This is a genomic window from Bacillus sp. SM2101, assembly GCF_018588585.1.
In the GTDB taxonomy this organism is placed as follows: domain Bacteria; phylum Bacillota; class Bacilli; order Bacillales; family SM2101; genus Nanhaiella; species Nanhaiella sioensis.
In genome coordinates, this window is the sequence record NZ_JAEUFG010000011.1 from 115,343 (window position 1) to 173,013 (window position 57,671).

Here is a 57,671-nt window from a genome sequence, read left to right on the forward strand (position 1 = left end):
TTAATGCATAATCTTTTTTACATAGATGGTTGATTTTGTACTGTAACTAGAATTTGCTTCAACTTCTACCTTCGGTACAAAGAGATAGAAGTTATTAAATTCGTCGTCAGCTATTTTTACGAAAGGCTGTGTTCGAATTGTTTGTGGTTTATCGTTAGAAAAAATAAGTACGTATACAACTAAAGTTTCATGGCAATTTTTCTTCTAAAACCCATACGGTCACATATCCCCCTAATTTACTGCTTCAATCGTTATAAAGGTTCCAAAAAGAGCCTTATGATAATAACGTCATATCACTATAGAGGCAATAATAAAAGATTAACTGGATTTGGTTAGTCTTTTTTTTTGTAATCATTCACCTTATGAAATCCCATAACATAAAATGTGAAAGGAACGGGAATATATAGGCATTTATCCTACACATTTTGCGCGTAATTTATCATCAAAAGAAGGTGAATTTAATGCTAACAGGCATGAACATCGCTGTTATAGGTGGAGATGCACGTCAACTTGAGGTCATACGGAAGCTAACTGAGTTAGATGCAAAGTTATCATTAATAGGGTTTGATCAGCTAGACCATGGATTTACTGGGGCTACTAAAGAGCAAATTGACGAACTTAAATATTCAGATATAAGTGCCATCGTATTACCTATAGCTGGAACGAACAATGAAGGAAAAATAGAAACAATATTTTCAAATGAAAAAGTAGTGCTAACAAAAGAAATGTTATTACAAACACCAGAACATTGTGCGATATATACGGGTATTAGTAACGAATACTTGGATCAACTTACGACAGCATCTAATAGAAAACTCGTACAAATAATGGAAAGAGATGATGTGGCGATATACAACTCAATACCTACAGTTGAGGGTACGATCATGATGGTCATTCAAAATACCGATTTTACCATTCATAATTCAAAAGTAGCCGTATTAGGGTTTGGTAGGATTGGCATGAGCGTTGCTCGTTCTTTTCACTCACTAGGAGCTATGGTGAAGGTTGGTGCAAGGCGATCAGAACATTTAGCTAGAATCTATGAAATGGGGATAGAGCCTTTTCATTTATCGTTATTAAATAAAGAAGTTAGTGATATTGATGTGTGTATTAATACCATTCCTCATCCTATTGTGACAGCAGGCGTGATTTCTAGAATGCCAGCCCATACATTAATTGTTGATCTGGCAACAAAACCAGGTGGAACCGATTTTCGTTACGCAGAAAAACGCGGCATTAAAGCGTTTTTAGCACCTGGCTTACCAGGTATCGTTGCACCAAAAACAGCAGGTCAAATTGTTGCCAATGTACTGTCTCAATTGTTAATTGAAGACTTACAACAAAGAAAGGTGGACGAATAATGTCGTTAGTTGGGAAAAGAATAGGTTTCGGCTTAACAGGTTCACATTGTACCTATGATGCGGTAGTACCACAAATTAAGCAACTAATTAAGTCAGGTGCAGAGGTATTGCCTGTTGTTTCTCACACTGTTCAAACAACCGACACTCGGTTTGGCGAAGGTGAAGGTTGGATACGAAAAATTGAAGAGCTAACAGGTCAAGAAGTAATCAATACAATTGTAAAAGCAGAACCGCTTGGACCAAAAATTCCTTTAGATTGCATGGTAATTGCTCCATTAACAGGTAATTCATTGAGCAAATTTGCTAACGCAATGACTGATTCCCCAGTACTAATGGCTGCAAAAGCAACGTTAAGAAACCAAAGACCGGTGGTTGTTGGTATTTCAACAAATGATGCGCTTGGCTTGAATGGTGTCAATTTAATGAGGTTAATGGCTACGAAAAATATATACTTTATACCTTTTGGTCAAGACGCACCGGTAAAGAAACCAAATTCTATGGTTGCTGATATGGATAAGCTACAGGGTACCGTATTATCAGCTCTGGAAGGTCGACAATTACAACCAGTAATAATTGAGCGCTTTCAAGATAGCCAACTTTGAATAAACTTGATAAAATATAATAGAAGTGCAAAATTATGAGGGATTTTATTTAAAAACTGCTCTTCTTTAATGCGTGAATATGATAAAATATTGTTTATTATAAAATAGGGGAACAGATGAACTATTCCTCATTAATGATGAATGATACCTTAGTTGGTTACTTTCGAAAGGGGCAATAAAATGGAGCACGTTAAAGGATATCATGTGGCAGTTTTAGGAGCAACAGGGGCAGTAGGACAACAAATGATCAAAACTTTAGAAGAGCGAAAATTCCCGGTAGCAAAGCTAACCTTGCTTTCGTCAGAGCGTTCAGCAGGAAAAAAAGTGTTGTTTAATGGGAATGAAGTAGAAGTGCAAGTTGCAACACCAGAGAGTTTTCAAGGTGTGGACATAGCTCTTTTTAGTGCAGGTGGTAGTATTTCAAAAAGATTTGCACCAGAAGCGGTGAAGCATGGTGCGATTGTTGTGGATAATACAAGCGCGTTCAGAATGGATGAAAATGTACCTCTCATTGTTCCTGAAGTAAATGAAGATGATCTTAAAAACCATCAAGGAATTATTGCTAATCCGAATTGTTCGACCATTCAAATGGTCGTTGCATTAGAACCTATTCAAAAAGCATTTGGACTAACAAAAGTCTTAGTTTCAACATATCAGGCAGTATCTGGTGCAGGTGCAGCTGCAATTAAAGAATTAAAAGATCAAACAAAAGCAATTATCGAAAATGAAGAATTTACTCCGGCTGTGCTACCGGTAAGTCGAGACGATAAGCACTATCAAATAGCGTTTAACGCGGTGCCACAAATTGATAAATTCCAAGATAATGGTTTTACGTTTGAAGAGATGAAAATGATCAATGAAACAAAAAAGATTATGCATAGACCAGATTTAGAAGTTGCAGCGACATGCGTTCGTCTTCCTATAGAAACAGGGCATTCTGAATCAGTATATTTTGAGATTAAGGATCAGAATGTTGCAGCGCAAGATGTAATTAATGTACTATCGGATGCACCTGGTGTAGTCGTTCAAGACAATACAGCAGAACAGGTCTATCCAATGCCTGCCCATAGTGTAGGTAAAAACGATGTTTTTGTAGGTAGAATACGTAAAGATTTAGACCGTGATCATGGATTTCACATGTGGGTAGTATCTGATAATTTACTCAAAGGTGCAGCTTGGAATTCTGTGCAAATTGCAGAAAGTCTATATAAATTAAATTTAGTGTAAATTCATATAAGCTGAGTTAAATCTTGTATGAAGTTGGAAAACTACAAGAGGTGTAATAATGAAAATCATCGTTCAAAAATTTGGAGGAACTTCTGTAAAAGACGAAAAGGGTCGTAACCTAGCTAGGGAGCATATTGAACATGCATTATCAGAGGGCTATAAAGTTGTTGTGGTTGTTTCTGCTATGGGTAGAAAAGGCGCCCCTTATGCAACAGATACTTTAATTGATTTGTTAGGTTCAGATAAAAGTATGATAAGTAAACGCGAACATGATATGTTGCTATCTTGTGGTGAAATAATTTCCAGTGTGGTTTTCTCAAATATGTTAAATTCTTTTGGAATTCAAGCAACTGCAATGTCTGGTGCACAAGCAGGTTTTCGCACGAATGATGACTTCACGAATGCAAAGATTACAGATATGAAATGCGATCGTGTCATTTCGTTACTAGCTGATTATGATGTTATCGTAGTAGCTGGATTTCAAGGAGCTACGAAGTATGGAGATGTAACTACGATTGGTCGTGGTGGCAGTGATACATCTGCTGCAGCTCTCGGTGCTGCACTTCAAGCAGAATGGATAGATATTTTCACAGATGTAGAGGGTGTCATGACGGCTGACCCACGCGTCGTTTCTTCAGCAAAACCATTAGACATAGTAACATATAATGAGATATGTAATATGGCTTATCAAGGAGCAAAGGTTATACATCCTCGTGCTGTTGAAATTGCTATGCAAGCTAAGGTTCCGATTAGAATTCGTTCAACTTATTCCAATTCACCAGGGACACTTGTTACCACATTGGATAAAAATAATAAAGGTTGCGATGTGAAAGAACGACTTATTACAGGCATTGCTTATGTTTCTAATGTTACACAAATCAAAGTGTTTGCTAAAGAAAATGAGTTTAACCTTCAAACAGAAGTGTTTCAAGCAATGGCTAATGAAAAAATTAGTGTTGACTTTTTTAACATTACACCAAATGGCGTAGTGTACACAATTCCTGATGAATTAACAGATCATGCGATTGAAATCTTAAAACGCAAAGGTTATGATCCAATCATCACAAGAAATTGTGCAAAGGTGTCTACTGTCGGTGCTGCAATAAATGGTGTTCCTGGAGTAACAGCGAAAATCGTCACAGCTTTATCAGAACTAGGAATTCAAATTTTACAATCAGCTGATAGCCATACAACCATTTGGGTGTTAGTTAAACAGGATGATATGGTAAAAGCTGTCAATGCATTACACGATGCCTTTCAACTTTCAGGAGAAAATCACGAAGTCGGAAGTAATAATCATAAAACATCATGATAGTGTTCACTATTGGGGACAACAAGAGGAGAAGAACAGACTACTTTGATCTAGTGCATAAGTTTGTTCCGGACTTTTTGAAGTATCCTTTTACAAATATTAGTAAGGAGTGGGAAGATTGATTGATTTCGGGAATGTGGCTACTGCGATGGTTACACCATTCGATAATCGTGGCAATATTGATTTTTCGAAAACTAGCCAACTCGTAAATTACTTAATTGACAATGGTACAGACTCCCTTGTCATTTCAGGTACTACAGGTGAATCAGCAACCTTATCTACTGAAGAAAAAATCGCTTTGTTCCAACATGTGGTTTCAGAAGTAGCTGGAAGGGTTCCAGTCATTGCTGGTACTGGAAGTAATAATACGTATGCATCTATTGAATTAACAAAAAAAGCTGAAGAAACAGGAGTAGATGCGATTCTTCTTGTAGCACCGTATTACAATAAACCAAATCAAGAAGGTTTATACCAACATTTTAAAGCAATCGCCAACAGCACAAAGCTTCCTGTAATGCTTTATAATGTTCCAAGCAGAACAATAACTAATATCTCACCAGAGACAATTATTAAACTTTCAAAAATTGACAATGTCGTTGCGGTAAAAGACGCCAGTGGTGATTTAAACGCTATGACAGAAATCATCGCAAATACTGACGAAGGTTTTCTTTTATATAGTGGAGATGATGGTTTAACTCTTCCTATACTTGCAATAGGGGGCAGTGGGATCGTGTCTGTTGCATCGCATGTTATTGGCAACGAGATGCAGGAAATGATCCATGCATATCGCAATAATAAGTTAAATGAATCAGCATTGCTTCACCAGAAACTATTACCTGTTATGACGGGTCTTTTTATGGCACCGAGTCCTGCACCAGTAAAAACAGCTTTACAAATACGCGGACTAGATGTTGGTTCAGTTCGATTACCGTTAGTGCCTTTAGCGGAGCATGAAAGGGTTAAATTATCCGAACTACTACAGCAAATTTAATGAAGGAAAGAGCCATCACAATTGTGATGGCTCTTTTTTTGTAATCTTTGTCGCTATTACTATCAATGGACTTGTAATATGAGGTTTATGAGAGACCCATATGTTAAGAGGATAAATGAAGCAACGAACGCTAGATTGCTTGCTAATATCTAAGGGGAGGTAGCGATAATCAATGTGAAAAATAGTCTTAATATATGTGCAAATCGCCCCGTTAATTAACTTGTATTCAAATTCATGCATCAGTTATAATGGACGTAAGTTATTTAGCGACGGGTAAATTGTACATAGGAGGATATTATATTGAATGAAAAGAAAGACAATATAAGATTAATTGCGCTTGGAGGGCTAGGTGAAAGCGGCAAAAATATGCATGTAGTGGAAATAGATACAGATATTTTTGTAGTTGACGCTGGGCTTAAATATCCAGAGGGTGAAATGTTCGGGGTTGACGCTGTCATTCCTGATATTAATTATTTAATTAAAAATAAGGAGAGAGTGAAAGGGATATTTTTAACCCACGGTCATGAAGACCATATCGGTGCCATACCTTATGTATTGAAAGAGCTAAGAGTACCGATATATGGTACGAAATTAACATTAGCCTTAGTAGGGCAATTATTAAAACAGCATGGACTGACGGCTGATGACTTATTGAATGAAGTAACAGCAACGTCAATATTGACAGTTAATAAAGTGAAAGTATCTTTTTTCCGAACAACTCATAGTATACCAGATTGTGTTGGCATTTGTTTTCATACAGCTGAAGGTGCAATTGTACATACTGGGGATTTCAAATTTGACCAAACACCTGTTGGAATGGAAACCGCTGATATTGATAGGATGGCATCTATAGGCAAAGAAGGGGTGCTTTTTCTTTTATCTGATAGCTCCAATGCTGATAAACCAGGATATTCTGTATCCGAATCGGTCATTGGGCAAGAAATTTCTGAGGGAATTTACAGTGCTCCAAACCGTGTTGTAGTAGCAACCTTTGCATCTAATATTAATCGAATTCAACAAGTGTTTGATGCAGCCGAAGAGAATAATCGTAAAGTAGCCATTGTGGGAAGGCACATTTATGACATAGTTATGCTTTCAATAGACTTAGGCTATTTAAAAGTAAGTGATGATATAATTACACCTCTAAATCAAATTGAAAAATTACCAGATCATCAAGTATTAATTTTAACGTGTGGAACGAAGGGCGAGCCTATGGCTGCTTTATCAAAAATGGCAACTCAATCAAATAAACCTGTACATATACAACCGAAAGATACGGTTTTAATCGCTTCGCCAGTCATCCCTGGAAGTGAACTAATTGTTTCAAAAACAATTGATCATCTTCTTCGTATTGGAGCCAATGTCGTTTATAACAAAAAACTAACTGACACTTCTAGTCACGGAAGCCAAGAAGAGCTTAAATTGATGTTAAATATGATGAAGCCTACCTACTTTATACCAACCCACGGCGAGTATCGAATGCAAAGTGCTCATGCTAAATTGGCACTTTCAGTTGGGGTGAAATCTGAAAATGTTTTAATTGTAGATAATGGTGATGTAGTTGAATTTAATAACGGTAAAGTTTCGACAGGAGAAAAAGTCCCTGCTGCCAATATCTTAATTGATGGTTTAGGCGTTGGCGATGTAGGACACATCGTATTACGAGATCGTAAACTACTATCTAAAGATGGTATTCTTATCGTTGTCGTAACACTTGATAAAGTAAAAAAGCAAATTGCATCAGGGCCCGAAATCATTACAAGAGGATTTGTTTATGTAAGGGAATCAGAATCACTTATAGAACAAGCTTGCGAGATTGTAAACAAAATTATAGCTCAGTGTGTTAAAGGGTATGTAATTGAATGGAATTCAATCAAAATAAGTATTCGGGATGCTTTAAATGAATTTTTGTTCCAACAAACAAAACGACGTCCAATGATTTTGCCGATTATAATGGAAGTGTAATGATTTTTGGTCAGCTTGTAAGATTTTAATACATCTAGCTCTGTAAATAGCGTAGGAACCTGTACTTGTGAATAGAGTCTTCACTTTTTCACGAATTTCAACAAGTTGATCAAGTGTACTTTCTATCTTAAGGGTTTGAAGTTAATTATATACCGTTTACTTTCCATTATTGTAGTGTTGAGATAGAAGTATTTTCCTCAACACTCTTTATTTATTCACAAGGCTCTTTTCATAAACGTTGTTGATATCGTTATCAACTTAGTACCACAAAGTTTTATATCATTAGTTATCGTTGTACAAAAGAAAAGATGCCGAAAATCTAGTTGTGCACGTGTATACTTCTTAATACCAAACGGAAACAGCTATTTACAATAGCTAGGAAAAACCCAAGACTATAAAGTGTTATGTGACAAAAATGTAAGATGTATAATCTTAAATGTAAGGGTAATCAATTTGTATACTCTAAGCTGTAATATATACTTATAAAGGAGATACAAAAGTTAATAACATAGTTTCGTCAAATCGATAGTTATAGCTTTATGAATGTAATTAATTCCATTATAATTATCATTTGGACATATTTTTGGTTTATAGAAAAGGAGCTGTAAGTGAATTGGTGGGGAATAAAGTTAGTATACTAGTGGCCGTTGTTTTATTATTAACTGGTTGTTCAGCGGGTTCGAATGTAAATGGAGAAGCTGGTACCAAGAATAATAATATGACTGCAATACAAAGTGTTGCGGTTGAAACTCAAAGTGTGGAAAAGGGTAATCTTGAAGCCCAAAAACGTTTAATAGGAGATGTGGTTCCAGCATCTGTTGTTGAGGTTGTGGCTAAAGTTAGTGGTGAATTACTATCAATAAATGTTAAAAATGGCGATTTGGTAAAAAATGGACAAGTTATAGCTGACATTGATGGGAAAAGTTATACAGATGGCTTACAGCTTGACCAAATTTCTTTAGCAAATGCAAAGCAACAATTAGAAAGTGCCATTGTTGCTAAAGAGCAAGCTGAAAATCGTTTGGAGCAAGTAATGGCAAATCTAACTAAAGCTGAACTTGCATTAAGTGATAAACAAGCGAATGACGAAACGAGCACGTCCCAAACTGATTTAGACTTAGCGAATCTACAACAACAATGGGAAGATGCAACTATAAACCGTGAACGACTTGAGCGTTTATACGAGGATGGTGCTGTATCTTTACAAGAAGTAGAGCAAGCCGAGCAAAGAGAACAGCAAGCTGAAATTAATTATGAAAAGGCACAATTAAATGCAGCTGATGAACAATCATTTGAGCAAGATGAAATAAATATTGAAAATGCCAAAATAGACGTTGCTTCAGCTGAAAAAGATGTAGAAAAAGCAGCAATCTCAGTTGAACAAGCAAAAATCTCAGTACAGCAGGCTAGTACGAAAGTTGGTCAATCTGAACGAAATATTCAAGACACTGTAGTATATGCGCCTATCTCTGGTGAGGTAAAAGCAGTTAATTACGTAGTTGGGGAAAATGTATCCCCACAAAAAGCTTTGTTAACGATTTCGGATGTGTCCAATTATATGGTGAAAACGCAAATTACCCAGGAGCAGAAAAATCTACTCACATTAGGTAAAGAAGTAAAAGTGGATAGAGCAACAGAATCTGAAGCGTTAATAGCAGTAGTGACTTTTATTTCTTCAACGCGGAATGATGAAGGGCTTTTTGAAGTAGAGTTACATTTCAAAGGCGAAACAACAAATATGAGTGGGGGAGAAGTAGTTCAGTTAATCTTTACTGATATTTTAGTAGAAAATGAGCTGTTAGTTCCAACACATTCAATTATACAAAAAGGTGACAATACATATGTTTTTGTCGTTGAAGATGGCAAAGCAGCGAGACGGGATGTAGAAGTTCTGAACTTACAATCTGATTTGTCTGCAATAACAGGAGAAGTATCAGAAGGTGATGAACTTATAATTAATGGACATAAGCTAGTATCTGATGGAATGAACGTATTGCTCCCTGGTGAAGAACTAGAAATAATGGAGCAAGATTCAAAAGAAGCTACAAACCCACAAGATCAGCAAGACGAAAACGATAAATCAGACAAAGATTCAAAAGAGGAATCGGATGATCGAGGTGGTGAATAATGCATTTATTAAAAACAGCGGTACAGCGCCCTGTAAGTGTAATAATGCTTGCGATTTGTGTAATAATAATCGGTATGATATCACTTCGTGATATACCTTTAGATCTATTACCAGAAATTGAAGAAAATGTTGTTACAGTTTCGACTACTTACAGCAGTGCATCTCCACAAGAGATTGAAAAGCTAATTACGGAGCCGCTTGAAAAACAAATTGCATCTTTAGATGGAGTAGAATCCATTTCATCAACTTCTAGAACTGGTGCGTCGTCTATCATCATAGAGTACTCTACCTCAATTGAGTTAGACGAAGCGGTATCAGAGCTGCAACAGAAGTTATCAAGGGTAAGTAGTATATTACCAGATGATGCTGATGCACCAGCAGTTTCAAAATTTGATATTAATAGTATGCCAATCATTTATCTAGGCTTAACCGGAAAAGATGTTACATCTCTTGAACAGATTGCTAAGGATATTGCACCAAACTTTGAAAAGATCGAAGGTGTCGCTGCGGTTGACATAGAAGGTGGAGAGCAGAGGGAAATACAAGTAATCATCGAGCCATTATTACTTGAACAATATAACCTAACAGTTTCCGATGTGGTGAACTCAATGAGGGGAAAAAATACATCTGCAACCGTAGGTGATGTGATTCAAGGGAATCAAGTTGTCCAAATTCGTGTTGATGGTGAGTATCAGTCAATCGATGATATCAAAGCTACTCTAATTCCACTTGCTAGTGGTAAAACCATTGCGATTGAGGAAGTTGCAACAATATCAGATACGGTGAGTGATCGTCAGACGATTACTAGATTGAACCATGAACCAACTGTATTATTGTCTATTTCAAAGCAATCGGGGACAAATACTGTTAATATATCTGATGCGATACATGAGGAATTAAATAAAGTTCAGCGGGAATTAGACGAAGGTGTTGAATTTATTGTTGTAATGGATACATCAACATTTATTAAGGATTCAATAGATGGTGTTACGACTAGTTTATTAGCAGGTGGAGCTTTTGCAATACTAGTTTTATTGTTTTTCTTAAGAAGTGTTCGTGCAACGGCAGTAATTGGTTTATCTATTCCTTTTGCAATTATTTGTACGTTTATTTTAGTTAATTACGCTGATCAAACGTTAAATATCATCACATTATCTGGTTTAGCCCTAGGGATCGGTATGATGGTTGACAGTTCGATTGTTATTTTAGAAAACATAACAAAATACCGCCAAACTGGCATGGACTCCAAGCAAGCTGCTATTAAAGGAGGAAGTGAACTTATTTCTGCTGTAGTAGCATCAACGTCTACAACACTTGTTGTATTTTTACCAATGATTTTGATCGATAATGGACAAATTACCCAAATCTTTTTACCACTAGCGTTAGTCGTTTCATTTTCATTAATTGCTGCTTTATTAGTTGCGATGACGCTAGTTCCAATGATGTCATCGACATTGTTAAAATCTTCAACCGATAGTAAAGTTGCAAGTGATCCACGTTGGATGAAATTTCTAAAAAAACGCTATTTGTCTACTTTGACATGGAGTTTGAAGCGACGTTGGATCGTGATTCTTAGTACCTTCTTACTTACTGTGGGTAGTTTGTTTTTAATTGCGATGCTAAAGTTAGAGACTTTCCCACAAGCAGCAGAGGACCAGCTTACGATATCATCTAGTTTTGATAGTGGTACAGATTTTGAGGTGGTTGAAGGTTATGCAGATGAAGTGGAAAAGATATTAGTAGATTATGAGAGTAACATTGATATCCAATACACAGTAGTCCAACCAACGAGCGTTAGTGTAACTCTTTTGTTGCTAGATGAAAAAGAACGTAATATGGATAATGTTACTCTTGCGAATGCAATACAAAATGACTTGAAAAAAATTATCGGTGCTGATTTTAACACGAGACAAGCAACTCGAGGTGTGAATGGCGGTGCCGACTTTACTATTCGCCTATCAGGTCCAGAGCAAGAGGTATTAAATTCATTGACTGAACAAGTAGAACTTCTTCTATCACGCATACCATCTATTGAAAACGTTGAGGTGCCAAGTGTTAACGGTCAGCCACAGCTAACTGTAAAAGTAGATGACGCATTAGCAGAAAAATATCATTTAAGCCAAAGTCAAATTATAGGTCAAATTAGTGAAATTTTTCATGGCAATACAGCGACAAAACTTCGTGAAAATGGTGATGAGTTCGATGTTGTTGTTAAGTTACCAGATTCAGAAACGGAAAGTATGGAGGCTCTCTCTTCCTTATTGTTAAAGACACCATCTGGACAGCATATTCCATTAACATCAGTAGCAGCTGTTGAGCAAACGTTAGGCCCTGTATCAATAAAGCGTGAAGACCAGCGACAACAATATGCAATTACAGCAGATATAGTTGATAGTGCAGATGCTCGTCAGGTAACAGCACAGGTGGAACAGCTACTATCACAAATCCCAGCACCAAAAGGATATGATGTTACAACTGAAGGTGTTCAACAAGATTTTAACGAATCACTAGGTAACCTTTTAATTACATTAGCATTGGCTATTTTTCTAGTGTATACAGTTATGGCAATACAATTTGAATCATTTTCATATCCATTTATCGTGATGTTTTCAGTACCAACAACAATTGTTGGAGTCATCTTAGGCTTATTCATTACTGGAACTGCGCTTAGCTTCTCTGCGTTTATTGGCTTGATCGTCTTAGCTGGTATCGTCGTTAATAATGCGATCGTATTAGTTGACTATATTAATCAGTTAAAAAGGGAAGGGAAGGAGCGTAAGGAGGCTATTATATTAGCCGGTGGAAGTCGATTGCGACCTATTTTAATGACTACTTCCACAACTGTACTAGGAATGCTACCAATTGCTTTAGGGATTGGTGAAGGGAGCGAAATGCAGCAACCGATCGGTATTGTTGTAATTTTCGGCTTAACCGTGTCAATGTGCTTTACCCTGCTATTTGTTCCCGTTATGTACACAATCATTGATGATATGGGTAGTTGGTTCAAAAGGCTCTTTACTAGAAAGAAAGCTTCACAAGCATCTAATTCTGAAACAATCGCAGGATAAAATATGAGGTGAAAATGAATGAAAAAATGGATGACTACACTAGGTATAGTATTCGTTATACCTGCAATGACGATAAATGCAGACGAACAAGTAACTGTATCACTCTCACAAGCAGTAGAAGAAATCATTGAGAATGACTTATCATTGCAAATTTACGAAAAGGATACCGTTACATTATCAAGTGCGACCCGTCAATATCAAGCTGATGCATTAGAAGAGCTAGAAGATTTACAGGAAATTCAGGAAGATTATGCTGAAAAATCCACGAGATGGGGGATTGAGTATAGTGCATATTCTTTACTTGTACAATATAAAAAGGCAACAGAAGCTTTAAAGATTCAACAAGATAATTTATCAATTTCCAAACAAGAATTAGAAAAAATTGAAAAGAAATACCGGGAGGGAATCGCGTCTGAACAAAACGTGGTTCAAGCTGAAGTAAGTGTCTCTAATGCTGAATTATCGTTGAGTTCAACACAGCAGCAGTTGAATCAGCTTAAATTTCAATTGAATCAACAGCTAGATAATGATTTGCACACTGAGCTATCTGTCAAAGGTGTTGATGACATAAAGAGGCTACCACCATCTGAATATGAACCGAAAAATTTAGCAGAAGAAATGAAACAAAGTCATTCATCACTTATTTACTACCGGACGGTTGTTGAAACGTATAAGGATATTGTAGAGGACTCAGAAGACTTACCTGTATTATGGGTAAGTAGGTACAAAAATAATATTACTGAATTAGAAAATGAAATTGCTTCACTTAAAGAAGAGTTAACAAATCCTATTCCACCTAGAACGCCCGAACAAATTGAAGGAGAAATTGTAGCTGCAGAATTAGAGCTAGAAGTATATAAACAAATTGATAAAGAAGCTTACGACCAAGCAGTGAAAGATCGAAATAGAGCGGAAGATGATTTAGTCGAATATTATGAAGTTGAACAGTTAAAAGCAGAAATCCAATTGTTTGATCAATATGATAAGTTAGAATTAAAGTCTTATAATTACGCTGAACAATTTGAAGTTTTTCACAAAAGGTTAGACTTACTTGAAGAGAACGTTGAAAAACAAGAGAAGCTATATGAACAACAAAAAGCACGTTTTGATGAAGGTCTGTTGACAGCAACTGACTTAGAAAAATCCCGAATCGGTGTCCTAAATGCGAAAATAGATTTGTCTAATACACAACTTGATTATACCCTTCTATCAGAAGAATTCCGTATGTTCAAAGATGGATTTCTACCTTAAGGGTTCTAAACAGAAAAATCCTAGCTCGCTAGGATTTTTTATTTGAGAATGGATAACTTTCTTGTTTCATCATTACTGTAATTAAACCATAAGGCTTTATTTTTAAAATGTACCTTTCGCTTATAGGGTAAGTCAGGGGGGATGGAATATCATTGCATATGTACACAATTATAGGTTTGGATGATTTAGTTTGTTATGATGAGGATCAAAGAAACTAAAATAAAAATACTGTACAAGCTGTAAAGAATGAAATTATTTATCTCGTTCATACTAAACGTATCAAGCGTTGAAGGGAGATAAAAATGGCATTCGACCAATATGAAAATGAACAAAACTCAGAAGAAGTTGATAAGGGTAATCAGGGTGAAAAAAAAGATGAAAGTCTGGTTAGCAAAATTCAACAGCTTGGCCAAACGAATATTCCTCAATTATCCCAGGATTCAAAAATACACTGTTTAACAATCATTGGACAAATTGAAGGGCATGTTCAACTGCCGCCTCAAAACAAGACAACGAAATATGAACATGTTATCCCACAAATTGTTGCTATTGAACAGAACCCAAACATAGAAGGGCTCCTGGTTATATTGAACACTGTTGGTGGAGATGTAGAAGCGGGATTAGCTATTTCAGAAATGCTATCCTCTCTATCCAAACCTACTGTATCAATTGTTTTAGGTGGTGGGCATTCTATCGGAGTTCCTATTGCGGTTTCTTGTGATTATTCTTTTATAGCGGAAACGGCTACGATGACCATACATCCAGTTAGGTTAACTGGGCTAGTCATTGGAGTTCCTCAAACTTTTGAATATATGGATAAAATGCAAGAACGTGTGCTTAATTTCATTACTAAGCATTCAGCAATCTCCGAGGAGCACCTTAAAGAACTGATGTTTTCAAAAGGAAATTTAACACGTGACATTGGTACAAATGTTATTGGTTCTCACGCAGTTGAGTACGGAATTATTAACGAAGTTGGAGGAGTGGGGAATGCAATTAAAAAATTGTCTGAAATGATTGAAGGCCAACCGAAACAGAATGAAAGCGAGCAGATGCTACAATGATTCTTTACACAATGATGCCAGCAGAAATCATTTTCCAGCAGGAGAGTGAAGTATATAACCAACAAAAAATGGTCGTTATTGACGGCGTAAACTTATTGGTCAATGAAACAACAACTAATAATTACCAAATCTCTAGAGTCATAAGTACCGACCCACAACATTTTTTACGTTCAGAAGTTGCGCCTGGTAACATACTTACAAACGACAGAACGAATGTACTATTTTAATTATGCTATTTATTCCATCGATATGTTATAATTTATATGCATATAACTAGGCAGCCTAAAATGGGCTGCTTTTTATTCGATTATCATACATAATATGCTTATTTAAGGCTGTTTTCGGATGAAGTGCATAAAACCTCTGATAGCTATTGCCTTGATAATAGTAATAAGCTTTTCGAAGAGGGTCTTATTTAACGAAGATAGGGGTGAGAATATAGTGGCAAAAAGGAAAAGAAGGAGATCAAAAAAGACAAACAAATGGCAAGCAGCCCTTACCTTTGAATTGATAGGACTTTTGCTAATTGCAATCACTAGTATTGCCATTGCCAAATTAGGTGTTGTAGGGTCTAGTCTTGTGTTGTTATTCCGTTTTTTTAGCGGTGAATGGTATATGCTCATTCTTATTGGCTTTCTTTGGCTTGCCATATTTTTATTATGGAAACGAGAATGGCCATCTTTTTTTAGCAGAAGGTTAATCGGCGTATATTTAATCCTGCTATCACTCATGTTATTAAGTCATGTTGCATTATTCCAGGCCCTAACCGAACAAGGACCATTTCAAAGCCCAAGCGTTATAAAAAATACGTGGGAGCTATATAATTTAGAAATTAATGGAGAAACTACTCAACCTGATCTTGGTGGAGGAATGATTGGTGCCTTTTTATTTGCCGCTTTTCATTATTTGTTTGATAGTTTAGGTACTAAGTGGCTTGCACTATTATTTATCGTTATTGGTATTATTTTAATTACAGGTAAAACCCTTCAAGAAACTTTGTTAAAAGTAGCAGTACCTGTTGTGGATTTCTTCAAAAAGCAATGGGTATCATTTATCGAAGATATAAAGGAATTTTTTAGCAAAACAAATAAAAGGAAGCACAAGGAAGAACGGAAGACAAAGCCGAAAAAAGAAAAGCTAGATACCGATACAGAACAAATAGAAGAGGACTATGTTGTCGAATCAGTTGATGTCACCCCTGTTATTTCAGACTTCACAGACAAGGTTCAAGAACCTATTGAGCAAAAAAATGAAGAACAAAGTGAAGAGAAAGAGCAGGTACCAAATGTTGAGGAGAATATTCATATCGATCAGAGTGGTCCATTGACCTTTAAAGAAGCGGAAAATATTCATTATGAGCTACCATCTATCGACTTACTGTACGCTCCAAAACAAACTAATCAGCGTAGTGAACATAATAGCGTTTATGCAAACGCAAGAAAACTAGAAAAAACATTCCAAAGTTTTGGTGTAAATGCTAAAGTAACTAAAGTTCATTTAGGGCCTGCTGTTACTAAATATGAAGTTTATCCGGATGTAGGTGTTAAAGTAAGTAAAATTGTCAATTTAAACGATGACCTTGCATTAGCACTTGCGGCAAAAGATATTAGGATCGAAGCACCAATCCCAGGAAAATCCGCAGTAGGTATAGAAGTTCCTAACGATGAAGTTGCAACTGTACTACTTCGTGAAGTGTTGGAATCAAAAGAAAAAAATAATGAAGATAACAAATTACTAATTGGTCTAGGACGAGATATATCTGGTGAACCGATACTTGCACAATTAAATAAAATGCCACACTTACTTGTCGCAGGAGCGACAGGTAGTGGTAAAAGTGTATGTATTAATGGAATTATCACGAGCATCTTAATGAGAGCAAAACCGCACGAAGTAAAAATGATGATGATAGATCCGAAGATGGTAGAGTTAAATATGTATAATGGTATCCCTCATTTATTAGCGCCGGTTGTAACAGACCCTAAGAAGGCATCACAAGCTTTAAAGAAAGTTGTTAATGAAATGGAAAGACGGTATGAGTTATTTTCTCATACAGGGACACGTAATATTGAAGGTTATAATGATTACATTAACAGGTTTAATGATGAAGGTGAAGAAAACCAGCCAAATTTGCCATACATCGTCGTGATAGTGGACGAGCTTGCAGATTTAATGATGGTAGCTTCGTCTGATGTAGAGGATGCGATTACAAGACTTGCTCAAATGGCTCGTGCAGCTGGTATCCATTTAATTATTGCCACTCAACGACCGTCAGTCGACGTTATCACTGGAATAATTAAGGCAAATATCCCTTCAAGAATAGCATTTAGCGTCTCATCACAAACAGATTCTAGAACGATACTCGATATGGGTGGTGCTGAAAAATTATTAGGTAGAGGTGACATGCTATTTTTACCAGTTGGAGCATCAAAACCTACCCGAGTTCAAGGGGCATTTCTTTCAGATGATGAAGTTGAAACCATCGTAGATTATGTGATTTCACAACAAAAAGCACAATATCAAGAAGAGATGATTCCAGAAGAAGTGAATGAAGCACAAGAAGAAGTTAGTGATGAACTTTATGATGATGCGGTTCAATTGGTGTTAGAAATGCAAACGGCAAGCGTGTCAATGTTACAGCGCCGTTTTCGAATCGGTTATACAAGAGCAGCAAGATTAATAGATGCAATGGAGGACAGGGGTATTGTGGGACCTTATGAAGGTAGTAAACCACGAACAGTATTAGTGTCACAACATAATGAAGATGTAGGATCATAAATTAGTTCATTTTTGAAGTCCACCCCACCACTTTAGGTGGGGTTTTTGCAATGAGGTGGAGTAGATTCTTCACCCGATTTATTATTTATAATGAATAAGGTTGTTTTTAAGAAAGCGTATAGCTTTTCAATCGGTTGCTGTTTATTTATAGTAGGCACCCTTTCTTCTATAGAATTGTGTAAAAAGATAACATTATTATCATATTTAGGAACTATTGCAACAAAGTTTACGCAAAGATCCTTCCAAAAAAAAGAAGTTTTGTTACAGGTTAAGTTCTTTTTTAATAAAACTGTAATGTACTATTTATTTCGCACAAAAAAAGTGATATATTATAAACGACTGAAATGGGCGTCTAACATCAGATGTCTGATCTCTTGAAGTAAAATATTGGAGGAGCAAGTATGTCAATCAAGTCAGACAATAGACAGTTATATTTACAGGTAATTGATAAAATAAAAGAAGATATTGAAAACGGTTTATACAAAGAAAAAGAAAAATTACCTTCTGAGTTTGAATTGTCAAAACTACTTGGAGTGAGTAGAGCGACTCTACGCGAAGCTCTACGGGTACTTGAAGAAGAAAATGTTGTCACTAGGAGACACGGAGTAGGGACATTTGTAAACTCCAAACCACTGTTTACGTCTGGAATCGAACAACTAAATAGTGTAACAAACATGATCCTTCAAGGTGGAATGAAGCCTGGAACCATTTTTCTTTCTTCAACGAAACAAGGACCGACTGAAGATGATCAAAAAAGGTTTCATTGTGATGAAAATGAAGAAATTTTATTAGTTGAACGTGTGAGAACAGCGAATGGCGAGCCTGTCGTATATTGTATTGATAAAATCTTGACCAATATATTGCCAGATAATTATTCGCATGATGAAGAATCGATGTTTGAGGTATTAAATCTTGAAGCTGGTGTAGAAATATCTTATGCCGTTGCTAATATTAAGCCATTGGGGTATCACGAGAAAATATCACCAATCTTACAATGCGATCCTGAAACCGCTTTACTTGTGCTCAAGCAATTACATTTTGATACGAATGATAGACCGATTTTATATTCATTAAACTATTTTAAAGCGGATAAGTTCAGCTTTCATGTATTGCGTAAGCGATTATAAGATGCTTAGTTGGAGGACAATCGACGATAATTCATAGATGTCGTTTTCCTCTTTTCATAAGGCTTTTTCGTAAACTTTGTTGCTATTGAAGCTCAATTTCAAAAACTGATTGTATGCAATTGACATCATGTTGAAATAAGAGAAGGTGTCACGAACGCTTCTTCCTTAGTAAGAAAATCAATGCGAAAAAGCCTATCATAATTATTCACACCATAAAAGGTCATTTTAAGGAGGTGGATCATTACAAACTACAATTAAGCTTGATGTTCATGCATTAAATTACATTTAGGGGGCAGTAAACGATGAAGAAAAGAAAATTTGGTTTAGCTATGTCATTAGTGTTGGCTACAGGTACACTTTTAAGTGCTTGTGGTAGTGCTGATGAAGACAAAGGTGGACAAGCTGATAAAGGTGAAGCACCAGCAGAAACTGTGGATTTCAAAGTAGGTATGGTAACAGATACTGGCGGTGTTGATGACAAATCATTTAACCAATCTGCTTGGGAAGGGTTGAAAGACTTCGGTAGCGAATATAACCTAGCTGAAGGTGAAGGTTTTAAATACTTGCAATCAAATAATGATGCAGAATATGAACCAAACTTAACTACGTTTGCTGACGCTGGTTATGATTTAACATTTGGAGTTGGCTTTTTATTAGAAAAACCAATCACTAAGATTGCTGAACAGAACCCAAATTCACAATTTGCGTTAATTGACAGCTTACTATATGATGCAGACTTTAATGCATTTTATTTGGATAATGTAGCAAATATTACGTTTAAAGAGCATCAAGGATCATTCTTGGTTGGACTTGTAGCTGCTAAGCATACGAAAACTAATAAAGTTGGTTTTATCGGTGGAGTAGAATCAGGATTAATTAAAAAGTTTGAAAGTGGCTTTAAAGCAGGCGTAAAAGCAGTAGATCCAAATATGGAAGTAGTTGTACAATATGCTGGTGATTTCAACGACGCAGCAAAAGGTTCTTCAATTGCAACAACGATGTATGAGCAAGGCGCAGATGTAATTTACCATGCTGCTGGTGGTACAGGTAACGGTGTATTTACTGAAGCGAAAAACCGTAAGAAAAACGGCGAAGATGTTTGGGTAATCGGTGTTGACCGTGACCAACATGAGGAAGGTTTGCCTGAAAATGTAACGTTAACTTCAATGGTTAAACGAGTAGACGTAGCTGTATTTGAAGTTTCTAAGCGTGCGATGGAAGGTGACTTCCCAGGTGGAGAAGAAGTTGTATTCGGTCTTGAAGAAGACGGTGTACGTATCGCTCCGACAACAGATAATGTTAGTGAAGAAGCATTAGCTTTAGTTGAAGAGTATGAAGAGAAAATTCTTAATGGTGAATTAATCGTTCCAGCTACTGATGATGAGTATGAGGAATATCTAAATACGCTTCAATAATGTTAAGAAAATAACATGAGAAACAAAGCAAAGGCTAGTGTTTACTAGCCTTTGTCAACTAACGAGAGCTATGTGGTTCTTAGAAAGCAGTATAAGTACATTTAACTCCAAAGCGCCTTTAGGACATAGTTTAAGCGCTTGTAGGAGATAAAAATTAGCATAATAACTACCATAGAATTAACATCAATATAAAGAAGCTTAGCTATTGTGAAAGCATGATGCTTTCTAATTATCCATGGGTCAGGAGTGATAATCGTGGAATACGTGATTGAAATGTTAAATATAAGAAAAGAGTTTCCTGGAATCGTTGCCAATGACAATATTACACTACAAGTAAAAAAAGGTGAGATCCATGCTTTGTTAGGTGAAAATGGTGCCGGGAAATCAACATTAATGAATGTGTTGTTTGGCTTGTATCAGCCTGAAAAAGGGGATATCAAAGTAAAGGGAGAAAAAGTAAAAATTACTGACCCTAATGTAGCCAACCGTCTAGGAATTGGAATGGTACATCAGCATTTTATGCTAGTCCAAAATTTTTCAGTAACAGAGAATATTATTTTAGGTAGCGAACCGACAAAGGGTGGAAAAATTAATATTCAAGATGCCGCTAAGTCTATAAGTGAGATTTCTGAAAAATATGGCTTAGCCGTTGATCCACATGCAAAAATAGAAGATATATCTGTAGGAATGCAGCAACGGGTTGAAATACTAAAAACTTTATATCGTGGAGCGGAAATTTTAATATTTGATGAGCCGACTGCAGCACTAACTCCACAAGAAATTAGTGAACTTATTCAAATTATGAAAACGCTTATAAAAGAAGGAAAATCAATTATTCTTATTACTCATAAATTGAAAGAAATTATGGAAGTTAGCGATCGCTGTACGGTTATTCGTAAAGGAAAAGGGATTGGAACAGTGAATGTTGCTGAAACTAACCCGGATGAACTAGCTGCATTGATGGTCGGTCGTGAAGTGCATTTCAAAGTTGATAAAGAGGAAGCAAAACCTACAAATGAGGTTTTAACAATAGATGATTTAGTTGTGCATGATGCCAGGAATTTACCGAGTGTAAATGGACTCAACCTTGCAGTGAAAGCTGGAGAAATTCTTGGAATTGCAGGGGTCGATGGTAATGGTCAAACAGAATTAATTGAAGCAATTACTGGCTTACGTAAAGTCAAAGCCGGTTCTATTAAACTCAATAATAAAGAGATTAGTATGATGCCAACTCGAAAAATAACTGAATCAGGCGTTGGTCATATCCCTCAAGATCGACATAAGCATGGGTTAGTATTAGATTTTTCTGTTGGGGAAAATATTGTCTTGCAAACGTATTATCAACAACCGTACGCAAAATCCGGTGTGTTAAATTATAAAAATATATACCAAAAATCTGCTGAACTTATTGAAGAATATGATGTAAGAACACCAAGTGAATATACGCCAGCGAGGGCTCTATCAGGTGGGAATCAGCAAAAAGCAATCATTGCACGTGAAGTTGATCGAAGTCCAGATTTACTAATTGCGGCTCAGCCTACTCGTGGCCTTGATGTTGGAGCCATTGAATTCATACATTCGAAACTCATTGAGGAACGTGATAAAGGGAAAGCAGTACTACTCGTTTCATTGGAACTTGATGAAGTCATGAATGTAAGTGATCGCATCGCTGTCATTTATGAAGGGGAAATTGTCGGCATCGTTGATCCTAAGGAAACAAATGAACAAGAGCTAGGCCTGTTAATGGCTGGGGGTAAGCTTGAAAAAGAAGGTGTTTCGTGATGCAAAAACTATTAAAAAATGAAAAACTAATAAATATATTAATCCCTGTGCTAGCAGCCTCTCTCGGTTTGTTAGCTGGCGCAATCATTATGTTATTTACCGGCTATAACCCTATTGAAGGATATGGTGCATTGTTTGAGGGGATGTTTGGGAGACCAAAAGCAATTGGTGAAGTAGTTCGTGCGATGACTCCGCTAATTTTAGCTGGACTAGCTGTTGCCTTTGCATTTAAGACTGGATTATTCAACATCGGTGTTGAAGGTCAGCTTTTAGTCGGTTGGCTTGCAGCTGTTTGGGTCGGTTCAGCTTTTACTTTGCCTTCAGTTATACATGTACCATTAGCTATTTTGGCTGCAGCGGTTGCAGGAGGTTTTTGGGGACTGATTCCAGGTTTTTTAAAGGCTCGGTTTAAAGTACATGAAGTCATCGTAACAATTATGATGAACTACGTTGCTTTGCATACGACTGCCGCTATAATTAAGAATTATTTATATGCTGGTAATGAAAGATCTCAACAAATTAATGAAAGTGCGTCACTAACATCATCATTTTTAGCATCAATTACAGAAAATTCAAGACTTCATTACGGAATTATTGTTGCTTTATTAGCAGCATTTATTATGTGGTTTATCCTTGAAAAAACTTCTAAAGGCTATGAATTGAGAGCCGTAGGGCTCAACCAGCATGCATCGCAGTATGCAGGTATGAATGTTTCTCGTAATATTATTATGTCAATGACAATTTCTGGTGCTTTCGCTGGTGTCGCAGGTGCGATGGAAGGGTTAGGTACTTTCCAAAGTATGACAGTTATGTCGGCGTTTACAGGTACAGGGTTTGATGGAATCGCTGTTGCGTTGCTAGGGGCAAACCATGCCATTGGTGTTATTTTTGCTGCAGCATTGTTTGGTGGGTTAAAAACAGCAGCTCCACAAATGAACTTTAATGCAAATGTCCCTTCGGAGCTTGTTCAAATTGTCATAGCTCTTATCATCTTTTTTGTTGCATCAAGTTATCTTATCCGTTGGATAATTACACGCTTAAGCAAGGAGGGGAAATAAATGAGTGTATTAGATGTGTTGGGAATTATTATTCCTGTTGCGTTATTATGGGCAGCTCCCCTCATTTTCACAGCATTAGGTGGCGTATTTAGTGAACGTTCTGGTGTAGTTAATATTGGTTTAGAAGGTTTAATGATATTTGGTGCATTTACTGGCATCGTGACAACGTTATCGCTTCAAGATTCAGTTGGTGCAGCAGCTCCTTGGATAGGTGTACTTGTTGCTGCAGTAGCCTCTGGACTTTTCGCGTTACTCCATGCTGTAGCGAGTATTACCCTAAAGGCTGATCAAGTTGTTAGTGGTGTCGCGATTAACTTTTTAGCTTTAGGTTTATCAGTGTTTTTAATTAAAAATATTTATGGTAAAGGTCAAACTGATTCAATAGCGGTTCGTTTAGATAAGATTGATGTACCATTTTTGTCAGACATTCCAGTTATCGGCGATATCTTTTTCTCAAGTGTGCCATGGACATCATATATTGCTATCGCGCTAGCATTTGTCGTTTGGTTTATCATCTATAAAACTCCATTCGGTTTAAGATTACGTTCTGTAGGTGAGCATCCTATGGCGGCTGATACGATGGGGGTAAATGTTACAAGGATGCGATATGTCGGTGTAATGATTTCTGGCGTATTAGCAGGAGTGGGTGGTGCAGTATATGCTGCAACCATTCAAGGGAATTTTGCCGCTGGCACGATATCTGGTCAAGGCTTTTTAGCACTAGCGGCAATGATTTTTGGTAAATGGCATCCTATCGGAGCGATGGGTGCAGCATTGTTTTTTGGTTTAGCACAATCTTTAAGCGTAATTGGGGCTACTATTCCAGTACTTCAAGATATTCCTCCAGTTTACTTGTTAATTGCACCATACGTATTAACAATTTTAGCTCTAACTGGGTTTGTAGGTCGTGCAGAAGCACCCAAAGCACTTGGAACCCCATACGAAAAAGGCAAACGATAATAGCATTGACTTAACTGAAACTCCCCTTAGTGGGAGTTTTTTTGTTTAGGCTTTTTTAGTATTGGTGATGAAACACCGAGGACTATAGAGTAAGGTACAACAATAGATCTTTTCGTATTTTCATTTAGTATCATTTCTAAATAGTTTAGGATACATGTTAGTTAAATTACATATGGTGGAATAAATGTCTTTTCAAAAAGCTGTTTTCACATTCATTGTTGTTTTTCTTATTAAGAACACATACAACTAGAGTTCATGGCATCTTTTCTTCTATAACACGAGGACTAACATCTAAAGTCACTTCAGATTGTACCAACTTGTTGATCTTAGTAATAAAGTTTACGAAAAGAAGTTACAAAAAGAGTCTTTCCAAATTGTCAAATAGGTATTTACTTGAAAAATCTTCTTGTACAAAGGTATATTTAATTTAGGTTAATTCCATTGTTTTAGAAGAAAATAAAAACAGTATGTGTTGAAGATTAATCTTTGTTTGTATTGATTTACCGTTTTCCAAGTTTACATGAACGATGTCACGTTAATATTTATATAAAGATGAGATTCATCTAATTGAAAGGATTTATAGAAGGAGGTTTAATTATGTCATTATTCATAGAGCAAGAACGCACCATCAAGGGATTAAGGTTACACACAATTGAAACGGAAAAATTTAAAACAAATACGATCTTAATGAAATGGAATGCCCCACTACAAAAACAAGACGCAACGTTAAGAGCACTGTTACCTTATGTATTGCAAAGCGGCACGCGGTCCTTACCATCTGTAAAACAGTTAAGGTCACACTTAGATGATTTATATGGAGCAACATTTGATGTGGATTTAGCAAAAAAAGGTGAACAACATGTCATCTCATTTAAAATGGAAGTTGCGAATGAAAAGTTTTTATCAGATCAAACACCTTTGCTACAAAAGGCTATGCAATTATTTTCTGAAGTCATTTTTGCACCATATCTCGAAGGTAATCATTTCTCCGAACAAATAGTAGAAAAAGAAAAAAGAGCCTTAAAACAGAGAATACAAGCGGTTTATGATGACAAAATGCGCTACGCTAATTATCGTTTAGTTCAAGAAATGTGTAAAGATGAGCCATACAGTTTGCATGTTAATGGTGAATTAGATGAAGTAGATAACATTACATCAGCAAGTCTTTATAAATACTATGAGCGAGTGCTGTCAGAAGATGAGATTGACTTGTACGTCATAGGAAGTGTAAATAGTTCTCAAATTGAACAATATGTTTCTAACTTTTTTTCATTTTCCGAAAGAAATGCCAGGCAGTCACCAAAGAAAAATACTTATACCGTAGAGAAGGTTAACGAAATTATTGAGAAGCAGGATGTGCGCCAAGGAAAGTTAAATATAGGCTATCGAACAAAAACGACCTATGCTGATAAGGAGTATTTTGCTTTACAAGTATTCAATGGCATATTCGGAGGTTTTTCGCATTCGAAATTATTTATAAACGTTAGGGAAAAAGCAAGCTTAGCATATTACGCTGCTTCAAGACTTGAAAGCCACAAAGGATTGTTAATGGTTATGTCAGGTATAGATGTTCAAAATTATGATCAAGCCGTAAATATCATTAAAGAGCAAATGTCAGCGATGAAACAAGGTGACTTTACTGATCAAGAGCTAGCACAAACAAAGGCTGTTATAAAAAATCAAGTACTTGAAACAATCGATCATTCACGTGGGTTAGTGGAAGTGCTATATCATAATGTTGCTTCAAATATTCATCGCTCTATTGATGAATGGCTCAATGGAATTGATGGTGTGACGAAGGAAGAAATTGTTGCTGTTGCGCAAGATGTACAATTAGATACGATTTATTTTTTAACAGGGATGGAGGCGAGTCAGGCATGAAGAAGATAAATTTTGAACAGCTAGAGGAGTCATTATATTATGAAAAAATGAGCAATGGTCTTGACGTCTACATTTTGCCGAAACCGGGTTTTAACAAAACTTATGCTACGTTTACGACGAAATATGGTTCAATTGACAATCGTTTTACGCCTTTAAATAGTAACGAGATGGTTACTGTACCTGATGGCATCGCTCATTTTTTAGAACATAAGTTATTCGAAAAAGAAGATGGTGATGTATTCCAGGATTTTAGTAAGCAAGGTGCTTCTGCAAATGCATTTACGTCCTTTACACGAACAGCATACCTTTTTTCTAGTACTGATAATGTAAAACTAAACCTTGAAACATTAATAAACTTTGTTCAGGCTCCGTATTTTTCTGATCAATCTGTTGACAAAGAAAAAGGTATCATCGGTCAAGAAATAACAATGTATGATGATAATCCTGACTGGCGTTTATATTTTGGCTTAATCCAAAATATGTTTCAGAATCACCCTGTAAAAATAGATATCGCTGGGACAATTGATTCAATTTCTCATATTACGAAAGAGCTGCTATATGAATGTTACGAAACATTTTATCATCCGAGTAATATGCTGTTATTTGTTGTTGGTCCAATTGATGCCGAACAAATAATGCATTTGATCCGAGAAAATCAATCGAGTAAAAACTATGAAAATCAACCGGACATTACCCGTTTCGAATACAATGAGCCTTTGGAAGTTGCACAAAAAGAACAAGTGCTACAAATGAATGTACAATCTTCAAAATGTATGGTAGGTGTGAAATCACCCAAAATAGGACGATCTGGTCAAGAGTTATTAAAGCATGAGCTAACGATAAATGTCATGCTAGATTTATTATTCGGTAAAAGCTCAACACATTATGAAAACCTCTATCAAGAAGGGCTAATAGATGACACATTTGCTTATGATTATACTGAGGAGTCGAGTTTTGGATTTGCAATGGTTGGTGGAGACACGAATGATCCAGATGAGTTAACGAAGCGTTTGCGTGAAATCATGCTTGATTTAAAAGAGCAAGAAATAACAGAGGAACAATTAACAAGAGTGAAAAAGAAAAAGATCGGAGCATTTTTAAGGGCAATAAATTCTCCTGAATATATTGCAAACCAATTTACACGTTATGCATTTAATGACATGGACCTCTTTGATGTAGTGCCTGTACTTGAATCGTTAACAATTGAGGATTTAACCAGTGCAGCTGTGGAATTATTCAATGAACCGCAAATGACAGTATGTAAAGTAGTTCCGAAACAATAAGGAGCTATGTATAGCTAGTAGCCCCAATAAATATTTAAGTTTGGACAATAGTTTATCTAAGTTCAACAACTTCGTTACTTCTAGGTTAATGAGCACGGAGATGCATGCAAATAAAGTGAATGATTTGCTGATTTGTACCAAGACAAAAAAATATGGTATAAATCGTGTTGGTGGCATCCCGTCATCTTCAACAAAGACGGTAGTCTGATAAAGCCTCATCTCGCTATGCTAATAAAACGAAGTATACGAAAAGGGTCTGTAAATTAAAGGGAGTGGAGAGTTGAAGTATGCGTTAATCACTGGTGCGAGTGGTGGCATCGGTATGGAAATAGCTAAGAAATTAGCTGAGGAAGGTTATTCATTATATGTACATTATCATCAACGCAAACAAGAAATTGACAAGTTGATTAATACAATAGAACAGCTAGGCGTACATGCTGTTGGCATTCAAGCGGATTTGTCATTACCAACTGGTCCTAATCAGCTGCTTGAACAAATAGAACATGATATAGAAATTGTCATACATAATAGTGGAAATAGTTATTTTGGACTTATCACTGATATGGATGAACGAGATATTTCGGCAATGGTCCAACTGCATGTTACTAGCCCATTTACTATTACGAAAGCGTTATTACCAAATATGATTTCAAACAAAAGAGGTAATATTGTTTTTATTACATCTATATGGGGAATAACAGGGGCTTCATGTGAGGTCCTCTATTCTATGGTTAAAGGTGGACAAAACACATTTGTGAAAGCATTGGCAAAAGAGGTTGCTCCAAGTGGAATTAGGGTGAATGGGATTGCACCTGGCGCAATTAATACTGCCATGCTAGACATTTTTTCGAATGAAGAAATTGAAGGTATAGAGGAAGAGATACCTTTAGGGCGGGTTGGAACGCCACAGGAAATTGCGGATACCGCATTATTTCTTATTTCAAAGAAAGCATCATATATCACTGGTCAAATTTTGTCTGTTAATGGTGGGTGGCATTGTTAATGACAAGGCTACACATATAGTAATCTATATGTGTAGCTTTTTTTGTACAGCTTTTTTCATAGCTGCTTTATTAGCTAAATAGTTGCAACAAAGCTATGGGGAAGAGTCCTTGCATAAAGTTCACTTAAATGTCATAGCTAGTTTGTATAAATTTTTGCCATTGAAACAAACTATAATTGACTACACATGAAGGAGGCTTTTGTATGTCTGTGCTAGATAATTTTGAACAATGGAAGGACTTTTTAGCAGATCGACTTCATCAAGCACAAGAAAGTGGCATGAATCAAAACACGGTATCGGATATTGCTTATCAAATTGGCGATTATTTATCCAACCAAGTAGAACCGAAGAATGCTCAGGAAAAAGTACTAGCTGATTTATGGCATGTAGCATCGAATGAGGAACAGCAGGCGATTGCCAATATGATGGTCAAGTTAGTTGAAAATGATGGGAGTAATCATTAAAGAGGGGGAGCTCCTCTCTTTTTTGATTTGATTGTATTATTGGAAGGGGTAAAATCGCTTCTTAGCTATTCTAGATGATGGCTCTTGATTTTGTAAAAGAGGTTGACAATGATATACATTTCACTAATGAGTAACCTGCTACATATTATCCTCAACAAAATTGTAAACAGGATCATTTCTTAATAAATGGCTGTTTTATCAAAGAATGTTGTTTGTAGAAGAAATAAACATTCCCCAATTACATGCGTGGCATTATTTGTTATGTAAAATGATGGAAAACGTATAAAGCAACTTCTTGCTTCAACCGTAACAAAGTTTCGAAAAGAGCCTGAACGATACAATAATTAGTATAAAAAGTAATTAATTATCATTGGGTAAAGAATGCCCCTTTTATATTACATATAAATCATTTATTATAGTCTTATAGACTTATGTGTGATACGTAACTTAATATTTTTTTATAGTGCTGCATAGGGGGATTTGCATGCAAAAAAAAGAATGGTATTTAGAATACGAAATTCATAAAAATAGACCTGGTTTACTCGGGGATGTGTCATCTTTATTAGGGATGTTATCTATTAACATCGTTACAATCAATGGTGTTAAGGACCATCGACGTGGGTTATTATTGAGATGTGATCGGAATGAACAAATAGAACGTCTTGCATCAATTTTACAAACTATGGATAATATAACAGTGACAAAAATACGTGAACCGAAGCTACGAGATCGTTTAGCTGTTAGACATGGACGTTATATTCAAAGGGATGAGGACGATAAAAAAACATTTCGATTTGTCAGAGATGAGCTCGGCGTTTTAGTTGATTTTATGGCAGAACTGTATAAACAAGAAGGTCATAAATTAATCGGTATACGCGGTATGCCAAGGGTTGGTAAAACTGAATCGGTCGTAGCTGCGAGCGTATGTGCAAATAAGCGATGGTTATTCGTATCTTCAACATTGCTTAAGCAAACGGTCAGAAGCCAGCTCATTGAGGACGAATATAACGAAAATAATCTATTTATTATTGATGGTATTGTGTCAACGAAAAGGGCTTCAGAACGCCATTGGCAGCTAGTTCGGGAGATTATGAGGCTTCCAGCTGTCAAGGTAGTTGAGCATCCGGATATATTTGTTCGAAATACTGAATATAAGATGGACGATTTCGATTATATTATTGAACTACGGAATAATCCTGAAGAGGAAATAACGTACGATATCGTTGAACAACCACAAATGTTACAAGAATCTAGCTTATCTACATTTGATTTTTAGCAAATTGGAAGGTGTTTTCATTGACAGAACTAGGTAAAAGATTAAAAGAAGCAAGAGAAGAAAAAAATATTAGCATAGACGATTTACAAAAGTTAACGAAGATACAAAAACGTTATCTAATCGGAATTGAAGACGGTAATTATGATCGAATGCCTGGACAATTTTACGTGCGTGCCTTTATCAAATCGTATTGTGAAGCAGTTGAGTTAGATGCTGATCTTATTTTTGAACAATATGAAAATGAACTCCCTAGCTCATCTAATTCAGATTTACCTGGTCAGCTGTCGAGAGTACAGAGTCGTAAACAGATTTCACCAACAACAACTTCAAAAGTGGCAGATGTGCTACCAAAAGTATTAACAGGAGTTTTTGTTTTCGGACTTCTTATAGGGATCTACTTCATCGCGCTGAATTTTTTAGGTAATTCAGATGGTACTCCAGCGCAGGAAAGTGGAGAAGATCGTGAAATTGTCGTTGAAGATAATTCAAAAGAAAATGATCCAGTTGAAGAGGTAGACAGTGAGCCTGCAGCAGAAGACGCTGATCAAGAAACTGATGTACAGGATGAAGAAGTGGACGAGCCTGAGGATGTTGTAGAACAGGAACTTGAAGTGATAAATATACAAGGAAGAAATGTTTCAATGGAGTTATCTAATACAGAAGAATTTAATTTAGAGATTGTATCAACAGGAGATACTTGGGTTCAAGTAGTGAATGATCAAGGTGAAAAACTATATTCTACAAATTTAAATGCTGAGGATCAACCATTAGCCTACGACATGACTGACGAAAGCAAGGTTGTAATTACAGCAGGCTTCACACCAGATACAGAAATAAATATAAATGGAGAAATGTTAGAGTTTCCAGAAGAAGCTGGAACAACCCAAGTAATTGAGATCCTCTTTAATAAACAATAAAGTCATCATTTTGATGGCTTTTTTGGCTTTTTCTGATATATTATTGTACATGTAAGTTATGAAGGAGGAAGAATTTGTGAATATACCAAATAAGATTACCGTTTCACGTATTTTGTTAATTCCAGTATTTTTGGTGATAATGCTTGCACCGCTATCCTGGGGTCAATTACACATAGGCGGAGGAGAGATACCTGTTACTCATTTCATTGGTGCTATCATTTTTATCATTGCTTCTACGACTGATTGGATTGACGGATATTATGCAAGGAAATATAATCTCGTCACCAACTTAGGAAAATTTTTAGACCCTTTAGCTGATAAACTATTAGTGTCAGCGGCGCTGATAACACTCGTTCAGTTTGAATTGGCACCTGCATGGATGGTCATAGTCATTATAAGTAGAGAATTTGCCGTAACAGGTTTACGACTTGTTCTAGCAGGTGGTGGTGAAGTTGTTGCTGCAAACATGCTTGGCAAGATTAAAACATGGACGCAAATTGTAGCCGTTTCTGCATTGCTATTACATAATATTCCTTTTGAAGCATGGTCGATTCCATTTGCTGATATAGCACTATGGATCGCAGTATTTTTCACAATTTGGTCTGGATGGGACTATTTTGCGAAAAATAAACAAGTATTTGCTAACTCAAAGTGAACCAGAATTTGAGACGATGCACGAAGTAGTATAATCTTTAATGAGGATGAGACGGGTTTCCTTCTCATCCTCATAATGTTAAAGGTACATCATGTAGCAGACTACACATGCTATTTTTACGGGGGGATGACATGAACGCTGAGATTATAGCAGTTGGATCAGAGTTATTATTAGGGCAAATTGCGAATACAAATGCCCAATTTCTTTCGAAACAATTAGCAGAGCTAGGAATTAATGTTTATTTTCATACTGTAGTTGGGGATAATCAAGATCGATTAAAAAGGGTTGTTGAAACTGCAAAACAGCGGTCAAAATTAATTATCTTTACTGGAGGGTTAGGCCCAACAAAAGACGATCTAACTAAGGAAACGATGGCATCAATGCTACAGCAACAGCTAGTCATACATGAAAAGTCGCTTAAGAGAATTGAAGCGTACTATGAAAAAGTAAATCGTAAAATGACAGACAATAACAAAAAGCAAGCTGTTATTCTAGAAAATGCAACGGTATTGCTTAATGACCATGGGATGGCACCAGGAATGGCTATAACGAAGGATCGTGTCACATATATGCTATTGCCAGGTCCTCCAATGGAAATGCAACCAATGTTTTTGAAATACGGGACAGAATATCTCAATAACCTGTTAGGTGTTCGGGAAAGAATCATATCTCGCGTATTAAGGTTCTTTGGAATTGGTGAGTCTAAGTTGGAAACTGAGATTGAAGATTTGATTGATAAGCAAGTGAATCCGACGATTGCTCCGTTAGCATCTAACTTTGAAGTTAAACTTCGATTGACAGCTAAACATTCCTCAGTAGACATAGCTAATGAGCTTCTTGATGATACAGAACAAGAAATACTAAGTCGTGTCGGTCAATATTTTTATGGCTATGAAAACACCTCACTATTAGAACATGCGGTTGCTGTTTTACAAGAAAAAAAACTGACGATTGCAAGCGCTGAAAGTTTAACTGGAGGCATGTTTATGAGTGAGTTAATAGCTGTTCCTGGTTCTTCATCTGTAGTCAAAGGTGGAATTGTAGCTTATACGAATGATATGAAGGAAACATTACTCAATGTTAACCGAGCGACACTTATACAGGAAGGTGCCGTCAGTAAAGAGTGTGCACAACAAATGGCTGGGCATGTGAGGAAATCATGTAACTCTGACTGTGGAATTAGCTTTACTGGAGTTGCTGGGCCACAAAGCGTGGAAGGTAAAGATGTAGGGACGGTCTTTATAGGACTTTCTATCAAAGATCATCCTACAGAAGTTTATTCATTGAAATTAGCTGGTTCTAGACAAATGATTAGAGAAAGAGCTATTAAATATGGATACTATTATTTACTCAAACAATTGAAAAAATAATAAGGCATGGGCTGCCCAACTTTTTTTAGTTTCTATGAATTAAAATATAAACACGAATATAATTAGTATGATGGCATCTTTTCTGCTAAAAGCGATGACTGTGTAGTAAAACGATATTTTTTTCTATCAGTTAAGGAACTATAGCCATGAAATATACGAAAAGAACCTAAGTCTTAGATCCCCTAATCTACTTTACAGAACAATGTTCTAGTTTGCCTGATTGAGTTCACTTTTGAATAAAAAACGAATAGATGTTCGTTTTTTGCTTGGCAAATGTCTAAAAACAAGGTATAGTATAAAGTAGTAATGGAGATGAGGAGGAATAAATGTGAGTGATCGTCAAGCTGCATTAGATATGGCGTTAAAACAAATAGAAAAACAATTTGGTAAAGGATCAATAATGAAGTTAGGTGAACAATCGGAACGTCAAATATCTACCGTTCCTAGTGGTTCATTAGCATTGGATGTTGCGCTTGGAGCAGGTGGTTATCCACGTGGTCGTATCGTTGAAATATACGGACCTGAAAGCTCTGGTAAAACAACAGTTGCTCTTCATGCGATTGCTGAAGTGCAAGAACAAGGTGGTCAAGCTGCATTTATCGATGCTGAGCATGCGTTAGACCCTATTTATGCACAAAAGCTAGGTGTTAACATAGATGAACTATTGCTATCTCAACCTGATACAGGTGAACAGGCGTTAGAGATTGCTGAAGCACTTGTTAGAAGTGGTGCTGTTGATATTGTTGTCATAGATTCGGTTGCTGCACTCGTTCCAAAAGCGGAAATTGAAGGGGAGATGGGAGACGCTCATGTTGGCTTACAAGCACGTCTCATGTCTCAAGCCTTACGTAAGCTCTCAGGAGCAATAAATAAATCTAAAACGATTGCTATTTTCATTAACCAAATTCGTGAGAAGGTTGGTGTGATGTTCGGAAATCCGGAAACTACACCTGGTGGTCGAGCGTTAAAGTTTTATTCTTCAGTACGTTTAGAGGTTCGTAGAGCTGAACAATTGAAGCAAGGAAATGATATCGTAGGTAATAAAACGAAATTAAAAGTTGTAAAGAATAAAATTGCACCTCCGTTTAAAATAGCAGAGGTTGATATTATGTATGGTGAAGGAATTTCCAGAGAGGGAGAAATTCTTGATATGGGTTCTGAGCTCGATATTGTCCAGAAGAGCGGATCTTGGTACTCGTTTGAAGGTGAACGTCTAGGACAAGGACGAGAAAACGCTAAACAATTCTTAATGGAGAATGTGGACATATCAAAACAGATTCACGAACAAATTCGAGAACACTACGGCCTAAACAATACGACAGAGACGGTAGGCGACGATTCTCAAAATGAACTCGAATTCAAAGAGTAAACAACATAAGCTCTAAAAGAAGGATACTTCATGTAGTATCCTTCTTTTTCATTTAGTCTGTATTCGCATTAATTGTTGCTATTCTTAAAAAGAGCTAAACACAAATATAGCTATCGTTCGGGGCATCTTTTCTTCTCAAAGATTATGGAAGTCATATAAAACACATCAGTTATTTAAATGTAAGTGAAAAAATGCAACAAAGTTTACGAAAAGGACCTTCATTTTATCATTAGTTCTATTCAATAGCTTTCAACATCAGGACATAGTATGATAAATCACCTACCAATTTATAAGGTGGTAGGGCCAAGGTTTGAAGAAAGTCTGTCGCTGTTCAAGTCAAGGTTTGTGCGCTCTCTTCCAATATTAAGGAAAGATGGCAGTGGCAGGCCTTGACAATAAAATTACCCACCTTTACAATTAGTATGTATATTATACATGTTTGTTAATATTACAATTGTTACTATTTAGAATTTTTTCAAACAAAATTGGAGGACAGATAGGAAGAAGGAGCGATCGGTTGGTGTCAGGTACAAGTGCAATGAAATAGTTGCCTCGTACTAATGAAGCACACGATGAAATTACTTGTGTAGGTAGTTAACAATAAATTACCAACGATATTGAGTAAATTCACAGTCTTTTTCCAGGCTTATAACAGCCTCTAGTATTGGAACTTGAAAAGCCATTGTGCATGTTGGAATTTATTAAGGGAAATTACATGCCGACAGTTTGAATCTAGCAAGAAACAAGTATATAGCAAGAGGAGGTGAAATGATGGACGAACCCATTATCGTCATCGCCATTTTGCTTGCCATAGTCGGTGCAGTTGTTGTTCTTTATATCTCACTTGTTCGTAAATCTAATGAGGCGAAAATCACAAGCGCAAAAAGCGCTGCTGAACAAATTATTAACGATGCAAATCGAGAGGCTGATGCGCTTAAAAAAGAAGCGCTTCTTGAGGCAAAGGATGAAATCCACAAACTTCGAACAGAAGCAGAAAAAGAAATTCGTGATCGAAGAAGCGAACTAAAAAAACAAGAAAATCGGTTAATGCATAAGGAAGAGAATCTTGATCGTAAGGATGAATCTTTATCTAAGCGAGAGAGTGTGTTAGAAAAAAAGGAGGATTCTCTAGGTCAAAGACAACAGCATATTGAAGAGATGGAAAGCAAAGTGGAAATGATGTTTAACAAACAACGTACAGAGCTTGAACGTATTTCTAGTTTGACACGTGAGGAAGCGAAACAAATCATTCTTGGCAATGTTGAAAAAGAGCTCGCACACGATGTTGCGATTACGATCAAAGAAGCAGAAAGTCGCGCTAAAGAAGAAGCTGATAAAAAGGCAAAAAACATTTTATCATTAGCCATTCAACGTTGTGCGGCTGATCATGTAGCGGAATCTACAGTTTCTGTCGTAAATCTGCCTAATGATGAAATGAAAGGACGAATCATTGGTCGGGAAGGTAGAAATATTCGAACTCTAGAAACGTTAACAGGTATTGATTTGATCATCGATGATACACCTGAAGCAGTGATTTTATCAGGCTTCGATCCGATTCGACGTGAAACGGCTCGCATTGCTTTAGATAAGCTTGTTCAAGATGGACGTATTCATCCAGCTCGTATTGAAGAAATGGTTGAAAAATCGAGAAGAGAAGTGGATGAATATATTCGTGAAATTGGTGAACAAACGACATTTGAAGTAGGTGTACATGGGCTCCATCCAGATTTAATCAAAATATTAGGTCGACTTAAGTACCGAACGAGTTATGGTCAAAACGTGTTGAAGCATTCAATGGAAGTCGCTTACTTGTCAGGGTTGTTGGCAGCTGAGTTAGGTGAGGATGAGTTATTAGCTCGTCGAGCAGGCTTACTTCATGATATTGGTAAGGCTATAGATCATGAGGTAGAAGGTAGTCATGTTGAAATTGGTGTAGAACTAGCTATGAAATACAAAGAGCATCCAATTGTTATTAATAGTATAGCTTCACACCATGGTGATACAGAGCCTACTTCTATTATTGCGGTATTAGTGGCTGCTGCCGATGCATTATCTGCAGCGAGACCTGGAGCAAGAAGTGAAACACTTGAAAACTATATAAGACGTCTCGAAAAGCTTGAAGAGATTTCTGAATCATTTGATGGTGTTGAGAAATCATTTGCAATTCAGGCGGGGCGTGAAGTTCGAATTATGGTTAAACCAGATTCGATTGATGATCTGGAAGCTCATCGATTAGCTCGTGAGATTAGAAAGAAAATCGAAGATGAGCTCGATTACCCAGGTCACATAAAAGTGACAGTGATTCGGGAAACACGAGCTGTCGAATATGCAAAATAAAGTGGTTTTTACCACTTTATTTTTTTTGTTTTGGCAAAACTGATAATAAATTGTACAAATATAAAGGGGTCGAAAAAATGAAAATATTATTTATTGGAGATGTAGTTGGCTCACCAGGAAGAGATATGGTTAATGAATATGTTCCTAAATTAAAAAAGAAATACCTCCCTTCAGTCACTATTATTAATGGTGAAAATGCAGCAGGGGGTAAAGGGATAACTGAAAAAATATACCACGGTTTTATTAAGGCTGGAGCACAAGCGGTTACACTTGGTAATCATACGTGGGATAACAGAGATATATTTGAGTTTATTGACTCTGCGAAATACATGATACGCCCTGCAAATTTTCCAGAAGGTGTACCAGGTATAGGCATCGTTTATATCCCTTGTGAAGGTCGTGAGGTAGCCATTATTAATTTACAAGGAAGGACATTTTTAAATCCAAATGACTGCCCATTTACAAAGGCAGATGAATTAATTGAAGAAGCAAGAAAGCGAACCAAAATCATTTTTGTAGATTTTCACGCGGAAGCCACGAGTGAAAAACAAGCAATGGGTTGGTATTTAGATGGAAGGGTATCTGCTGTTGTAGGAACGCATACACATGTGCAAACGGCCGATCATCGCATACTACCGCAAGGTTCTGCATATATAACTGACGTAGGTATGACAGGTCCATATGATGGAATATTAGGTGTTGACAGAGAAGCAGTTTTGAAGCGTTTTTTGACTAATCTCCCTGTTCGGTTTGAAGTAACCGATGGAAGAGCTCAACTTAATGCTGTAGTCATTGATATTGACAACAAAACGGGTAGAGCTAAAGGGATTAAAAACATTATTATTAATGATGATCATCCATTCTTTGATTAAATTTTTACATAAGGCTCTTTTCGTTAACTTTGTCTTTTTTCATTAATTGTATAAACCCTGATGTGTATATGTGATTGGAACAGTCCTTAGAGAAGAAAAGATGCCCCGTTTGCTAGATCTACACGTGTTTATAATTTGGGACGTAAAGAACTATTATTGCGAAAACTCTTTAACTAAGGCTCTTTTCGTCAACTCTGTCGCTGTTGTTATCAAATTAGTACCATTAAAAGTGGTTATATATGTTAGTCATTGTTGTACAGAAGAAAAGATGCCACAAAGGCAAGATGTATTCGTACTTATATCTTAGACGAAAAGCAACAATCAATGCGAAATAAGCTTTTCGTCAATCTTGTTGATTTTTCAAATAGGTAATATGTGATTGTTACGTTCTTACATAAAAAAACAGTAATTGAAACGTGTTTATTTCTTAAACCGTATATTAATTATGAATTCGAAAAGGGATTTATCCAGAGTTGTTGATTTGCTAGTCATTGAGCTGTAATAAAAACCTATTTTCCCAACCTTGTTTCTCCAGAAATTAAGATTTTTGTGAATTTTTTGATAAAAGATTAAAAACTTGCAGGAATACTATATGTGACTACTGAATATAGTATCAATGGGCTTATATATATATATAGAATGTTCTACTGAACACTTATCATTCACAGTAAAAAAACAAGGAGGAACTTGGAATGGAAATATTAAAGGTTTCAGCAAAGTCTAGCCCTAATTCTGTGGCTGGTGCACTTGCAGGAGTACTACGAGAAAGAGGGCAAGCAGAAATTCAAGCGATTGGGGCAGGTGCATTGAATCAAGCAGTGAAAGCGGTAGCGATAGCAAGAGGTTTTGTAGCTCCAAGTGGTGTTGATCTCATTTGTATCCCAGCGTTTACGGACATCCAAATTGATGGAGAAGAACGGACGGCAATCAAATTGATTATTGAACCTCGCTAGGTTCATTGTTAGAATTTTACTCTAGAAGTTAGCATAAACCTGTTTGCGAATACTGCAAACAGGTTGTTTTTATAGTATAAGAAAATACAGTTAGCTACGCTTCTTTTCGCTGGACAAGTGATACGATCGTAAAGCTCCACATATGACTCCCCATCCTCAGTAGATGATATACGCTAATAAGAAAAGATGCCATGAGGGATTAGTTTATATACTTGTAATGTGTTTGTACGAATACCGACAATCATGTTTGAGAAAACGCTTATGATAAGAGAGGAGGAGCAAAAATGAATATATTTGATGCACATTGCGATGTTTTATTAAAGATGTGGCTCAATCCATCTATTTCATTCGAAAATGATAAGTCATTACATATAACTTACGAGCAAATGATTGCGACAAAAAGTAAAATACAATGCTTTGCGATTTATATTCCTGAATCTGTTAGTAATATAGACAAATTTGACGTCGCATTAGAAATGATAGATATATTTTATAATCAAATCATTGCTAAATACGATCATATTAAACTAGTTAAAACAAAAAAAGATATTAACACCTTAAACCGCAATGAAATTGGTGCTATGTTAACACTTGAAGGGTGCGATTGTATAGGGTGGAGTATAACTAGGTTAAAAACACTACTCCAGCTAGGTGTATCTTCTGTTGGTTTAACATGGAATTATGGCAATACTGTAGCTGACGGTATATTAGAAGAGCGAGGAGCAGGGCTCTCATCATTTGGAAAAGAGGTTGTTCGAACATTAAATGATCAAAAAGTTTGGACAGATGTCTCACATTTATCAGAGCATGGATTTTGGGACGTAATGGCATTAGCGGACTATCCAATTGCATCACATTCGAATTGTTATAAGCTTTGTGACCATCCGCGCAATTTACATAACAATCAAATTAAAGCAATGATCGAGAAAGATGGCATGATAGGTGTTACCTTCGTTCCACAGTTTTTATCCGTACACGGTCATGCAGGTATAGCAGATATATTGTTACATATAGAACATTTATGTTCTTTAGGAGGGGATAAAAACATTGGGTTTGGTTCTGATTTCGATGGGATTTCTACAACAGTAAGAGGTATGGGAAACTTTAAGTGCTATATGCATTTAATTGAAGAATTACATAAATATTATAGCGATGAGTTAGTAAGAAGTTTTTTATATCAAAATTTTGTAGAACATTTACCTGAATAATAAATGTATTTTTTCGAAAACAAAAAAATTATTCATATAATCGACAAATTTTATGTTGAAACACTTGCAATTTTTTGATTATAGGTCTAGAATTGTAAGCGTTTAGTACATCCAAACATTTCATAATTGTTATTCATCAAAAACATTTTAGATGACCATATAAGTGTCTTGGTTGGAACGTGCTATAACAAATTGTACATGTTCAAAAGGGAAAGAAAATGATGAAGGTACCAATAATTTACTTGTATGCGCTTTAAATGTGTAAATACAAAATGAGCGGATATGAGGAGAATATCAAACCATTGTATGACTGAAACTTTTTGAACATTCTCAAACAAATGCTGTTAAATATATAATATTGAACGTATTCCAAAGGGGTGTAAGACATGATCAATCAACTTTCATGGAAAGTTGGCGGACAACAAGGGGAAGGTATTGAGAGTACAGGAGAAATTTTCTCCGTAGCGTTAAACCGATTAGGGTATTATTTATATGGGTATCGCCATTTTTCCTCACGTATTAAAGGTGGACATACGAATAACAAAATTCGCGTTAGTACAACTCAGGTTCGTGCTATTTCTGATGATTTAGATATACTAGTAGCATTTGACCAAGAAACAATTGATGTTAACTTTAGTGAGTTACGTGATGGTGGGATTGTAATTGCTGATGCAAAGTTTAACCCGACCATTCCAGATGATTCAAAAGTGGCATTGTATGCGGTTCCATTCACGGAGATTGCAACTGAACTAGGCACTTCGTTAATGAAAAATATGGTTGCTGTAGGTGCTTCTAGTGAGTTACTTGACATTGACACGAAGGTGTTCTTTGAAGTAATTGACGAAAAATTTGGCCGAAAAGGTCAACAAATTGTCGATAAAAACATGGAAGCAATTCAAGCTGGCGCTGATTTTATGAAGCAACAGCTCGGTAACAATAATAAAGAGATGAAAATTGAAAAAGCAGATGGTAAAAAGCGTCTGTTTATGATAGGTAACGATGCGATTGCATTAGGTGCATTAGCTGGAGGGGCAAGATTTATGCCTGCATATCCTATTACACCAGCTTCAGAAATCATGGAGTATTTAATTAAAACGCTACCTAAGTTTGGTGGAACAGTTATACAAACTGAAGACGAAATTGCTGCTTGTACAATGGCAATTGGTGCTAATTATGCGGGAGTACGAACTCTAACAGCATCAGCTGGACCTGGTCTATCGTTAATGATGGAGGCAATTGGACTATCTGGTATTACAGAAACGCCACTTGTGATTGTTGATACACAGCGTGGAGGACCAAGTACTGGATTACCAACTAAACAAGAACAATCAGATTTAATGGCTATGATTTATGGAACACATGGTGAAATTCCAAAAATCGTAATGGCCCCAAGTACAGTACAGGAAGCATTCTACGATTCTATAGAAGCATTTAACTTAGCAGAAGAGTATCAATGCCCAGTCATTCTTTTAACAGATCTGCAACTGTCTCTTGGAAAACAAACAGTTGAGCCACTTAATTATGATAAAATTGAAATTCGTCGTGGTAAACTTCAACTTAATGAAGAATTACCTGAATTAGAAAATAAAGCTTACTTTAAGCGTTATGAAGTAACTGAAGATGGTATTTCACCACGTGTTGTACCAGGAACAAAACATGGAATACATCATGTAACGGGTGTTGAACATGCTGAAACTGGAAAACCATCTGAAGATGCAGAAAATCGTCAATTACAAATGGATAAAAGATTCCGTAAACTTGATCAGATGAAATTTGATACACCTGTCTACAAAAACTGTCAACATGAAGATGCGGACATACTAATCGTTGGTTTTAATTCCACACGTGGAGCGATTGAAGAAGCCATGACACGTTTAGAAGAAGACGGTATCAAGGTGAATCATGCGCATGTTCGTTTAGTGCATCCATTCCCAACTGATGAGATTCAACCGCTTATTCAAAAGGCGAAAAAGGTCGTTGTCGTTGAAAACAACGCTACTGGTCAACTTGCAAGTATTATGAAAATGAACGTAGGATTCGGAGAAAAAATAACATCTGTCTTAAAATATGATGGAAATCCATTCCTGCCACATGAAATACACACAAAATGCAAGGAGATGTTCTAAATGGCGACGTTTAAAGATTTTCGAAATAATGTCAAACCAAATTGGTGTCCAGGGTGCGGAGATTTCTCAGTACAAGCTGCCATTCAAAGAGCAGCTGCGAATGTTGGCTTACAACCTGAGGAATTAGCAGTAGTATCAGGTATTGGATGTTCAGGGCGCATATCTGGATATATTAACTCATACGGGTTCCATGGTATCCACGGTCGTTCTTTACCTATAGCTCAAGGTGTGAAGATGGCTAACCGTGATTTAACTGTCATTGCTTCAGGTGGAGATGGAGATGGCTTTGCAATTGGTATGGGGCATACAGTACATGCGATTCGTAGAAATATCGATGTAACATACATTGTCATGGATAATCAAATTTATGGTTTAACAAAAGGTCAAACTTCACCACGTAGTGAAGTAGGGTTTAAAACAAAAAGTACACCAAAAGGTTCTATTGAATCTTCCTTATCGGTAATGGAGATGGCATTAACAGCAGGATCTACATTTGTTGCACAAAGTTTTTCTACCGATTTGAAAGAGTTAACTTCATTAATTGAAGCTGGAATTAATCATAAAGGATTCTCGTTAATTAATGTATTTAGCCCATGTGTTACGTACAATAAAACGAATACGTATGATTGGTTTAAAGAAAATCTAACAAGTCTAAAAACGATTGAAGGATATGATCCTAACAATCGTATGACAGCGATGCAAACATTGATGGAGCATAACGGTTTAGTAACTGGATTAATCTATCAAAACAACGAGCAACCATCTTATCAAGAGTTGGTTTATGGCTATAGTGAAGATCCGTTAACAAATGCTGATTTAAGTATTAGCAAAGATAAATTCGATGAACTCGTAGCAGAATTTATGTAATTTGATCATTAAAAAAAGCAACAAAACACTAGCGGTTTTGTTGCTTTTTCTCTACCTATAAATATGTGGTTAATTTGTAACAAAGCTTTGTTTTTATTGTTTATTATTTGTATTACCATTATACTATGATAATGTGTGTAAGTATTTTTAGTTTTGCAGTGATATGTACGAAAGGAGATATATAATGAACGAAAAGCAACGCTTAGAATCACAACAAGTAAAGCAACCTAATCCTTCGGACAAAAAATCCGCCAAGGATTATAGTCAGTATTTTGATAGTGTTTATCAGGCGCCGTCTTTATCAGATGCTAAAAAACGTGGTAAGGAAGATGTTCTTATCCAGCGTGATTTTGAACTGCCAGAGGACATGATCGGAATAGGTACTGGGCGTAAGTTTTATATCCGAACTTATGGCTGTCAAATGAATGAACATGATACAGAAGTCATGGCAGGTATTTTACTAGGGTTAGGCTATGAATCAACAGATACGGTTGATGATGCTGATATTATTCTATTAAATACATGTGCAATCCGAGAAAATGCTGAGAATAAAGTATTTGGTGAACTTGGTCATCTTAAGCATTTAAAAAAGAACAACCCTAACGTATTATTAGGTGTTTGCGGATGTATGTCCCAAGAAGAATCGGTTGTCAATAAAATATTACAAAAACACCATCATGTTGATATGATATTTGGAACTCACAATATTCACCGATTACCACAGATCGTTAAAGAAGCTATGCTTAGCAAAGAGATGGTTGTTGAAGTATGGTCAAAAGAGGGGGATGTTATCGAAAATCTCCCGAAAGTGCGTAAAGGGGATATTAAAGCTTGGGTAAATATTATGTATGGCTGTGACAAGTTCTGTACTTACTGTATCGTGCCATATACTCGTGGAAAAGAGCGCAGTAGACGACCTGAAGACATCATTGAAGAAGTTCGTCACTTAGCTAGGAATGGTTATAAGGAAATTACACTCTTAGGCCAAAATGTGAATGCATACGGTAAAGATTTGGAAGGTATTGACTATGGTTTAGGAGATTTAATGGACGAACTAAGAAAAATTGATGTTGCTCGTATCCGTTTTACAACTAGCCATCCTCGTGACTTTGATGATCGCCTTATAGAAGTATTGGCTAAAGGCGGAAACTTAGTCGACCATATTCATTTACCTGTTCAATCTGGGAGCACTGATGTGTTGAAAATTATGGCACGTAAATATTCCCGTGAGCATTATTTAGAATTAGTAAGAAAAATAAAAGAAGCTATTCCATCTGTATCATTAACGACTGATATCATTGTAGGATTCCCGAATGAAACAGACGAACAATTTGAGGAAACCTTATCATTGTATCGAGAAGTTGGATTTGATTCTGCGTATACATTTATTTATTCACCTAGAGAGGGTACTCCGGCAGCTAAGATGCAAGATAATATTCCGATGGAAGTGAAGAAAGAACGTTTGCAGAGACTTAATGCAGTTGTAAATGAATTTTCTGCTATTAAAATGAAAGAACATGAAGGCAAAATCGTTGAAGTACTTGTAGAGGGTGAAAGTAAAAATAATCCAGAAGTGCTTGCGGGTTACACAGAAAAGAATAAGCTTGTTAATTTCAGAGCTCCTAAATCAGTTATTGGTCAAATTGTAAAAGTGAAGATCACACAAGCAAAAACATGGACATTAGATGGTGAATTGATAGAAGAAGTAGCAGAGGTGAATTAAGATGACTAAGTATACTAAAGATGATCTTGTTGCACGTGCTCGTGATTTAGCGAAGATGATTGCGGATACGGAAGAAGTAGAACTGTTTAAACAAACGGAAGAGAAAATTAATGAAAATCAAAAAGTAAGAGAAACGATTGCTTTGATTAAGAGCTTGCAAAAACAAGCAGTTAATTTTCAACATTATGGTAAGCATGAGGCATTAAAACAAGTGGAAGAAAAAATTGATAAACTTCATGCTGAAATAGATGAATTGCCGATCGTTCAGGAATTTAAATCATCGCAAATTCATGTGAATGATTTACTTCAACTCGTTGCATCAACGATTACGAATACAGTTACTGATGAAATAATTGTCTCTACAGGTGGAGATGTACTCCGTGGAGAGACGGGCTCTAAAGTTAAAGCAAGTAGTGGAAGCAGTTGTCACTAAGCTTTTAAGCAATCTATTATTTAAGGTAAGAGAGCATTGGGTACATTTCAATGCTCTTTTTGATAACTGTAAAGATTAGCTAGCAGTGGACTTTCCTGCATGAATTGTTGATTGTCACACTAACAGTTAAATAGGAATATAAATATTGTTCCTAGCATCTTCTTTCTGTACAACGATGACTAATAATGTAAACCACTTTTTTGAAATTAAAAGATAACAATGGCAACAAAGTTTATGAAAAGAGCCATTAATTAAAAGCTATTAACTGATTAAATGTAATAAAAAATGCAACAAAGTCAACGAGTTTTAGTTTTGTAGATCAAACTCAAGCCTCCTTGAGAACACTATAACTCTCACACTTAAAGTTAAAAAGTCCTTCATATTATATAACTCCAAAGATTAAGAGGCTTCCATTTTCTCTACACTCTAGAGTCAATCATACCTATTGAACCTATGTCAAAAGGTACCTTCGGATATAGTGAACAAATCAGTCTACGCTATTTTTCTAAATAAATTTAAAAAATAGGTACATATCTAGATTTTGCGACATACAATGAACTATACGGCTATATTTAATACATCACATAATTGTTTTTGTAATAGGCACAATAGTCATTTGCCCTGCATAGGATGGAAAGAAGATTGATTGAGGAGGGTATACTTGTATGTCACAACATAGAGAAATTATTACTAAAGCTGTAATAGGAAGAGGGCGTAAGTTCACCCAAGCAACACACACATTTTCTCCGTCCCATAAACCTACTAGTATTTTAGGTTGTTGGATTATAAACCACCAATATGAGGCAAAAAAACGAGAATCTACTGTTGAATTAGATGGTACTTATGACATTAATGTATGGTATTCATTCAGTGATAATACTAAAACAGAAGTCGTAACAGAAAAAGTTGCATATACAGATGTGATCAAATTAAAATACAAAGATGATAATTATTTAGACGGTGGTCAAGAAGTTGTAGCAAAAGTTCTACAGCAGCCTAATACGTTGGAAGCGACCATTTCTCCAAATGGTAATAAAGTAATCGTTCAAGTGGAGAGGGAGTTTCTAGCAGAAGTAATTGGGGAAACGAAAGTCTGGGTTGTCATTGATCCTGATGGAGAGTTCGAAGAAGAAGAATGGGATGATGAAGAGTTAGACGATGAGGAATTAGATGATGAAGAGTTTGAAGATTTGAATCCTGATTTTCTAATAGAAGACGTAGAAGAATAATAAAGAACTAGGGAGCCAGACTTCCTAGTTTTTTACTTGTCAGAAGGAAGTCTGCCTTATGAATTTATTTGAAATGATACTCTTGTTGTAGTGGTACCATTCTTAAACTTTGTCATTAACATGTTTTACGATCAGCTAAATAGGTCTTCAGAAGATTCGTGGCATTTTTCTTCTTTAAAGACTTTTCCACTCAAATATACATATTAGAGTTTATACAATTAGTGAAAAAAGAACAAAGTTAACGAAAAGAGCCTTAGTTAAAGGGTTTTTCGCAATGATATTTTCTTTACGTACCAAGTTATAAACAAGTGTATATCTAGCCATCGTGGCATCTTTTCTTCTCAAGACTGTTCCAATCACATATACATATCAGAGTTTTAACAATTAGTGAAAAAAAGACAACGTTAACGAAAAGAGCCTTAGTTAAAGGATTTTTCGCAATGAAATTTTCTTTACGTACCAAGTTATAAACACGTGTATATCTAGCCATCGTGGCATCTTTTCTTCTCTAAGGACTGTTCCACTCATACACATCAGAGTTTATATTATAATAACAAAGTTAACGAAAAGAGCCTGAGTTAAAGGATTTTTCGCAATGAAATTTTCTTTACGTACCAAGTTATAAACAAGTGTATATCTAGCCATCGTGGCATCTTTTCTTCTCTAAAGACTGTTCCACTCACATATACATATTAGAGTTTATACAATTAGTGAAAAAAAGACAACATTAACGAAAAGAGCCTTAGTTAATAACAATTTATGTTGAAACAACCAATGTAATAAAGAAATGTCCCTATATATGTTATAATAAATAGTGCTTAATAATAGGAATATTTGGGGGATAACAATGGCAAGCTATACGCCGATGATACAACAATATTTAAAGATAAAGGCAGATTATCAGGATGCCTTTTTATTTTTTCGTCTTGGGGATTTTTATGAAATGTTTTTTGATGATGCAGTCAATGCATCCAAGGTGTTAGAGATCGCATTAACGAGTAGAGATGGTGGAGACCAACAGCGCATTCCGATGTGTGGAGTTCCACACCATGCTGCAAGCGGATATATTGAACAATTAATAACAAAAGGGTATAAAGTAGCAGTTTGTGAGCAAGTTGAAGATCCAAAACAAGCAAAAGGTGTTGTTAAGCGTGAAGTAGTTCAGCTCATTACACCGGGTACAGTGATGGAAGGCAAGGGAGTTATAGAAAAAGATAATAATTTCCTTTCATCAATATCGATGTTTGATGATAATAGTTTCGGTCTTTCTCACATCGATTTAACAACTGGTGAGAGCAAAGTTACCATTATTTCGCAGCAATTCAATGATGTAATTAACGAAATTTATTCAATAAATGCAAAAGAGGTTGTTGTTGACTCACAATTTCCAGAAGAGCTAAAAATAAAATTATTAGAACGATGCCAATTAACATTTTCATTCGAAGATAATATCATCCTCGATAATGAATTTTTGAACATTGTAAACAAATTACATGATGACAAGCTAACACATACAGTTAGCCGTTTAATAAATTATTTAAAGAAAACACAAAAACGCAGTTTAGAACATTTGCAAGAAGTCCAAGTATATGAAACAAATCAATTTATGAAAATAGATTACTTTTCAAAAAGGAATTTAGAGCTAACAGAAACAATTCGAGGTAAAGGGAAAAAGGGTTCTTTACTGTGGTTGCTTGATGATACGATGACAGCGATGGGAGGACGACGCCTTAAGCAATGGTTAGACAAACCCCTCATCAATAAAGAAGCGATAGATGACCGTTTAAACATGGTGGAGACTTTTATTAATTCATATTTTGAGCGAATTGAGCTTCGGGATATGTTGAAGGAAATTTATGATTTAGAGCGTTTGGCAGGTCGAGTAGCCTTTGGGAATGTAAATGCAAGAGATCTAGTCCAACTAAAAAAGTCATTACAACAAATACCTGCAATAAAGCAATTATTAACAACACTAGATCATGCTTACTGTGGTGAACTTGCTGAAAAAATTGATCCGTGTGAACAAGTGACAGCGTTGTTAGAAGCTTCTTTGCGTGAAAACCCACCACTTACGATTAAGGAGGGTGACATCATTGCAGATGGATATGATCCGACCCTTGATAAACTAAGAGATGCTAGTAAGAATGGCAAATCATGGTTAGCGGCTCTAGAAAAACAAGAACGTGAGCTAACAGGCATAAAATCTTTGAAAGTTGGTTATAACCGGGTATTTGGCTACTATATTGAAGTAACTAAGGCAAATCTTCATTTATTAGCAGAAGGAAGATATGAGCGTAAACAAACATTAACAAACGCAGAGAGGTTTATTACGCCTGAGTTAAAAGAAAAAGAAGCTTTAATACTTGAAGCAGAAGAAAAAATTGTTGAAGTAGAGTACGAGCTATTCCTTCATATTCGTGAACAAGTAAAAAATAATATTTCTCGTATTCAGCAATTGGCTCAAATTATTAGTGAACTTGATGTATTGCAATGCTTTGCGACAGTTAGTGAGGAAAGACATTATTGTAAGCCAGCTTTTTCTCATAATGGAGAGGTCTTTCTCAAAGATGGACGTCACCCCGTCGTAGAGAAAGTACTAGAACTTCAGCAGTACGTACCGAATGATTGTGTGATGAATGATGATAGAGAGATACTATTAATTACTGGTCCAAATATGTCAGGGAAAAGCACGTATATGAGACAAATTGCTTTAACGTCTATTCTTGCTCAGATTGGTTGTTACGTTCCAGCCCAAGAAGCTGTACTGCCGATCTTTGATCAGGTTTTCACTCGTATTGGTGCAGCTGATGATCTTATTTCTGGTCAAAGTACGTTTATGGTAGAAATGCTAGAAGCAAATAATGCCATAATGAATGCCTCTAAAGATAGTTTAATCTTATTTGATGAAATTGGTAGAGGTACATCAACTTATGACGGCATGGCACTTGCACAAGCTATAATTGAATATATTCATAACAACATCGGTGCGAAGATGCTATTCTCAACTCATTATCATGAATTGACAGTACTAGAGAATGATTTAGCAAAATTACAAAATATTCATGTGAGTGCAATAGAGGAACATGGGAAAGTAGTGTTCCTCCATAAAATAAAAGAAGGTGCAGCTGATCGAAGCTATGGTATACATGTTGCACAATTAGCTGATCTTCCAGACGCTTTAATCGATCGTGCAAAATCGGTACTAGCTATACTTGAAAAAGCAAGTGAATCAGAACCTAATACTAAAGTGGATCATGCTGTTCCTAAAGAACAATTATCATTATTTGTTCAAGAAGAAACGACAAATAAAATTGAAGAAAAACTCTCTACGAAAGAAAAGCGGATGTTAAAAGATATAAAATCACTTGATTTACTAGACATGACACCTATGGATGCAATAAATAAATTATATGAAATTCAAAAGAAATTGAAGTGATTTTTATAAGTGGACAAAACGAAAAATGCAAGCTAACCGAGTTAATCGCGTTCATAAACAATTTTCAAGCAGTCTAGACTGCATTTTTTCGTATTTTTTTGATTAGCAGTTTCCCATTGATTGTTGCTTTTCGCTCTAAGATATATACGCGTATCTATCTTGTGCTCGTGGGGCATCTCTTTAATTGTTACAATTATTGCTTTCATAAACTCAGCATGCTGTCTGTTTTTTGTGAAAATAGCTACTAAATTTACGAAAAGAGCCTTTATAAAAGATAAGATTGGAGGTGATATTGTGGGGAAAATTATTGAATTAGATGATCAGCTTGCTAATAAAATCGCAGCAGGGGAAGTAGTTGAGAGACCAGCCTCAGTTGTAAAAGAATTGGTTGAAAATGCAATAGATGCGCATAGCACTGTTATCGAAATTGAACTAGAAGAGGCAGGATTAGCAAAAATTCGAGTGATTGATAATGGGGATGGCATCGAACCAGATGATTGCCTTGTGGCTTTTTCACGTCATGCTACGAGTAAAATCATAGATGAAAATGACCTGTTTAGAATACGGACGCTTGGATTCAGAGGTGAAGCATTACCCAGTATTGCTTCCGTATCCGAGCTAGAGATGAAGACGAGTACTGGTGAAGAAGCGGGTACGTACATTTCTATTAAAGGTGGTGAGCTCGCTAGTCATCAACGTACTGATAGTCGTAAAGGCACGGATATAACAGTGTCTAATTTGTTTTATAATACACCAGCTAGATTAAAATATATGAAAACGATCAATACCGAGTTAGGTAATATTACTGATATCGTTAATCGTCTAGCTTTAGCATACCCATCAATTTCATTTAAATTAATCCATAATGGAAAAAAACTACTTTTAACAAATGGTAATGGTAATTTGAAACAAGTAATAGCAGCGATATATGGAGTATCTATTGCTAAGAAAATGATTCCAATATCGATTCAATCTTTAGATTTTGAGGTGAAGGGATTCATTTCATTACCTGAACTTACGAGAGCATCTAGGAATTACATCTCTACGATGATAAATGGGAGATATATTAAAAACTACTCTATTGTGAAAGCAATTCAAAACGGTTATCATACATTACTACCAATCGGTAGATATCCAATTATCGTATTGGAAATTAACATGGACCCTTTATTAATAGATGTAAATGTCCATCCTTCGAAACTTGAGGTGCGACTTAGTAAGGAGTCTGAGCTAAACGACTTAATAGGAGCACAGATTGAAAAAGAATTTAAAACTAAGCAGCTCATTCCTGAAGCAAACCCATTTACAAAGAGAACAGAACGAACAGTTCAACAAGATTTTACGTTGGAACATCATGCATTAAGTAACGATACACATGGTGAGCCTGTTTTGCCTGTAGAAAAGAAAACAGGTATTCATTCACAAAGTGAAAACGTGGTTAATGTCATTAAGGAAAATGAAGATGAGTTTATGCATGATGAAATTAGTGCTTATCATGCGTCACTTGAACCAGAAAGAATACAACTAGATAATGATAACGATGTTTCTGAGATAGAGGAAGAAAAATTAACGGATTTGGAAGATTTTGTTGCAGATCATACGCAACGTGTCCCACCACTATATCCTATTGGCCAAATGCATGGAACTTACATTTTAGCTCAAAATGAACAAGGCCTTTATATTATCGACCAACATGCTGCTCAAGAAAGAATTAAATATGAATACTATCGTGAAAAAGTCGGTCAAGTTACTTCAGAGGTTCAACAGCTGTTGTTGCCACTAACTTTAGAATATTCACAAGATGAATATGTACTTATAAATGAGCATAAAGAAGAGTTAGCCCAATGTGGGGTGTTGTTAGAGCCTTTTGGACACCATTGTTTTATCGTTCGATCTCACCCGACTTGGTTCCCAGTAGGAGATGAGACAACGATCATAGAGGATATGATTGAGCAAGTGCTACAAATGCAAAAAGTTGATGTGAAAAAACTTCGTGAAGAAGCTGCGATTATGATGAGCTGTAAAGCTTCGATTAAAGCTAATCAACATCTTAAAGAGGAAGAAATTTTTTCTTTACTTGAACAGCTTCGACAATCGAGTGACCCATTTACATGTCCACACGGTAGACCCATCATCATTCATTATACGACCTATGAAATGGAAAAAATGTTTAAACGAGTTATGTAAGTTTAAACAATGAGTAATAAGAATTAACAAGGCTAATATAATAGTGTTATGCCGACTCAACAAAAGTCAATAAACACTTTTGTCTCCAGAATGTTGATTATTTTGCGACCCTTGTCGTAAACTGTGCTGCTCCCATACTAAATTAGATATTCAATGCGCTGTTTATTTAAGGAAGAACCTGCGAGCTATATGATTGCGTGTATCGTTCTTGTTCGATAAACATCAGTCATTGTGAAAACAGCTTATATATCATCATGTTTAGCTTAATGGGAGCAAATCTACCTTAGCCTAAAAAAATGAAAAATATAATGGAGAGACTCACGCTGTCCTTTTGCAACTTTTATGTAAAATGGTCTTATTCTCTACTTTTATACATTCACGTTTGCTTAAAAGATTTTTGCTAATATAAGGTGATTAGTGATTTATAACGAAAGCGTTATCATGTCTGGAGATTATAAAATTATTGTGTAGAGTTGTTAAAAAGTATTCATTTTTGGTTATACTATATGAATGTTTAATTAACAAAATTGGATATGTTATGATTTGACTGCAATAGATATAGAAAGTAGTGATCATTAGTTGAATGAAACAGAACAAAAAGTTGTTGTGATTGTAGGTCCGACAGCTGTTGGAAAAACAAAATTAAGCATAGAGCTAGCGAAAAAGTTAAATGGGGAGATTATTAGTGGTGACTCTATGCAAATATATCGGGGAATGGATATTGGTACTGCAAAAATAAAACAAGAAGAGATGGAAGGGATCGAGCATCATTTAATTGATATTAAAGATCCTCATGAATCTTTTTCTGTAGCAGAATTTCAAATGATCGTTCGAAGTTTAATTAGCGATATCCAGTCACGAGGGAAGCTTCCGATGATTGTAGGAGGTACTGGTTTATACATTCAAGCGGTTTTGTATGATTACCAATTCTCCAGTCAACCGACTGACCTTTCATATCGTAATCGCTTACAAGCAAAAGCTGATAATGGTGAATCACATTCGTTATATAATGAACTAAAAAAAGTTGATCCACTCAGTATTGAACGGATTCACCCACATAATGTGAGACGCGTTATACGCGCACTTGAAGTTTACCATGTGACGGGTAAACCAATGTCTGAGTTGCAACAAGACCAGAAACAAGATATATTATATGATAATGCACTTATCGGCTTAACGATGGATCGAGCAAAATTATATGAAAGAATCAATGCACGCGTGGACCTTATGTTTGATCAAGGTCTTGTGAATGAAGCTCACGATCTTTATGAAAGAGGCATAAGGGATTGCCAATCAATTCAAGCGATAGGTTATAAAGAACTATATGAGCATTTTGACGGCAAAATAACGTTAGCAGATGCGAAAGATAGCTTAAAGCAAAATTCACGACGGTATGCCAAACGACAGTTAACGTGGTTTAGAAACAAGATGGACATTGAATGGTTTGATATGACTGATACTAGTCATCTTAATGAAAAGTTAACGGATATTTTCGATTACATAGCAGGAAAGCTCAAACTTTAAGCGAATAATTATGTATATATAGAAAAGAGGAGGACGAAATTATGAAGCAATCAATTAATATTCAAGATCAATTTTTAAATCAAGTTAGAAAAGATGGAGCATTTGTAACAGTTTTCTTATTAAATGGATTTCAATTGAGAGGACAAATAAAAGGATTTGATAATTTTACTGTTTTGCTTGAGACAGAAGGCAAACAGCAATTAATTTATAAACATGCGATTTCAACCTTTGCACCTCAAAAAAATATTCAAATAGATTTTGAATAAATTGTAAGAATAACCTACTAATTAACGTAGGTTATTTTTTTTGAACGAGCTGTTATCGTAATGATTGTTGTTTTTCTACTAAGGAATAAGCAAGCATACATAGGTTTCACGATATCTTTATCGAATGATAAATTATTGCTTTTCACATTCATTAATGGAGATGTGCTATGAAAAATAATAAAATAGCACTGTACGTTTCTTTAATAGTATGTATTAGTAGGATTTCCGATGCTTTTTCTCTTTACCTTTATTTTCAGGATACTGAGGTTTTCTAGTTGGAGTATTCCACCTTCCTTGACTGCGGGACTTCCTGGTTTGATGACCACTCTTAATCAAATTAAAAAGAGGGAAGTCATGGTTAAAGATGAAGCCTGTTTATGACATATTAGGGGTGTTTAAGTTATGCATCTAAATGCAATGTTAAAAATTCACCACAATAACTGAACTAATGAGACCGTTATCATGGTCTCATTTTTTTTATGGCTGTGTTAATCTTAAAGTTGAATTGAATAAAATTTATGGAAGCCCCCACTATAAGATTTTCCTGTTTATTTTACTTCAAAAAGTCTACCATACTTACATTGGAAAATACCCCTTTGTCACATAAACAAATATTAAAACAGGAACAAAACTAAAGACCACGAATAAATTGCTTAATGCTATCAATCTATTTTTAGATAAATAGCCTACATAAAATCCTATTGGGTTAAGAAATAACGTTAACACCCCATAAGGTTCTTGGATGTTAAATACTAAATAAGGAACCCAAGAAAGAAGGCCGATAAGAAAAATGGTAACAGAAAGCCCAAAATATATTTTTGTTTTCAAAGCGACGTGACTCAATAGTCACGACACCACCTTTTTACAGAATTAGTTTTTTTAATCTACAATCATTCGTTCTTTGGAGTTTATTTATTGTATGTATCAATTAATTTTTTTCATATCCTAATGAACGCTTGTTCTGATAATCAACTCGTTGAGACTTGAATTTTGTCAAGCGTAAACTATCATAAGTGTCTGTCATTTCAAATACAAATGATGTTAATAAAAAGTCATTATTATTGTGCTCTGTACTTTCGTTACTACGACTATCAACAAATAAGAACTAAGTAAGGGAGTAATCAAGATACTTTGAAGCTACACCCTTAAAACGGACAATCCATTATTTCATACGAGAATGGAGACTATTTACATATTGAATATGGTATAGACCTTTAATAACGTGTATACCATCATTAGCTTTAATTCTATAATGTTCTAATCCTTTTTCTTTGGCATATGTTTTATAGGCTCTCCAAGCGTATGTGACGAGTACGTTGTCAGGTGTCAGCTTAGAACCAATCATAATATCAATCTGTGTATTCACAACACGCCCCCATACAAGCAACCATGGAGACAGTTGCTTTCGAGCGATCTCTGGCAACAAGTACTAAAACCTGTTCGAGACTAAATCCTCTGAGGGTCAAAAATAATTTAACACTTTGTTTGATATATTAGCCTTAAAAAGTTAGTTGTTATAGGTTCTGGTGTGGATTGAATTAAAGTAGTAAAAATAAATCGATACTCTTACCCATCCTTTTATATGTTTCACCAATGTTCTTACAGATGTAACCGAGACTATCTTATTGAAATCCTTAGTTCTAACTGGAATAAACTGCTATTTACTATGTTGCCTGTACAAAACATAATAAACCTTAATGTCATTTTATTTTATAGATTTAAGTTTGACAAATTAGACGGGTTAATAGTTGATAATGAATTTAAGAAAAAATTGCAGAAATTTGTTAATAAGCTATAAACAAAATATACCACCTTTCCTTTGCTATTACAGTTAATATGATTCCATATGGAGTTTTGTTATAGGCATTTGTCACAATTTTATTTTTCGTACGTATACTAGTAATGAATGTGAGGTGAAATCGCTTGAATCAACCTATGACGATGAAAAATAATGGTCAAATCAATATTATACTTAATAATCAACAAAAGAAAATTGAGGTTAAACGACATCAACAAACTGATGTATATAATAAGCCGTTCCCTTCTCAACATAATATACTTAAAGAAATTGAAGATGAGCTCCTTTCTCTTGTCGGAATGGAAGAAATCAAACGGATTGTTAAAGAAATATATGCATGGATTTTTATTAACAAGAAACGTGAGGAAGAGGGGCTAAAACCAGGTAAACAAGTGCTGCATATGATGTTCAAAGGTAATCCTGGAACGGGAAAAACAACTGTTGCCAGATTATTAGGAAAACTATTTGTTCGTATGAATGTGTTATCGAAAGGACATCTGATTGAGGCTGAGAGGGCAGATTTAGTAGGAGAATATATTGGGCATACTGCACAAAAAACTCGCGAGCTTATTAAGCGTGCTATGGGAGGAATCTTATTTATAGATGAGGCTTACTCACTTGCTCGAGGTGGGGAAAAAGATTTTGGTAAAGAAGCAATTGATACATTAGTCAAGCATATGGAAGACAAACAAAATGAATTTATTTTAATTCTAGCTGGGTATTCAAAGGAAATGGAGCATTTTTTATCGCTCAATCCGGGTCTATATTCTAGGTTCCCATTAGTTATAGATTTTCCAGACTATACTGTTGACCAATTGATGGAAATCGCTTCAAGAATGATCTCCGAAAGAGATTATACATTTCACCAAGAAGCTGAGTGGAAATTACGCAATCATTTACTATCTATTAGAAACTCATTACATCCTGCTTCTTTTAGTAATGGACGTTATGTTAGAAACGTAATAGAAAAGTCAGTTCGTGTTCAAGCAATGAGGTTGTTATTTCAAGAAGAACTCGATAGAAAACAGCTAATGACCATTAATAGTGAGGACTTATTAATTAGTGATATATAACTGTAATTGTTTTAGGTTAATAAAAAATAGAGGGTGATACGTTATTTTAGCACTACGCATCATCCTCATTTTTTATTAATATGTAATAAGGTTTTATTTATCTAACAAAGTACACATTTATAAATCTGTATAGAATTCATATTAAATGCAAATTTAATACGGTAGTAACAGAAAGAAAGCTACTTCCTATAGAGAGTTTTTTGCGTACCAAGTTATAAGCGCGTATCCATCTAGTGGTCGTGGCATCTTTTCTTCTCATAAGATAGATTCAATCATTTTTTAAAAATAGTTTCTAAACTATTACAATAAAAGAACAAAAGGTAATGAAAGAGCCTTAATAAAAACCAATTTTTTGTGAATCCTGTTGATCCTCTTGTTTGAAGCTTATATTTTCAAGGTCAGTAAGTAAACTTTTTCTAGTAGGGTTGAAAACATGAGGAATTTCATTGTTCTGCATTAACAATGATTTCTCTTCACTTGCTAATAGATAGGTTATTTCATCGGAATACAAAGGAAGAACATTAAAGAAATGGACCTTCTTTTGTACATTTATATCAACTTCAAAAAATTCTCTATCAAACAACAAAGGAGGAAGTAATATAGATCCTGTCATCTTTATATTGTTTGTAAAAGGCTCCGCCGGATCTTGAAGATTGATACTCCACAAAGACAGTGGCTCCTTATCTTTATTTAAGTGAGGGTATTTAGCAAGGTGTTTAAGTAATCGGAGTGGAAAGTAATTATCCTCGTTTGTGAATCCTTCGTCAGACACTTCCCAATTTGCTGGGACCGAAATCATTAGTTCACTATATTTCCAACCATCCGGTAATTCATTTATAGGTAGGTCGCTCATTCCCATCGTAATAAAAGTATGGAATGGTTTATCTTTAGTGGCACCTATATGATATATATCGATGCTAACAGTGTCAGTAACTTCTTCTACATATTGATTTTTGATCTCCCCTATGTATGTCTCAATATGGTATTCAATTATGTCCCTAGCATCTATATCTATAGGGTGCGAAGAAAGTAAGCTGTCTGTTTCCCAAGGAATTTTAACCCAAGGACTTAAAGGGTTTTCTAGCAACCAATTTAACGTTTTATGATATCTTTTCTCCATTTTTTTATTTAAGCTTACTTGTTGCATCCAAAAAGTTGCACCTGTCATAAAACTTTCTGCATACTCTTTCCAGCCTGAAAACATGTTGGCTGCTTTGAAAGATATTTTTTTCAATAGCACCTTGCCTTCATCTTCTGTAATATAACCGAACGCGACACCATCACATACTAACATAGCTTCACGAGCAAAATCGAATGCAGCTGCCTCGATATGCA

At 35.8% G+C, this 57,671-nt stretch carries 42 protein-coding genes and 1 pseudogene (1 of these 43 cut by a window edge); 40 read left to right on the plus strand and 3 right to left on the minus strand.

Annotated elements, in window-relative coordinates:
- Positions 1-461: 461 nt before the first annotated feature.
- The 39 genes from dpaA (at position 462) to hfq (ending at position 53,465) form a co-directional block, all read left to right on the plus strand.
- Positions 462-1,361, plus strand: coding sequence for a dipicolinic acid synthetase subunit A (gene dpaA, locus JM172_RS12755; protein ID WP_214482785.1), 900 nt, complete (start codon positions 462-464; stop codon positions 1,359-1,361).
- On the plus strand, positions 1,361-1,963 hold the full coding sequence (locus JM172_RS12760; protein ID WP_214482732.1) for a dipicolinate synthase subunit B: 603 nt from the start codon (positions 1,361-1,363) through the stop codon (positions 1,961-1,963). Before dpaA ends, JM172_RS12760 begins: the two co-directional genes overlap by 1 nt.
- A 180-nt stretch (positions 1,964-2,143) precedes the next feature.
- Positions 2,144-3,190, plus strand: coding sequence for an aspartate-semialdehyde dehydrogenase (gene asd / locus JM172_RS12765; RefSeq protein ID WP_214482733.1), 1,047 nt, complete (start codon positions 2,144-2,146; stop codon positions 3,188-3,190).
- A 58-nt stretch (positions 3,191-3,248) separates the two neighbouring features.
- Positions 3,249-4,502 (plus strand): aspartate kinase, encoded by a 1,254-nt coding sequence (dapG, locus tag JM172_RS12770; protein WP_214482734.1) that lies wholly within the window; start codon positions 3,249-3,251, stop codon positions 4,500-4,502.
- Positions 4,503-4,620: 118 nt separating this feature from the next.
- Positions 4,621-5,493, plus strand: coding sequence for a 4-hydroxy-tetrahydrodipicolinate synthase (gene dapA / locus JM172_RS12775; protein ID WP_214482735.1), 873 nt, complete (start codon positions 4,621-4,623; stop codon positions 5,491-5,493).
- Positions 5,494-5,790: 297 nt separating this feature from the next.
- Positions 5,791-7,458 (plus strand): ribonuclease J, encoded by a 1,668-nt coding sequence (locus tag JM172_RS12780; protein ID WP_214482786.1) that lies wholly within the window; start codon positions 5,791-5,793, stop codon positions 7,456-7,458.
- Between the two features lie 616 nt (positions 7,459-8,074).
- Positions 8,075-9,586 (plus strand): efflux RND transporter periplasmic adaptor subunit, encoded by a 1,512-nt coding sequence (locus JM172_RS12785; RefSeq protein WP_214482736.1) that lies wholly within the window; start codon positions 8,075-8,077, stop codon positions 9,584-9,586.
- Positions 9,586-12,654: an efflux RND transporter permease subunit gene (locus tag JM172_RS12790; RefSeq protein ID WP_214482737.1), complete on the plus strand. Its 3,069-nt coding sequence runs from the start codon at positions 9,586-9,588 to the stop codon at positions 12,652-12,654. Before JM172_RS12785 ends, JM172_RS12790 begins: the two co-directional genes overlap by 1 nt.
- Before the next feature lie 18 nt (positions 12,655-12,672).
- Positions 12,673-13,905 carry a TolC family protein gene (locus JM172_RS12795; protein ID WP_214482738.1) on the plus strand — a complete coding sequence of 411 codons (1,233 nt, stop codon included), beginning with the start codon at positions 12,673-12,675 and terminating at the stop codon, positions 13,903-13,905.
- A gap of 302 nt (positions 13,906-14,207) precedes the next feature.
- The gene (locus JM172_RS12800; protein ID WP_214482739.1) at positions 14,208-14,969 is read left to right on the plus strand and encodes a ClpP family protease; all 762 of its coding nucleotides are present in this window, start codon (positions 14,208-14,210) and stop codon (positions 14,967-14,969) included.
- A complete protein-coding gene (locus JM172_RS12805) occupies positions 14,966-15,196 on the plus strand; it encodes a YlzJ-like family protein (RefSeq protein WP_214482740.1) in 231 nt (76 codons plus the stop codon). Before JM172_RS12800 ends, JM172_RS12805 begins: the two co-directional genes overlap by 4 nt.
- Positions 15,197-15,410: 214 nt before the next feature.
- Entirely contained in the window at positions 15,411-17,744 is a 2,334-nt protein-coding gene (locus tag JM172_RS12810; RefSeq protein ID WP_214482741.1) for an FtsK/SpoIIIE family DNA translocase, read from the plus strand.
- 401 nt (positions 17,745-18,145) lie between these two features.
- Positions 18,146-18,871, plus strand: a complete 726-nt coding sequence (locus JM172_RS12815) for a GntR family transcriptional regulator (protein ID WP_214482742.1) — start codon at positions 18,146-18,148, stop codon at positions 18,869-18,871.
- A gap of 302 nt (positions 18,872-19,173) precedes the next feature.
- Positions 19,174-20,286 (plus strand): BMP family lipoprotein, encoded by a 1,113-nt coding sequence (locus JM172_RS12820; protein WP_214482743.1) that lies wholly within the window; start codon positions 19,174-19,176, stop codon positions 20,284-20,286.
- A gap of 255 nt (positions 20,287-20,541) precedes the next feature.
- Positions 20,542-22,068, plus strand: a complete 1,527-nt coding sequence (locus JM172_RS12825; protein ID WP_214482744.1) for an ABC transporter ATP-binding protein — start codon at positions 20,542-20,544, stop codon at positions 22,066-22,068.
- The gene (locus JM172_RS12830) at positions 22,068-23,126 is read left to right on the plus strand and encodes an ABC transporter permease (protein ID WP_250886645.1); all 1,059 of its coding nucleotides are present in this window, start codon (positions 22,068-22,070) and stop codon (positions 23,124-23,126) included. Before JM172_RS12825 ends, JM172_RS12830 begins: the two co-directional genes overlap by 1 nt.
- Positions 23,127-24,086 carry an ABC transporter permease gene (locus JM172_RS12835; protein WP_214482745.1) on the plus strand — a complete coding sequence of 320 codons (960 nt, stop codon included), beginning with the start codon at positions 23,127-23,129 and terminating at the stop codon, positions 24,084-24,086.
- A 597-nt stretch (positions 24,087-24,683) separates the two neighbouring features.
- Complete coding sequence (yfmF, locus tag JM172_RS12840) at positions 24,684-25,967, plus strand: EF-P 5-aminopentanol modification-associated protein YfmF (RefSeq protein WP_214482746.1); 1,284 nt, start codon at positions 24,684-24,686, stop codon at positions 25,965-25,967.
- Positions 25,964-27,250, plus strand: coding sequence for an EF-P 5-aminopentanol modification-associated protein YfmH (yfmH, locus tag JM172_RS12845; protein WP_214482747.1), 1,287 nt, complete (start codon positions 25,964-25,966; stop codon positions 27,248-27,250). The genes yfmF and yfmH overlap by 4 nt, the downstream gene beginning before the upstream one ends.
- A gap of 280 nt (positions 27,251-27,530) precedes the next feature.
- Entirely contained in the window at positions 27,531-28,253 is a 723-nt protein-coding gene (gene ymfI / locus JM172_RS12850) for an elongation factor P 5-aminopentanone reductase (protein WP_214482748.1), read from the plus strand.
- 203 nt (positions 28,254-28,456) lie between these two features.
- The gene (locus JM172_RS12855) at positions 28,457-28,717 is read left to right on the plus strand and encodes a DUF3243 domain-containing protein (RefSeq protein ID WP_214482749.1); all 261 of its coding nucleotides are present in this window, start codon (positions 28,457-28,459) and stop codon (positions 28,715-28,717) included.
- 484 nt (positions 28,718-29,201) lie between these two features.
- Positions 29,202-29,993, plus strand: coding sequence for a DUF3388 domain-containing protein (locus JM172_RS12860; protein ID WP_214482750.1), 792 nt, complete (start codon positions 29,202-29,204; stop codon positions 29,991-29,993).
- A 20-nt stretch (positions 29,994-30,013) separates the two neighbouring features.
- Complete coding sequence (locus JM172_RS12865) at positions 30,014-30,910, plus strand: helix-turn-helix domain-containing protein (RefSeq protein ID WP_214482751.1); 897 nt, start codon at positions 30,014-30,016, stop codon at positions 30,908-30,910.
- Between the two features lie 58 nt (positions 30,911-30,968).
- Positions 30,969-31,565 (plus strand): CDP-diacylglycerol--glycerol-3-phosphate 3-phosphatidyltransferase, encoded by a 597-nt coding sequence (gene pgsA, locus JM172_RS12870; protein WP_214482752.1) that lies wholly within the window; start codon positions 30,969-30,971, stop codon positions 31,563-31,565.
- Positions 31,566-31,696: 131 nt separating this feature from the next.
- On the plus strand, positions 31,697-32,935 hold the full coding sequence (locus tag JM172_RS12875) for a competence/damage-inducible protein A (protein ID WP_214482753.1): 1,239 nt from the start codon (positions 31,697-31,699) through the stop codon (positions 32,933-32,935).
- Between the two features lie 328 nt (positions 32,936-33,263).
- The gene (recA, locus tag JM172_RS12880; RefSeq protein WP_214482754.1) at positions 33,264-34,304 is read left to right on the plus strand and encodes a recombinase RecA; all 1,041 of its coding nucleotides are present in this window, start codon (positions 33,264-33,266) and stop codon (positions 34,302-34,304) included.
- 768 nt (positions 34,305-35,072) lie between these two features.
- A complete protein-coding gene (rny, locus tag JM172_RS12885; protein WP_483297257.1) occupies positions 35,073-36,641 on the plus strand; it encodes a ribonuclease Y in 1,569 nt (522 codons plus the stop codon).
- A gap of 77 nt (positions 36,642-36,718) precedes the next feature.
- Entirely contained in the window at positions 36,719-37,513 is a 795-nt protein-coding gene (locus JM172_RS12890) for a TIGR00282 family metallophosphoesterase (RefSeq protein WP_214482756.1), read from the plus strand.
- 692 nt (positions 37,514-38,205) lie between these two features.
- Positions 38,206-38,466, plus strand: coding sequence for a stage V sporulation protein SpoVS (gene spoVS / locus JM172_RS12895; RefSeq protein ID WP_214482757.1), 261 nt, complete (start codon positions 38,206-38,208; stop codon positions 38,464-38,466).
- A gap of 284 nt (positions 38,467-38,750) precedes the next feature.
- Positions 38,751-39,674 carry a dipeptidase gene (locus JM172_RS12900; protein WP_214482758.1) on the plus strand — a complete coding sequence of 308 codons (924 nt, stop codon included), beginning with the start codon at positions 38,751-38,753 and terminating at the stop codon, positions 39,672-39,674.
- Positions 39,675-40,060: 386 nt separating this feature from the next.
- On the plus strand, positions 40,061-41,800 hold the full coding sequence (locus JM172_RS12905; RefSeq protein WP_214482759.1) for a 2-oxoacid:acceptor oxidoreductase subunit alpha: 1,740 nt from the start codon (positions 40,061-40,063) through the stop codon (positions 41,798-41,800).
- Positions 41,801-42,667, plus strand: coding sequence for a 2-oxoacid:ferredoxin oxidoreductase subunit beta (locus JM172_RS12910; protein WP_214482760.1), 867 nt, complete (start codon positions 41,801-41,803; stop codon positions 42,665-42,667).
- A gap of 184 nt (positions 42,668-42,851) precedes the next feature.
- Positions 42,852-44,390, plus strand: coding sequence for a tRNA (N6-isopentenyl adenosine(37)-C2)-methylthiotransferase MiaB (gene miaB, locus JM172_RS12915; protein ID WP_214482761.1), 1,539 nt, complete (start codon positions 42,852-42,854; stop codon positions 44,388-44,390).
- Position 44,391: 1 nt separating this feature from the next.
- Complete coding sequence (locus JM172_RS12920) at positions 44,392-44,823, plus strand: YlbF/YmcA family competence regulator (protein WP_214482762.1); 432 nt, start codon at positions 44,392-44,394, stop codon at positions 44,821-44,823.
- 665 nt (positions 44,824-45,488) lie between these two features.
- Complete coding sequence (locus tag JM172_RS12925) at positions 45,489-46,052, plus strand: outer spore coat protein CotE (protein ID WP_214482763.1); 564 nt, start codon at positions 45,489-45,491, stop codon at positions 46,050-46,052.
- 847 nt (positions 46,053-46,899) lie between these two features.
- A complete protein-coding gene (gene mutS / locus JM172_RS12930) occupies positions 46,900-49,488 on the plus strand; it encodes a DNA mismatch repair protein MutS (RefSeq protein WP_214482764.1) in 2,589 nt (862 codons plus the stop codon).
- Positions 49,489-49,782: 294 nt separating this feature from the next.
- Positions 49,783-51,675, plus strand: coding sequence for a DNA mismatch repair endonuclease MutL (mutL, locus tag JM172_RS12935; protein WP_214482765.1), 1,893 nt, complete (start codon positions 49,783-49,785; stop codon positions 51,673-51,675).
- Between the two features lie 579 nt (positions 51,676-52,254).
- Entirely contained in the window at positions 52,255-53,199 is a 945-nt protein-coding gene (gene miaA / locus JM172_RS12940) for a tRNA (adenosine(37)-N6)-dimethylallyltransferase MiaA (RefSeq protein WP_214482766.1), read from the plus strand.
- 41 nt (positions 53,200-53,240) lie between these two features.
- Complete coding sequence (gene hfq, locus JM172_RS12945) at positions 53,241-53,465, plus strand: RNA chaperone Hfq (protein ID WP_214482767.1); 225 nt, start codon at positions 53,241-53,243, stop codon at positions 53,463-53,465.
- Positions 53,466-54,041: 576 nt separating this feature from the next.
- On the opposite strand, the gene JM172_RS12950 is transcribed toward hfq, so the two are convergent.
- Complete coding sequence (locus JM172_RS12950) at positions 54,042-54,293, minus strand: hypothetical protein (protein ID WP_214482768.1); 252 nt, start codon at positions 54,291-54,293, stop codon at positions 54,042-54,044.
- A gap of 100 nt (positions 54,294-54,393) precedes the next feature.
- Positions 54,394-54,922, minus strand: a pseudogene (locus JM172_RS12955) (IS1595 family transposase); the annotation flags it as partial.
- Positions 54,923-55,388: 466 nt separating this feature from the next.
- On the opposite strand from JM172_RS12955, the gene spoVK reads away from it, so the two are divergent.
- Positions 55,389-56,336, plus strand: a complete 948-nt coding sequence (spoVK, locus tag JM172_RS12960) for a stage V sporulation protein K (protein ID WP_214482769.1) — start codon at positions 55,389-55,391, stop codon at positions 56,334-56,336.
- A 334-nt stretch (positions 56,337-56,670) separates the two neighbouring features.
- Here spoVK and JM172_RS12965 read toward each other — a convergent pair whose 3' ends face one another.
- Positions 56,671-57,671 carry the 3' portion of a suppressor of fused domain protein gene (locus tag JM172_RS12965; RefSeq protein ID WP_214482770.1) on the minus strand. It continues 451 nt past the right edge of the window, so the window shows 1,001 of its 1,452 coding nt (coding positions 452-1,452); its start codon lies beyond the right edge, outside the window; its stop codon occupies positions 56,671-56,673.

Coding starts and splice junctions, on each gene's coding strand:
- miaB (WP_214482761.1), top strand. CDS start 42,852: ATGAACGAAAAGCAACGCTTAGAATCACAACAAGTAAAGCAACCTAAT.
- JM172_RS12855 (WP_214482749.1), top strand. CDS start 28,457: ATGTCTGTGCTAGATAATTTTGAACAATGGAAGGACTTTTTAGCAGAT.
- yfmH (WP_214482747.1), top strand. CDS start 25,964: ATGAAGAAGATAAATTTTGAACAGCTAGAGGAGTCATTATATTATGAA.
- JM172_RS12795 (WP_214482738.1), top strand. CDS start 12,673: ATGAAAAAATGGATGACTACACTAGGTATAGTATTCGTTATACCTGCA.
- dpaA (WP_214482785.1), top strand. CDS start 462: ATGCTAACAGGCATGAACATCGCTGTTATAGGTGGAGATGCACGTCAA.
- JM172_RS12890 (WP_214482756.1), top strand. CDS start 36,719: ATGAAAATATTATTTATTGGAGATGTAGTTGGCTCACCAGGAAGAGAT.
- JM172_RS12875 (WP_214482753.1), top strand. CDS start 31,697: ATGAACGCTGAGATTATAGCAGTTGGATCAGAGTTATTATTAGGGCAA.
- JM172_RS12860 (WP_214482750.1), top strand. CDS start 29,202: ATGCAAAAAAAAGAATGGTATTTAGAATACGAAATTCATAAAAATAGA.
- JM172_RS12760 (WP_214482732.1), top strand. CDS start 1,361: ATGTCGTTAGTTGGGAAAAGAATAGGTTTCGGCTTAACAGGTTCACAT.
- JM172_RS12900 (WP_214482758.1), top strand. CDS start 38,751: ATGAATATATTTGATGCACATTGCGATGTTTTATTAAAGATGTGGCTC.
- asd (WP_214482733.1), top strand. CDS start 2,144: ATGGAGCACGTTAAAGGATATCATGTGGCAGTTTTAGGAGCAACAGGG.
- hfq (WP_214482767.1), top strand. CDS start 53,241: ATGAAGCAATCAATTAATATTCAAGATCAATTTTTAAATCAAGTTAGA.
- JM172_RS12920 (WP_214482762.1), top strand. CDS start 44,392: ATGACTAAGTATACTAAAGATGATCTTGTTGCACGTGCTCGTGATTTA.
- rny (WP_483297257.1), top strand. CDS start 35,073: ATGATGGACGAACCCATTATCGTCATCGCCATTTTGCTTGCCATAGTC.
- JM172_RS12905 (WP_214482759.1), top strand. CDS start 40,061: ATGATCAATCAACTTTCATGGAAAGTTGGCGGACAACAAGGGGAAGGT.
- JM172_RS12910 (WP_214482760.1), top strand. CDS start 41,801: ATGGCGACGTTTAAAGATTTTCGAAATAATGTCAAACCAAATTGGTGT.
- JM172_RS12820 (WP_214482743.1), top strand. CDS start 19,174: ATGAAGAAAAGAAAATTTGGTTTAGCTATGTCATTAGTGTTGGCTACA.
- dapG (WP_214482734.1), top strand. CDS start 3,249: ATGAAAATCATCGTTCAAAAATTTGGAGGAACTTCTGTAAAAGACGAA.
- yfmF (WP_214482746.1), top strand. CDS start 24,684: ATGTCATTATTCATAGAGCAAGAACGCACCATCAAGGGATTAAGGTTA.
- JM172_RS12805 (WP_214482740.1), top strand. CDS start 14,966: ATGATTCTTTACACAATGATGCCAGCAGAAATCATTTTCCAGCAGGAG.
- JM172_RS12790 (WP_214482737.1), top strand. CDS start 9,586: ATGCATTTATTAAAAACAGCGGTACAGCGCCCTGTAAGTGTAATAATG.
- JM172_RS12835 (WP_214482745.1), top strand. CDS start 23,127: ATGAGTGTATTAGATGTGTTGGGAATTATTATTCCTGTTGCGTTATTA.
- JM172_RS12815 (WP_214482742.1), top strand. CDS start 18,146: ATGTCAATCAAGTCAGACAATAGACAGTTATATTTACAGGTAATTGAT.
- spoVS (WP_214482757.1), top strand. CDS start 38,206: ATGGAAATATTAAAGGTTTCAGCAAAGTCTAGCCCTAATTCTGTGGCT.
- JM172_RS12800 (WP_214482739.1), top strand. CDS start 14,208: ATGGCATTCGACCAATATGAAAATGAACAAAACTCAGAAGAAGTTGAT.
- JM172_RS12830 (WP_250886645.1), top strand. CDS start 22,068: ATGCAAAAACTATTAAAAAATGAAAAACTAATAAATATATTAATCCCT.
- mutS (WP_214482764.1), top strand. CDS start 46,900: ATGGCAAGCTATACGCCGATGATACAACAATATTTAAAGATAAAGGCA.
- JM172_RS12925 (WP_214482763.1), top strand. CDS start 45,489: ATGTCACAACATAGAGAAATTATTACTAAAGCTGTAATAGGAAGAGGG.
- pgsA (WP_214482752.1), top strand. CDS start 30,969: ATGAAGGAGGAAGAATTTGTGAATATACCAAATAAGATTACCGTTTCA.